The following is a 49,774-nucleotide window of genomic DNA, read 5'->3' as shown; positions in this document are numbered from 1 at the left end:
TTGCGGGGCTTTTTTATTGGCTGGATTGATCGCTGAATGTATTGACTACCAATCAGCCACCAAGCCAGATCAACGTTGTTGCGGCTCAGCGACGAAGATTTCTACGCGACGATTACGGGCACGGTTCGCCTCCGTGGTATTCGCTACCAGCGGCTCATGCGAACCACGGCCGTCAATGTTGAAACGTCCCGGCGAAACACCGCGCGCTGTCAGGTAATCACGCGTGCGGGCGGCACGCTCCATCGACAGCGGATTGTTGATGGCATCGCTGCCGGTACTGTCCGTATGGCCGATGATGGTCACATTTGTTGCCGGATTCTCGTTCAACGTAGCAGCAAACTTATCCAGCACCGCACGGAAGTTTGGCTGGATATCGGCGCGACCGGTGTTGAAAGAGATATCGCTAGGGATTTCCAGCTTGAGACGATTGTCCTGTGTCTGCGTAACTTGCACGCCTGTGCCTTGCGTTGCCTGCTCCATGGCGCGTTTCTGATTTTCCATGCGCGTCGACCAGACGTTGCCGATCACAGCACCCAGGCCGGCACCGATTGCAGCACCTGCAGCAGTACGACCGCCACCGCCACCTCCCGTTGCTGCACCGAGGATACCGCCAAGACCGGCGCCCACACCGGCTCCTGTTGCCGTGCCACGCTGCGTTGCCGACATGTCCGCACAACCTGCTGCGGCCAGAGTCAAGGCCAGTGCACCGATAGTTAATTTACGCATATTTGCTTCCTTCTTGTTCTTTATAGTATTGATAGCAACCACAGACGGCCATCATCGTGCGACATGTTATTCAGCGCACTTGAACGTCCGGATTGAAATTCTGGAATTGAAATTTTTATTCGCCGTCGGGGGTAGAAATTTCCTCGCCCTCGGACAGACTTTCCGCACCGCGCGCCCTGTCTTGCCGGCGCGTCAGATAGTAAGCGAACGCCGCACCTGCGCTGATGACGGTGCCGTACAACAACGGCTTGCGCAGGTAGCGCTTCGACAGCAGCGAAATGCCTCCGATCAGCAACGGCGACAGCGATTGCAGATTGCCGCCGCCTTTGCCGGAGAACGCACCGCTGAATGTCGATGACACCGCGCCGACGATGCGATTCATTGCACCTTTGGCCAGCGACTCGGCATTCAGATTGGCGCGCACGTGACCGCGCCCCTCCAAAATACCAATACGGAACAGCGCGCCTTCAGCAAGCAATCTACGTTTGCGCTCCTCCAGGGGGACATCGGGTTTCCAGTCGTTTTGCGCCATGATTTCCCCTTATAGCAACGCGTCGCGGTCTTTGCGCAGCTCCGCCATTGTTGCTGGCAAGGACAACTTACCCTGACGCAAAATGGTGTACGCGTAACCGATGATGGCGGCCGTCACCACGGTGAAAAAAACGCCGAACGCGATGAGTACCTTCCAGCCCCACGAATCCCATGCGAGGTAGACCGCCAGCGCCGTCCAGAACGCGACCGCGAACCACAATGCGATTGCCGCAAGCGTAAACAGCGTCAGGAACTTGATCAGATTGCCGCCGATTTCAGACAGCTCCAGAGAAGCCAGTTCGATGCGGTTGATAATCAGACCCAGAAGATTCCTGGCGATACCCAGCAATCCGGCCGTCAATCCGGGATTGGCCGGCGCGGCGTGCTCTTGTTTGTGATCCATGTCAGTCCCGGTCGGCGCTGCGTTTATTTGCTGCGACCGATGACCAGGCCGACCAGCAAACCAACACCGGCAGAGATCGCTACGGCACGCCATGGATTTTCATGGACGTAGTCGTCAGTGCGGGCGGCGACTTCCTTGCCCTTTTCGATGGCGACGGCTTGCGCATTCTGGGCGGCCTCAACAGCGGCTTCCAGCATGGTCAAGCCTTTGCTGCGCAACTCATCGGCTTTGTCGCCGGTGGCAGTTGCAGCTTCACGGAATAATTCTTGCGCATCTTTGACCAGAGTTTTCATATCGTTTCTCACTGTTTTGTAGGCGGATTTTGTCATGGGGAAATTCTCCTTTTATTAAATGCTCAAGTAGTGCAAAACCTTGCAGATGGCCGCCTCAACGGTCTCAAATCCAACAATCGACCATCAATGAAGCGTGATCCTGAGCATCGCGTCAGGGACAACTCGCCGGTTTGACGACATTGCACACTGCCCGGTTTGCGGTTTTATACGCAACACTGGTAAAAACTCAGCAATGCAGGCTCTTTGATAGCTTCTCTCTATATAAGTTTCTCAAGCGGCAAAACATTCAATTCAATCAACATTATTAACGTCAGAAGCGTGTTTCACGCGCCGTCCGTAAAAAGCTGTCGAGAATAGGCATGCAATCGAGCAATTCGGGGCCACCGGCGCGATGGAACTCAGGATGCCATTGCAAACCCATGACAAACGGCGCCTTGCGGTAGCGAATCGCCTCGACGATGTTGTCGTTGCCGGAAACCGCTTCCACCGACAGATCGCGTCCCAGATCCTTGACTGCCTGATGGTGGATAGAATTCACCACGGCGCTCTGTGTATTCACCAGCGACGCCAGCGTCGATCCGGCTGGAAAGCTCAGTTCGTGATAATTGCTGTCGTACAAATCGTTGACGTGCGCAATGGCGGTCGGCACATCCGTCGCGATGTCCTGATACAGCGTGCCGCCGAAGGCGACATTGATCAGTTGGCAACCACGGCAGATGCCGAGCACCGGCTTGCCGGCCTCGATGAATTCATGCAACAGCTCAAGCTCGTACATGTCGCGCACGCGATCGCCGTTCCATTCCGGCTTGGTCGCAGCCTGCGCATAGCTTTGCGGCGAGACGTCGGCACCGCCTTGCAGCACCAGACCGTCCAGATGCTTGGCGTAGTCGCGCAGACGAATATTGCTGGGATGAACCAGGCCGTTGGTATTGACGGTGGGGATCATGAATACCAGCACATCACGCGACATCACCCATTGTGCGATGGACTCTTCAAGATATTGCAGGGTCTTGCCGCGCAAGCCCTTGGCGCCGGTTTCCGGGTGGAAGATACGTGCCGAGATGCCGATCTTGAGCGTGCGCTGCATGATGCGGCGACCAGCCTTGTCCGACATTGCCTTGAAACGCGCGGCCAGCAGCTTCCAGGTTTGCGCCCAGGGTGTTTCCAGAGGAGGCGGCGAAAATGACGGGTAATGCGGCGGTTGCGACGACTGAGGCTGCTGCGGCGAAGCTTGCGAGCCGGTTTGCGCGCCCGCCTGAGGCGCAGCCTGAGACGTGGAATCAACACCAGGCTGAGCCTGGCCTTGGCGTGGCGGTGGTGGAGAACTGGATTGATTGGCTTCGGAATCGCTAATATCGGACATGGCGGTTATGTAGGGTTGAAATCAATGGCGGTAACCAGGTGCAACGCCCGCGAACAGGATTGCCAAAGTATAAGCGCATTGATTTGTTTTGGGCATCTGGCGTCATCTTCCTGATACCCGCGTTGTGCAGCGAGCGGCGCTGTGTTTTGCCTCCCTCGCGGTTGCAGTCGTGTTGCTCTTATTAATCCAGACAGCAGATGAGCAATATATGTTCCAATCTCTCCTGACTTCTTTCATCTTCAGGCATGCTCCTACATGACCACTTCACGCATTCTTATCCTCTACGCGCACCCGGGTGGTGAACATTCCTACACCAACCGCACCATGATTGAAGCAGCCCGCAGTCTGCCGCAGGTGCGCGTCCATGATTTGTATGAGTGCTATCCCGATTTCCATATCGATGTCGAGTACGAACAGGCGCAATTGCACGAGGCCGATCTGGTCGTGCTGCATCATCCGATTCATTGGTACAGCATGCCCGCGCTACAGAAAGAATGGATCGATCTGGTACTGCAACGCGGATGGGCTTTCGGCCCCGGCGGCGATGCTCTGCATGGCAAAGACTTCTGGCTGGTCGCGACCACAGGCGGCGACGCCGACGCTTACCAGGCCGGCGGCCGCCACGGCCATCCGTTCAGTGATTTCCTGCCGCCTTATCAGCAAACCGCGCGCTTGTGCGGTATGCGCTGGCAGACACCGAACATCCTGCATGGCGCACATCATCTGAGCAAGGAAGCGCTGATCATGCACGCCGCCAATTACCGCGCCCGGCTTGACAGTTATCCAGACTGGCCGGCTACCGAGACATCAACATCAACACCATAAGACTACCGATCAAGATCAACGATACGACGACACCATGGAACAACAACTGCTCAATCCGCTGATCTACCTGCTGGCGGCGGTCATCGCCGTACCGATTGCCAAGAAGCTGGGACTGGGCGCCGTGCTCGGCTACCTGCTCGCCGGCATCGCCATCGGCCCTTGGGGGCTGGGTCTGATCAGCCAGGTCGAAGACATCCTGCACTTTTCAGAATTCGGCGTGGTGCTACTGCTGTTCCTGATCGGGCTGGAGCTCGATCCGAAACGCCTCTGGTCACTGCGTAAGCGCATATTCGGCTGGGGCGGCGCGCAAGTCACGCTAGTCAGTCTGGCGCTGTTCGGCGCGGCGCTGGCCTGCGGCATCGACTGGCGCGTGGCGCTGATCGGTGCGCTCGGCATGTCCTTGTCATCCACCGCGATTGCGCTGGCGACACTGGGCGAGCGCAAGCTGAGCGCCACACCGGCGGGCTCGGCGGGTTTTGCAATTTTGCTATTTCAGGATATCGCCGCGATCCCGATGATGGCGGCGGTACCACTGCTTGGCGTCGCCGTGGCACAAGGCAGCGGACAAGGCTGGCTCCATACCGGACAAGTCGTCGGCGTGATCGCGTTGCTGATCTTCGGCGGCCGCTTCCTGATCCGCCCTATCTTGCGCATCATCGCCAAGACCGACATGCGTGAAATTTTCACCGCCTTCGCGCTGTTGCTGGTGATCGCCACATGTCTGCTGATGCAATCGGTCGGCATGTCGATGGCGCTTGGCACTTTCCTCGCCGGCGTGCTGCTGGCCGATTCGGAATATCGCCACGCACTGGAAAGCGATCTGGAGCCATTTAAGGGTCTGCTGCTCGGCTTGTTCTTCATCGCCGTCGGCATGTCGGTCGACTTTGGTATTTTTCTTGAACAGCCATGGTTGATCCTCGGTCTCGTCGCAGGTTTCCTCGTTCTCAAAATTGCGGTGCTGTTCGGCCTGGCCAAGGCCTTCCGCATTCCACGCGACCAGCAGGTGTTTTTCTCCTTCCTGTTATCGCAAGGCGGCGAATTCGCTTTTGTGGTGTTCGGCGCTGCCGCCACGGCGCAGGTACTGACACCGCGCATTTCATCGATTCTGGTTGTCGTCGTGGCGCTATCGATGGTGATCACGCCTTTGCTGCTTCTTCTGCATGACCGCGTTCTGCTGCCGCGTCTGCTGGCCAAAGGAAAACGCGCCGAGGACGAAATCGAACCGCAAGACAATCCGGTCATCATCGCGGGTTTCGGCCGCTTCGGCCAGATCGTCGGTCGCCTGTTGCATGCCAACGGCATCGGCCTGACGATTCTCGATCATGATCCCGACCAGATCGAATCGCTGCGCAAGTTTGGCTTCAAAGTGTTCTATGGCGACGCCACACGCATCGATTTGCTGCGCACTGCCGGCGCCGACAAGGCACGTCTGCTGCTGATCGCCATCGACGATGCGCCCGCCAGCCTGAAACTGGTGGAAGCGGTGCAACGCGCTTTTCCGCATCTGAAAATAGCCGCGCGCGCGCGCAACGTCACGCACCTTTACGATCTGATGGATCGCGGCGTCACCGTGCTGGAACGCGAGACTTTTGAAAGCGCCTTACAGATGGGACGACAAGTGCTGCGTCAACTCGACTTCGGCGCCTACCGCGCGCATCGCGCGGCGATGAAATTCCGCGCCCACAATATCGAAACGCTCAACAAGCTGTATCCGCACTACAAGGATCAGCAGCAACTGGTTTCGATGGCTGTGCAGGCGCGCGAAGAGCTAGAAGCCATGTTCGCCAGCGACAAGGACGCCATCGCCAGCGGCGACAAGCATCGCTGGGACTAAGACGTAAAAAGGCCGGACAAAACATCTGTCCGGCCGTCCTGCCCACTTCACTTATTTACTACACCTGCTTACTGCACCTGCTTACTACACTTGCTTGCTGCACCTACCTACGACACCACGAGAAACACCGCTTAACACTTAGTTCAGATACACCGGCACGAAGATCTTATCGTCGCCGCGTTCCACCAGCAGGGCAACGCTCTTGCCGGCCTTACTCACCAGACTGCGCAACTGCTCGACACTGGTCACCGCATTGCCGTTGAGCGACAGAATCACATCACCGCTCTGGATACCGGCAATCGCCGCCGGGCCGTTGACGTCTTCCACCACCAACCCGCCATGCACGCCGATTTGCTGCTGCTCATCCTTGTCAAGCGGACGCACGGCAAGACCCAGACGGCCTTGCTGCTCAGCGCCGTTTTTGCCGGAGGCGTCCTTCGCCACCTTCATCTCGCCGACAACCACGCTAAGCGATTTGATCGAACCGTTACGCATGACATCCATCTTTTGCGTCGTGCCTGGCGCCGTGTCGGCAACCAGTGTCGGCAAGTCGACCGAATGATCGATAGGTTGATTATTGAAGCGCAAAATCACGTCACCCGGTTGTACGCCCGCTTTCTCGGCGGGACTACCCTTCTCAACCGAACTCACCAACGCGCCTTCGGATTTTTTGAGGCCAAAGGATTCTGCCAGCGCCTGATTCACTTCCTGCACCGACACACCGAGACGACCGCGCGTCACCTTGCCGTGCTGCACCAGTTGCTGCTCCACCTTCATCGCCACATCGATAGGAATCGAGAACGACAAGCCCTGATAGCCGCCGGTCTGGCTATAGATCTGCGAATTGATGCCGACCACTTGCCCCTTCAGATTGAACAACGGTCCACCGGAGTTGCCGGGATTGACCGCGACGTCTGTCTGGATGAACGGCACATAGTTGTCGTCCGGCAGGCTGCGCGATTTGGCGCTGACGATACCTGCAGTTGCCGTATTGTCGAAGCCATAAGGGGAACCGATCGCCAGCACCGGCTCACCGACTTTCATCAATGCAGGATTGCCGATCTGTACTGTCGGCAAATCCTTGGCTGCAATGCGGATCACGGCAATGTCGCTCTGCTTGTCCACGCCCAATACCTTGGCTTTGAACTCGCGGCGGTCAGTCAGCTTCACAGTCACTTCCTGCGCGCCATCGACGACGTGGGCATTAGTCAGGATCAGGCCATCCGAATTAATGATGAAGCCCGAACCCAAGCCGCGCATGATTTGCGGGCCGCGCGGTTGCTGCTGAAATTGCGGCCCGAAACGCTTGAAGAATTCAGAGAATGGATCGTTGGGATCAACGTCGGCGGACGCCTGATCTGTACTGGGCTTCGCCTTGCCGGTGACGCTGATGTTCACCACGGCCGGACCGGCGCGTTCAACAATGCCGGAGAAATCAGTCGGTGTCGCCAGCGAAGGCGTTGCCGCTGCCAGCGGCGCGGCGGCTTGCACCGGCATATTGGCAGCTTGTGCGCCAGGAATGTCGGCGCCACGGAAGTACACGTAACTGCCGCCGACGATAGCGGCCAGCATGATGGCAAGCGTATTGCGAACAAAGACGGTACGGCGATTCATGGAAGCACTCCTTGCAGAATGGGTGACCTTTCACCCGATGGAATGCAGCGTAAATCGCGAAAATTAAGACAGACTTAAGGAAACAAACTGTTACAAGAGAGCTCAGCAGCGTTGAAAGACCACTTGCGCCTGCAATCCCCTGGCCGTATTGTGCAACGACACAGTCGCATCATGTAAATCGGCAATCTGCCTGACGATGGCGAGTCCGAGGCCGCTGCCGAGAACAGTCGACTGCACATTGTCGGCGCGATAGAAACGATCGAAGACACGCACCAGATCCTGCTCCGGAATTCCGGGCCCGGTGTCCTGAATAGTGACCATCAACTTGTCGCCCTGCACCTGCATGCCGACATCGACAGTGCCGCCGGACGGGCTGTATTGCACGGCGTTCGACAGCAGATTGCTGAACAGAATACGCAAGGCATCGGCATTGCCGGAGACGCTGCCGACCGCTTCTTCCGTGATGCCAAGATCGACGTTCTTGTGTTCCGCCAATGGCGACAAATCCAACACCACGCTGCGCAGCAACGCCGCCAGATCGACCGGTACATGCGCTTGCACACCCGGCTCCTGGCGCGCCAAGGTCAGCAGTTGATGCACCAGATGCGTGGCGCGCTCCAGACCGTTTTTCAGATCGGAGAAAGCCGCACGACGCTCTTCGTCGTTGTCGGCGCGTTCGGCCAGTTGTGCCTGCAAACGCAGGGCCGTCAATGGCGTGCGCAGCTCGTGGGCGGCGTCGGCAACGAAGGCACGCTGCGCCTGCATGGCCTGCTGCAATCGATCAAGCAAATCGTTGAATGCCTGCGTCAGAGGACGGATTTCCTGCGGCAGGCTTTGGTCGGCAATCGGTGTCAGCGTATTCATGTCGCGCAGTTGCACGTCGGCCGCCGCGCGCCGCACCGGCGCCAGGCCATGTCCGACCGCCACCCAGATCAGCGCACCAAGAAAAGGAAACAGCAGCAGTAAAGGCATCACCGTCTTCACCGCCATCTGCGCCGCAACTTCCTTTCGAGCGCTTTGCGGCTGCGACACCTGCACCACGGTGCTACCGATCTGCGCACTGTAGACACGCCACATCCCGCCCGGCCCCGGCACATCGATAAAGCCGAGCTCCGCCTGTTGCGGCATGACGCTGCGCGAGTGCGAGTGATAGATGACGGTGCCGGTGCTATCCCAGATCTGCATCATGATTTCGTCGTCGAGGCCGGGCAAACTCTGTCCAGGGGCAATCGGCGCGAAAGCCTGACGCGGCAACGAGGCGGCAATCTGGCGCATCTGGTAGTCGAAGATGTCGTTGGCCTCATCGCGCGCCTGGAAGTAGAGCACGATGCCGGCCAGCAGAATGCCGCCGCTCAAACCCAGCGCCAGCCACAGCAAAAGTTGTCGTCGTATCGAATTCATTGCGTTTATTTAGGAACCAGATAGCCGATACCGCGCACATTCTTGATGAAGTCACTACCGAGCTTCTTGCGCAGGGCGTGGATGTGCACTTCAACGGCGTTGCTGTCGATACTGTCTTCCCATCCGTACAATTTCTCTTCCAGTTGCGCGCGTGACAAGACGACGCCCGGACGATCCAGAAAAGCACGCAGCAACGCGAATTCACGGGCCGACAGATTCACCGGCTGGCCCTGCAAAAATACCTCATGCGTAGCCGGATTCAGCGTCACTTCGCGCACTTGAATCAGGCTATCAGCGCGGCCCGACTGCCTGCGCAATAAGGCACGCATGCGCGCGGAAAGTTCTTCGAGATCGTAAGGTTTGATCAGATAATCGTCGGCGCCGGCGTCCAGACCGGCGACGCGATCAGCCACGGCATCGCGTGCGGTGGTGATCAGGACGGGAATAGTGTTGCCGTCGGCGCGCAGAGTCTGCAACACCGCCAGGCCGTTCTTTTGCGGCAGCCCAAGATCGAGCAAAACCAGCGCGTACTCTTCCTGCTTCAGTGCCAATTCTGCAGCCTTGCCGTCTTGTACCCAGTCGATGGCGAAACCGTCCTGTCGCAAGCCCTTGCGCACCGCTTCACCTACCATCAGATCGTCTTCGACCAGCAGGATGCGCATATTGTTTTCCTAAAGGAAACGCGCCAGCAAAAACACTACCAGCGAGATCAGGATGGTCGATGCAAACGGCAGCGAGAAGACGCGCCCGAACAGCTTGAAGCGCAGGTCACCGGGAAGGCGGCCTATACCGAGCTTTTCCAGCCATGGCAGCAGGCTGGAAAATACAATCACAGCGAGAAAAATGACGACAACCCAACGAATCATGTGCGGACTCTTTTATTGTGCTTGTTGTGTTTATAGACGATGAGTACGGTCGTGTGCGTACAGACGCTCCGGCCAGTTGATATTTTTTCCTACCGCCAGCACCTTGAACAACTCGCCCATCTCCGCGGGAGAAATCAGTTTTTGCACAGCATTCGATTGCGGCAGATAGGCCCGGCTTTGTTCCGGCGAGGTACGCAGCAGCAAATCGCCGATACCAGCGCCGAGCAAGAATGCGGCCTGACTGGTATAACCGAACACATCCAGACCGCCCTCGATGGCCGCCTTTGCCATCGCGGTGAAATCAACGTGCGCGGTCACATCCTGCAAACCCGGCAAATAAAATGGATCCGGATGGGCGTGATGGCGGTAGTGGCACATCAGCGTGCCTTGGCCGCGCTCGTGCAGATAATATTCGTGCGCCGGAAAACCGTAGTCGAACAACAAGGCAACGCCTTTTCCGCCTTGCAACATCGCGCCCAACGATTGCATGAAGCCTACAGAAATCGGATGGACTTCAGTCAGATAACCAACCGGCAAGACTTCGGCATCCGGGATCTGCGCCATCAAAGTATCGTCGCAAGGACGGTCCGCATACGCAAAGGCGCCAGAAGCATCCTGCGTGACGCCACGCTCAAGCCAGCTATCTTCGCCACGAATCACCAATTGCACCGGCATCGCGTCCAGTACTTCGTTGCCGATCACCACGCCCGAAAATGCCGCCGGCAGGCTGTCGAGCCAGCGAACCTGCGGAAAGTCACGCAGTGTTTCCTGTTGCCGTGCCCGTAACTGCGTCGAGATCTCGACGACGAAATAATGTGTCGGCAAACGATCGGCGGTACGCAGCTCGGTCAGTATGTCGAGGGCCAGTTTGCCGGTGCCCGCGCCGAATTCCATGATGGCGGCATCGGTCTGATCGAACAATTCTGTCGCCAAATGCGCCAAAGTTGCGCCGAAAAGCGGCGAAATTTCCGGCGCAGTTGTAAAATCTCCCTCTTTGCCCAATTTTGTCGCGCCGCCGCTGTAATAACCCAGCCCGGGCGCATACAACACCAGCTCCATGTAGCGAGCAAACGAGATCCAGCCATCGCTGCGCCGGATTTCGTCGGCGATCAGATGCTGGAGAGAACGGGAAGCGGCAAGCGCGTCGGCAGATGGTTCAGGTAATTGCAGTTGCATGGGCAGTATTGTATTTGAAATACGCAGCGGCCTTGCTCACTTGCCGGTGAATTGCCAGCGAATTGCCGGCGCTTTCATTTGCCTGCCGTCGGTCTGTGCGACCGCCTTCGCTTTAATTTACTAAACAATTTGCCAACAGATTGGCCAGCCGGGTTGCCCCGCAGCTCTCTGTTTCTGATGATATGAATGCCATGACTTCCTCACGCCAACAAGTAGCACTCGTCACTGGAGCCGCCAAGCGTATCGGCCGCGTGATCGCGCTGGCGCTGGCGCGCGATGGATGGGATATCGCCGTGCATTACGGCCAGTCGCGCGATGAAGCGCTGGCGGTCGTCAATGAGATCACTGCCCTGGGCCGTCGCGCCGTCGCGCTGCAATGCGAACTGGCGGATGAAGCCGGCGTACGCTCGCTGATCACGCAGGCTGCGCAACTCGGTCCAGTGACCTGCGTAGTGAACAACGCGTCCCTGTTCCGCAATGATCAGGCCGACAGCTTTACCATGACGTCACTGGATCTGCACATGCGCGCCAATGTCGCCGCGCCGGTGTTGCTGGCACAAGCCTTGTATGAGGCAACGCCTGCCGACCGGCAAGCCGTGGTGGTCAATCTGCTGGACCAGAAGTTGTACAATCCCAATCCCGACTTCCTGTCTTACACCTTGTCCAAGGCGGCGCTCCAAAGCGCGACCACGTTGCTGGCGCAGGCACTTGCACCACGTGTTCGCGTGGTTGGCGTAGCGCCCGGCATCACCATGGTGTCGGGAGACCAAAGTGCGGCGGAGTTCGAGAAGGCCCATCGCGTCACGCCGCTGGGCAAAAGCAGTACGCCGGAAGATGTTGCCGCAACGGTCTGTTTTGTTGCTGCGTCGCCGGCCATTACCGGCACAACGATTCTGGTGGACGGCGGTCAACATCTGATCCCCTTGCAACGCGACGTCATGTTCCTGGCGAAATAGCCCGCCCCGCTAAATCGCCTCCTTATTTTTGATGAACCGGCAAACCGGCTCCTACTTTTCTTTTCGGAAACTATGTTCTCTCTCTATCATCCAGCTCTAAACGATTGCCGCCGCCTGTTCCTGCGCAACTATGAAGTGCTGATCAACATCGGCGTGCATGAGTTCGAAAAGAAGGGTGAGCAACGCATTCTGGTGAATGTCGACCTGTTCATTCCACTGGCCATGTCGACACCAGAACACGACCAACTGGACGAAGTGGTCGATTACGACTTCATCCGCAGCACCATCGCCAAACGCATGGCCCAAGGCCACATTCATTTGCAGGAGACCCTGTGCGACGACGTCATCAAGGCGATGTTGGCGCATCCGAAGGTGCGCGCCGTAAGAGTTTCCACAGAGAAACCCGATGTCTATCCGGACTGCGACTCGGTCGGCGTAGAAGTTTTCCGCATTAAAGAAGCAATCTAATTACCTTATTTGCAGGCCCCAAGATGAACGATCTGCTCGAACACGCAAAACTCACCGAAGACACTTCGGCCGCCTCTGACGCCTCTGACGCCTCTGACGCCACGCAGGCGACTACATTGTCGCCATCGGTCAAACAGGCGGAGAAAATCGCCTACGAAAACAACAAGCTGCACAAACGCTTGTGCCGCCTGACCGGCCAGGCCATCGGTGATTACAACATGATCGAAGATGGCGACAAAATCATGGTTTGCCTGTCCGGCGGCAAGGACAGCTACGCCCTGCTCGACATCTTGCTGACCCTGCGCGAGCGAGCGCCGATCAACTTCGACATCATTGCCGTCAACCTGGATCAGAAGCAGCCGAATTTCCCTGCCGACATCCTGCCAGCTTATCTGGAAAAACTGGGCGTGGCGTATCACATTGAAAACCAGGACACCTACAGCATCGTCAAACGTGTGGTGCCGGAAGGCAAGACAACCTGTGCGCTGTGTTCGCGTCTGCGTCGCGGCATTCTCTACCGCGTTGCAACAGAACTAGGCGCGACAAAAATTGCCTTGGGGCATCATCGTGACGACATCCTCGAAACCTTTTTCCTGAACATGTTCTTCGGCGGCAAACTCAAGGGCATGCCACCGAAATTGCAGTCCGACGACGGCAAGCAGATCGTCATCCGTCCGCTGGCGTATGTGAAAGAAGCCGACCTCACGCGCTATGCAGAGGTAAAGGAATTTCCGATCATTCCTTGCGATCTGTGCGGCAGCCAGGAAAATCTGCAACGCAAGCAGATCAAGGGCTTGATGCGTGAATGGGAAAAAAAATATCCAGGCCGCGTCGATAATATTTTTGCGTCTCTGTCGACCGCTGCACCGTCGCATCTGATGGACAGGAATCTGTTTGATTTTGCCAATTTGAAAGCAACCGGCATCGCCGATGCGGATGGAGATATTGCGTTCGACGAAGACCCTTGCGCTACGAGCAACCCTACTGCGCAGAATGTTATCTCGCTACACCCTGCAGATTGAGTCCGATTGCGAGAGCGGCTCGCAAATCCACGCGGGCTAAGCCTGCGTGCTTTTTTCTCTGCGGTACCTGTAAATAAAATTTACAAAGTGGATAGTCGTACGGATTAGATACCAAATACCCTCCTGATCATCGCTTGAAGCGACTGGGCATCATGATTTAATTTGCTCGTCGGATACGTAATTCACGTAATTTTTCTGAAATACGCATTCGAACGACGATATCAATCAAATCAAGACAGTCGCGACAGCCGCAGGGGGCTGAGGGTACAACCTCAGAAAGGGAAGCAAGATGATCAAGGCTTCCTCCGCCGTAATGGATAGCATCCATACCTCTGCACATGCCCGACACTGCTTATTTCGTGCATGAGGAAGTTTGATGGCAGCACAATTCTGGCGCGACAAGCGCGTCTTCATTACTGGTCATACCGGCTTCAAGGGTAGCTGGCTGACACTATGGCTGCACCGTTGGGGCGCCAAGGTCTACGGCTATTCATTACCGGCCCCGACCAATCCGAGCCTGTTCCATCTGGCGCGACTCCAGAATTGCGTGCAAACGACGACCGGTGACGTGCGCGACCTGAAGCACCTGAGCGAAACGATGGCGGCAGTCCAGCCGGATGTCGTTTTTCACCTGGCGGCGCAACCGCTGGTGCGCGATTCCTACAATTCGCCGATCGATACCTTCGCCATCAACGTCATGGGCACCGCGCATGTGCTCGAAGCCGTGCGCCAGACACCCAGCGTACGCTCTGTCGTCGTCGTGACCAGTGACAAGTGCTACGAAAACCGCGAGTGGCTGTGGGGCTATCGCGAAGATGACCCAATGGGTGGCCACGACCCCTATAGCAGCAGCAAAGGTGCAGCAGAACTGGTGACATCTGCGTATCGCCGCTCCTATTTTCAACAAGGTACAGACTCGCAAGCTGCCATCGCCAGCGTGCGTGCCGGCAACGTCATCGGTGGCGGTGATTTTGCCGCCGACCGCCTGATCCCCGACTTTATCCGCGCGCTGGAAAAAGAAGAAGCCGTCAGCATCCGCAATCCACACGCGATCCGCCCATGGCAATTCGTACTGGAACCGCTGTCGGGTTATCTGACTGTTGCTCAGCGTCTGTTCGAATCCGGACAGCAGTTTGCCGAAGGCTGGAATTTTGGCCCTGCCGATACCGACTTGCAGACGGTCAGCCAGCTGTGTGCGACGTTCAATCATTCGCTGCAAAAGAACGAGGTCGCGCCAGTTGAGGTGCGACTCGAAAGCCAAGCCAACGCGCCACACGAGGCAGCTTTCCTGCGCCTGGATATTTCCAAGGCGCGCCAGCGGCTGGACTGGATTCCAAAGATGGAGCTGTACACGGCTCTGGAACTGACGGCGCAATGGTATAGCGGCTATATCAACAACGAAGACATGCGCTCCCTGAGCGAAAGCCAGATTGAGTTCTACCAGAATCTGACATAATTCCGGGCTATATCAATCAGGTCGGAATAAAGATGAACATTCTCGTTACAGGCGGCGCAGGTTATATCGGTTCACATACTTGCGTGGAGTTGCTCAGCGCCGGACACCATGTCGTGGTCTTCGACAATTTCTGCAACAGCTTTCCGGAAGCCTCCCGGCGCGTTGAAAAAATTACCGGCAAATCGCTGACGCTCGTAGAAGGCGATATCCGCGACCGCGCGGCGCTTGAGCAGGCGCTGCGTCAATATCAGTGCGACGCGGTCATCCATTTTGCAGGACTGAAAGCGGTTGGTGAGTCGGTTGAAAAGCCACTGGAGTACTACGACAACAACGTCGTCGGAACCGTGCGCTTGCTGGAGGCGATGCAAACCACCGGCGTGAAAACGCTGGTCTTCAGCTCATCAGCGACCGTCTACGGCGATCCGCAATACCTGCCGCTGACGGAATCGCACCCGCTCTCGGCCAGCAATCCCTATGGTCGCAGCAAGATCATGATCGAAGACATGCTGCGCGACTTCCATCTCGCCCATCCTGACTGGCGCATTGCGCTACTGCGCTACTTCAACCCAGTCGGTGCGCATGAAAGCGGCCTCATTGGCGAAGATCCCCAAGGCATGCCCAACAATCTGATGCCGTTCGTCGCTCAGGTCGCCATCGGCAAGCGCGACAAACTCAATATCTGGGGTGGCGACTACGATACGCCGGATGGCACCGGCGTGCGTGACTTCATCCACGTAGCCGATCTGGCGACAGGCCATCTCAACGCGCTGGAATATCTTAAAGAACCGCAGTGCTTTGCCGTCAATCTTGGCACCGGCAAAGGCTACAGCGTACTTGATGTCGTGAAGGCCTTTGAAAAGGCCTGCGGCAAAGCCCTGCCTTTCATCATCGCCGCTCGCCGCCCCGGCGATATCGCCTCTTGCTATGCAGATGTCACGCTGGCGAAGACGGCGCTAGGCTGGGAAGCCACACGGTCCCTGGATACCATGTGCGAGGACAGCTGGCGCTGGCAAAGTAGCAACCCCAACGGCTTTCGCATCTGACGCAAACTGGCACTGACGGTACAACAGACGGAACAAGCGATGATATTTGTAACAGGTGGCGCCGGTTTTATCGGCAGCAATTTCATTCTGGACCTCCTGGCAAGCCAGGACGAGCATGTCCTTAATATTGACAAACTGACTTACGCCGGCAATCCCTACAACTTGGCCAGCCTCGACGGCGACGAACGCTACCACTTCGTACAGGCCGATATTGCCGATCGTGAAAAAATCACGCAGCTGTTTGAACAACACCAACCGCGCGCGATCATTCACTTCGCTGCCGAAAGTCACGTCGATCGCTCCATTCATAGTCCGGGCGAATTCATCCATACCAACGTCAACGGCACCTTCAGTTTGCTCGAGGCTGCGCGTGCTTATTGGTCTGCGCTGGATTCAGAAAAAAAGGCTGCGTTTCGCTTCCTGCACGTGTCGACCGATGAAGTCTACGGCACACTAGGGCCGAACGATCCACCGTTCAGCGAAACGACGCCTTACGCACCAAACAGCCCTTATTCCGCTTCCAAGGCTGCGTCGGACCATCTGGTGCGCGCCTATCATCACACCTACGGCTTGCCGACGCTGACCACCAATTGCTCAAACAATTACGGCCCGTATCATTTCCCTGAGAAGCTGATACCGCTGGTCATCCTTAACGCACTCGACGGCAAGGCACTGCCCATTTATGGAGACGGCCAGCAAATCCGCGACTGGCTGTTCGTCAGCGATCATTGCGCCGCGATCCGCCAAGTGCTGGCGCGCGGCAAGGTCGGAGAAACTTATAACATCGGTGGCTGGAATGAAAAGGCCAACCTAGACGTCGTTCACACGCTATGCGATATCCTCGATCAACAAAAACCAAAAGCCGTCGGCAGCTATCGCGATCAGATCACCTTCGTGCAAGACCGTCCGGGACATGATCGTCGCTATGCCATCGACGCCCGAAAATTAGAGCGAGAACTTGGCTGGAAACCAACAGAGACGTTTGAAACCGGTATCGCCAAGACCGTACGATGGTATCTTGATCATCCGCAATGGGTGATCAACATCCGCACCGGCGGTTATCTGAAATGGCTGGAGCTTCACTACGGCGGCGACGCCGAGGAGACGACATGAGCACAAATGACCGGCTGATGCCTGAGCGCAAAGGCATCATCCTTGCCGGCGGATCCGGCACCCGGCTTTATCCGGCAACCACCGTCATATCGAAGCAGCTCATGCCGATCTATGACAAGCCGATGGTCTACTACCCGCTGACCAGCTTGATGTTGGCGGGTATTCGTGACATCCTGATCATCTCGACGCCGCAGGATACGCCGCGCTTTACGGAACTACTCGGCGATGGATCCCAATGGGGCCTCAATCTCAGCTACGCCGTACAGCCATCACCGGATGGGCTGGCGCAAGCGTTCATCATTGGTCGCGGCTTCATCGACAATGCGCCTTCAGCATTGATCCTCGGTGATAACATTTTTTACGGCCGCGACTTTGAGAATCAATTGCGCGCGGCTGCTGCAGGCCCTGATGGTGCAACGGTATTCGCTTATCACGTCAACGATCCGGAACGCTATGGAGTAGTCGAGTTTGACCGGCAACGGCGAGCTATCGGTATTGTCGAAAAACCGGCTCAACCAAAGTCGAACTATGCGGTAACCGGCCTGTATTTCTACGACAACCAGGTTTGCGATATTGCCGACAGCATTCAACCCTCGGCGCGCGGCGAACTCGAAATCACCGACGTCAATCGCACCTATCTGGAGCGCAACCAGCTGCAAGTCGAATTAATGGGCCGTGGAATCGCCTGGCTGGACACGGGCACCCATGATTCGCTTCTGGAAGCAAGCCAGTTCATCGCCACTATTGAAAAACGCCAGGGACTGAAAGTCGCCTGCCCGGAAGAAATAGCATATCGCCGCGGCTATATCGATGCTGCGCAATTGGAGAAACTGGCGGCCCCGCTAAAGAAGAATGCTTATGGCCAGTACCTGATGCGCCTCCTGACCGATCAGAGCTATTAACCGGCTTATTCTTTTATCTTCATGCAGATCACCTCTACCGCGATTCCCGATGTCCTGATCGTCGAACCAAAAGTGTTTGGCGACGACCGTGGCTTTTTTTTCGAGAGTTTCAACGCACGCCGCTTCCAAGAATTGACCGGCATCGTCGATGCTTTCGTGCAAGACAATCACTCCAGATCCGCACGCAATGTGTTGCGTGGCTTACACTATCAGATTCAGCATCCGCAAGGAAAACTGGTTCGCGTCAGTTCCGGTGAAGTGTTGGACATTGCCGTCGATATCCGTAAATCATCACCGACGTTCGGCCGCTGGGTCGGGGTCATTCTCTCGGCAGAAAACAAACGCCAACTATGGGTACCGCCCGGCTTTGCACATGGCTTTGTCGTCCGTAGCGACTATGCCGAATTTCTCTACAAGACCACCGACTACTGGATGCCGGAATACGAACGTAGCATCCTCTGGAACGATCCTGCCATTGGCATTGATTGGGATATTCAATCCCAACCCGTTCTATCCGCCAAGGACAACAACGGCACACTACTGGCCAACGCCGAGGTATTCGCATGAAAATTCTGCTCACTGGCCAGAGCGGCCAAATCGGCAATGAGCTGGCGCAGAGCCTGCGCGGTCTCGGTGAAATTGTCTCGTTCTCACGTCAGCAAATGGATCTGTCTGATCTGGATCAGGTGCGCGACACCATCCGTGCCACGCGTCCGGACCTGATCGTCAATCCGGCAGCGTATACCGCCGTCGTCAAAGCCGAGAACGAGCCGGAGTTGGCCATGCGCATCAACGGCGAAGCACCAGGCGTCATCGCGGAAGAAGCGCAACGGCTGGGCGCACCGGTAGTGCACTATTCCACCGACTACGTCTTTGACGGCACACAAGATGTGCCTTACGACGAAACAGTTCAGACACATCCGATCAATGTCTATGGCAAAAGTAAATGCGCCGGCGAAGAAGCCATTGCGCGTCACTGCGAAGCCTATTGGATACTGCGCACCAGTTGGGTCTATAGCGTGAGTGGCGGTAATTTTCTCAAGACCGTGATTCGTCTCGCACAAGAGCAGGAAAAATTCACCATCGTCGGTGACCAGTTCGGCGCACCGACATGGTCAAAAACCATCAGCGACGTGACGCGCCGCTTGCTGGTCAATCAGCAGACAACGTCCGGCACACAGATTGATCTCGATCATCTGCGCCGCACCAGTGGCATCTACAACCTCACTGCGGCAGGTGAAACTTCCTGGCATGGCTACGCTTCATTTATCGTTGAACGGCTGCAGGCTTTGCATGTGCCGGTCAAGGTCAGTGGTGCCAGCGTCATCACACCGGTACCGTCCAGCACGTATCCGGTCCCGCCGCATCGCCCCCCAAATTCCCGCTTGTCCGGCGCAAAACTGGCGTCGACCTTCGGCGTAACCATGCCGCAATGGCAGACCGATGTCGCCAACTGCCTCGATGAAATTATTCGGGAATACAACCTGGCTGACGGTCGCAAGCTGGCTTAAATAGAAAAGAAAGAAGAAGAGAAAGAAGAAGAGAATGCCTGCCGGAGGAGATTTTCCGACAGGATAAAAATCAGTTGCTCGGTACGTACAGCGTCTGATCGCCCTGCGTGATCAGGTTCAACTGCCCCATGAACTGTTCGAAGTTGTCGCCGCCGCAAATTGACCGCAAATAACGCAGCAGCAAATAACTGCCAAGTCGCTCTGCACAAAACGCCCATGCGCGCGATTGATAACCCTCACGCTTGACCTGATAGCGCTGCACGCAAGCCCACGCTACCGCTTCGATATCGGCGATGCTCTTGAGCCAGAAATCGGCTGGGAAGACGCCCAGTTCGACGCCTCCCATGAAGAACACGCGCTCATCGAAAAACAGTTCCACTTCGTTGCTGTGCAAAACACCCAGGTCTACGGCTTCCGCGGCGAAACGCAACATGTCCTCCACGTGATGCGCGCGTGCATAGTGCTTCAGATAGCCGGCACTCTGACCATCGGCAACGAAACCGCAGGTCTTCCCGACCAGCAGGTCGCTTGAGCCGGGATCAAGCATGCTGTCAAAACTTTGTCGCGCAAGATCCTTGTTCGACACCACGTCCATCATCCAGTTGTCTTCCGCCGGCACGCCGCTGATACGGTCACGCGAGATGAATTTCCGGTACATGCAGACGCCGATGCGTTTGACGTTGGGATAGTTCTTGAGAATGTGATTGCGCAACGCGAAGTTGCCCACCATGCCGCCGACGATCGGGTGGTAAGGCACCCATTGCGGCGCCAGCTCGCGCAGATTAAGGCGTCCTTCAGCCTGCGAATCACCCAGATAAATCGGGGTGACGAAACCAGGAAACCGAATCGGTAACTCTACATGTGTAATACAGCCGTAGACCAGCTCGGCGTTTTGTCCGCCGACCACGGTATTTGAAGAGGTCGCAAGTTGAGGTGGCTGAGATGACGCCGGTGCCTCGACCTTTTCAGCCTTACTGAATTGCAAGACGCTATTTCGCAGCGCCAAAAACCGATCGATGTGCGTGATGTCGCCGGTGGCGAGATAGTCGCGCTTCATCTTATCGAGTTCCGGCAACTTGTCTTGATACGCGAGCAGCCCGAGATCGGACAACGGCAACTTCGCATGATCAAATACAGCAATGCGCAATTGCTGATCCAAGGCCAGTACCAGCGAAGCAATGCGCTCCGTCAGCAGAGATTTCATCGTCAGCGGCGGCGTGTTGGTAGAAAGCGCATTGAGTCGCCCGGCCAGCGCATCATTACCGGACTCTGCCAGCTCGAATACCTTCTCCGTCAGATCGAACCACGTCTTCCAGAACACCGGCTTTGCAACGACATAGCCGGTATGCGCGACAGCGCGAAAGTCGGTGACGAATTCGCGCAGGTCAAGCGACAAACCGACCGCTTCCAGATAATCCTGAGCAAGTTGCTGCAAGCCGGGATGATGGAACTCGCCCTCTTCAAATACGTTCAGAAAACATGCCGCATTGCGCGTGAACGGGAAGAAGAGATAAGTATCGCTATCAGGATGTCCATCGACAAAGCGTGCGATGTCATCAGCTGTCAGCCCCGTCCGTTGGACAAAGTCTGCGGAAACGAAACCGTAGAGCGCCTCGTCATCGACAGCTTCGCTCGCGAAATAAGTACGGATGGCGGCATAGTCACCCCAGCCATCGAGACCGTCGTCGCCTTCACGTGGCAAGGCCATGAACCCGGCCTCGGCATTGCGCGCTATCTGATACAGATAAATATTCATGAAATGGTCCGTACTTATTGGCATTGGCATTGGTATTGCTGCATTCACGCGCTCAGACGAGCGCCCTCAGGGACTTCAGATTCACCACACCTGCATGTGCGGCACGGCGATCGCAAAACGTCCACCCCAGTTGCGAATCTCGGCCAGTTGCGCTTCCACTTCCGCTTTCAGATTCCACGGCAGGATCAGCACATAGTCAGGCCGCGCTGCAAGCAATGCCGCCGGCGACACGATAGGCACATGGCTGCCAGGCATGTACTTGTTCTGCTTGGACGCCGCAGCATCCGCCACCAGCGGCAACAGATCGGCGTGCACGCCGGAATAGTTCAACAAGGTATTCCCTTTGGCGGCAGCGCCATAGGCCATGACCTTTTTTCCCAAACGTTTTTGCTCGAGCAAAAATTGCAGTAAATCCAGCTTGATCTTTTCAGCGCGCGCTTGAAAGCCCTGATAGGTCTCAATCTTTTCGAGACCGAAATCCAGCTCTTGCTGCTGCACGCGACGCAATACCGCAGTAGGTTGATGGGCCGCATTTTCATGGCATGCATAAACACGCAAGCTGCCGCCATGGGTCGGGATCTGATCTACGTCGTACACGCGCAAACCCAACGTACGCATCATGCGATCAACACTGCCAAGCGCCAGATAGGAAAAGTGTTCGTGATAGATCGTATCGAACTGGCTCTGCTCAATCAGGTTAAGCAGATGCGGAAATTCGATGGTGATGGTGCCGTGATCCTTCAACAACACCGCCATGCCACCCAGAAAATCATTGATGTCCGGCACGTGCGCCAGCACATTGTTTGCGGCGATCAAATCGGCCTTGCCGTCACGCGCCACGATATCTCGTGCCAGCTTCACACCGAAGAATTCTTCAACAATCGGAATACCCTTGGCGCGCGCTGCGTTGGCCGTACTGGTGGTTGGCTCCACGCCCAGACAAGGAATGCCGCGCTGCTGCACATATTGCAGCAGGTAGCCATCGTTGGCGGCGATCTCAACCACTTTCGAATTCTGACTCAATGACAAACGGGATGTGATCATCTCGACGTAATCGGCGGCATGCTTGAGCCAGGTCGTCGACGTTGACGAAAAATACGCGTAGTCGGACTCAAACAATTGGTCGTAATGCGCATAGTCCTGTGTCTGCACCAGCCAGCAGGACCGACACACCATCACGCGCAGCGGATAGTAGGTTTCCGGTCGCATCAGGTCTTCCTGACGCAGATAGGCATTCGACGGCGGTGAAAAACCCAGATCGATAAACGTATCGTGCAGGTCGGTCTGACAGTGACGGCATTTCATAAAATAATCCCGGAAAAATCAGCGCCCAGCAAAGGATGCTGCAGGTCGCGCTCGGATAAATGTTGTGGCGGCAAAGGCCACGCAATGGCAACGCGAGGATCGTCGAAACGTAGAGCGCCCTCGGCAGCCGGTGTGTAAGATGCGGTATGCAGATACAGCATCTGTACTTCGTCGGTCAGCGCCTGAAATCCATGCGCGCATCCCTCGGGAATCAGCAAGGCGCGGTCATCGCCCTCTTCCAGCTCGAAACCGCGCCAGGTGAGAAAGGTCGGGGAGCCACGGCGCAGATCGACGACGACGTCGAAGATCTTCCCGGTCAGGCAGCGGATAATTTTCTTCTCCGCGTACGGTGCGTGTTGAAAATGCATGCCGCGCACGCTGCCGCGTTGCACCGTATGGGAATGATTGATCTGGCGGATGGTCGCGCCCTGCAACGCGTCACCCAGATCGGTGTCGCAGAACCAGCGGGCAAACCCGCCGCGCTCATCGCGACGGCGATCGGTTTCAATCAGTAGCACGCCGGGCAGGTCGGTAGGCAACGTCTTCATGTCTGCAGACTTAAGCCCACTTCTTCCATTGCGCGGCACCGCTGTCCCACAACTGGTTGAGCTGAATCTTGTCGCGCAGCGTGTCCATGCACTTCCAAAAACCATGATGCTGCCAGTTCAACAGCATGCCGTCGCGGGCGATGTTTTCCAGCGGGGCACGTTCAAAAATAGTACCTTCGCCATCTTGGAGATAGTCGAATACGCCTGCACGGCACACCATGAAACCGCCATTGATCCAACCCAGGTCGCCGGGCGGCTTTTCGCGGAAGTCGTTGATGTAGCCTTTTTCGTCGGTGTTGACCATGCCGAAACGCGCTTCCGGCTGGACGGTAGTCATCGTGACCAGCGCCTTGTGTTGATCGTGATGCGCGACCAGGGCCTTGATGTCAACGTCCGCCACGCCATCGCCGTAAGTCAGCATGAAATCTTTTTCGCCCAGATAATCACGTGCCGCCAACAAGCGGCCACCGGTTTGCGTGTGCAAACCCGTTTCGAGCAGTGTGATCTTCCAGGGCTCGGATTTATTGCGATGCACTTCGACTTTGTTGTCGACCAGATCGATGGTGACGTCGCCCTGATGGAGGAAGTAATTCGCAAAATATTCCTTGATCAAAAAGCCCTTATAACCAAGCAGGATCACGAACTCATTGAAGCCAAAGTGCGAGTAGCTCTTCATGATGTGCCACAGGATAGGCTTTCCGCCGATTTCCACCATCGGTTTCGGGCGCACATCGGTTTCTTCGCCCAGACGCGTTCCCAGACCACCAGCAAGAATCACAACTTTCACAAACACCCCCAAACATAGGTCATTTCGACAGATTGTGCCGACGCAAGCAACGGCATAATGTAGTTTTCGATCTTCGCAGAACGAAATCGGATTGCCTGCTATCGGCACCGCCCCCGTCCTTCGAAAATTGTACGTTATATTTGGCGCCGAAGGCATCGCAAAACGTCCGCTTCCAAAGGATTTTGCGGCGTTTTTGCACAATAATTCCCGATCGGGGCTATTTGCCGCAGCCGGGCTTTAGTCGTGTCCGGTCAGCGCAATTTATGATGGCCACATGAACGAATATTCGCAGCAAACGACAATAAGGACCGCAGCCGTGACGCGTAAAAAACGTATCCTGATCTACACCGTCGAGTCGACCTGGAGCCCCTGCCCGCAAATCCGCCTGATCCGCCCGTTCGCCCATCTGGAAGATGAGTGGGAATTAATCTGGGGTATTCGCGATGGCGTCCTCCAAACCGATGCCGTGGAAAGCGCCGATCTCATTCTGTTACATCGGTTTACGCCGGGCCTGCTGCCGATTTCGGCACTGGAGGCGATTTTCAACCTGGGCAAGCCGGTGATCTACGAATCCGATGACCTGCTCAATGAAATCCCACATGATCATCCGGAAGCCGCTGCAGGTGCGAGCTGGAAAGAAGGCATCGAATACACGGCACGACGCGCCAAGGCGATTGTCGTGTCGACAGAGTTTTTAGCGGAAAAATACCGCCCTCTCAATCCACAAGTTCATGTCCTGCCGAACTATCTGGACTACGATCTGTTTTTCCGTCCGGTGCCGACGCCGCGGCCGGACGATGCGATTACCATCGGCTTGCTTGGCTCATCGATTCAGCCATCTAATTTCGCGCTGGTGAACAAATCTCTGCAAGCGCTGTGCGAACGCTATGGATCACGGCTGAAAATTCATTTCGTCGGCTGGGAATGCCCGAAAGGCTGGGAAAATCATCCCAATGCCATCTTCCAGAGTTTCATCCATGAGTACGTCGACTATGCCGCCCAACTCAAGCAATGGGCTTGGAACATCGCGCTCATTCCACTGGCCAGCGACGAATACAATCAATGCAAGAGCTACATCAAGTGGCTGGACTATTCTGCGGCCGGCATCGCCTCCATCTTCAGCGACGTCACGGTCTACAACCAGGTCGTCACACATGACCAAACAGGCTTATTGCTACCCAATGATGACCAGGCCTGGCTGGACACGATTACGCAACTGATCGAATCCCCCGAGAAACGCAAAGCCATCGCCCTGGCAGGCCAGGATGAAGTCCGGAAAGATTTTGACCTGCGCGCAAAATCGGCGCTGTACAACAGCGTCTACAGCAGCTTCATCAGCAAACCTGCCTCAGTTACTGCGACCGCCTCGACAACGAGGTCAGCGGCACCTGCTGCGGCCACTGCCAACCCGACGACGGATGCCACCCCGATGAAAAAACACATCCTGCAAATCCATTACAACGAAGCTACCCGCCGCTCACTGGATCCCGGATTCATTCCACTGGAAGTGGTTGGCAATCCACGCCCGGATTGGTTCGAATACTGGTGCATTCGCGATTACTTCCAGAACAACGACCTCAACGCCGACGAGTACTACGGCTTCCTGTCGCCACAGTTTCACAATAAGAGCGGTTTGCAGGCGCATCAGGTACATGCGCTCATGGAGAGCAATCCGGGTGCAGATGTGTACACCTTCTCGCCGACCATGTCCGATGCCGCGTGTTACCTGAGCGTGTTTGAGCAAGGTAACCGCCGTCATCCGGAACTGCTGCCGATCGTCATCGAACTGATGCGCGCTGTCGGCCTGGAAGTGGACATTCAGGGTCTGATCAATGATTTCCGCACGACGGTCTATTGCAATTACATCGTGGCCAAGCCGGTCTTCTGGGAAAAATGGTTTGCCATCAATGAGCGTATGTTTGAAATCGCCGAAGCAGGCGACAGCGCATTGGCGAGAAAGCTGACCGAGATTACCGACTACGGCAAGAGCACCGTGCAGATGAAGGTGTTCATCATGGAACGCATCGCATCGCTGGTCTTGGCGTTGATGCCAGAACTGCGGATTGTCAATCTGAACGTCAGCGCGATGCGCATCGGCAATCCACTGTTCTATCCGTGCCGCGACGAAATGGTCATGCTCGATGCGCTCAAGGTCGCGTATCAGCATTCAGGAGATAACGCCTATTTGCAACGCTTCCGCGCTCTGCGGCATGATGTATTGCGACGCTGCGATACGGAATATTTTTCCGAGCAAGCGACCGACTTTTTCTGACTCGTTGCGGCTCCTTAATGGGGAGCCGCATTTTTTTCCAGCCTTACATCGCTACTGGCGGTCCGTCATTGACGAGGGGTCGGCGCAACGCACACCATCAAACACCTTCGGCCAAACCGAAATCAGCGTAACTGTTCACAAACTTTGGCTCGACCGCTTCGAATACCAAGGCATCCCCAACCAGCTTGTCTTCGTAGTATTCACCGTCAAACAAACCAGGGAAGCGAATCAGCGCCAGCACGACTTTTTCCAGCGGTCCGGCACCAAGATAATAGGCGCTGCCGTTCGCCCAGGGACGCAATACCGGCTTGCCGTAGACGCGGCGATTCAACAGCGGGTCCCGGCATTCGCCCCAATGCAAACAACGGTCGTGGTCAAGATTGGCGGAGCGTACGCCGGCGTAAGCATCTTCCTTCGCCAAGGTCACGAGGCTTTGACGTAGTTTTTCTGGTTCGCGCAGGCTCATATGGTCTTCAAGCTTGAGCACGCCGACGTTGTTACCGATGTTTTCGTACACCCACGTCAGCGCCTCTGCGACTTTCTTTGGCGTGCCTTCATAGGCATCAGACGCGTTGACCTGCAATGCGCGGACATGTTTGATCGATGGCGCATCGGCGCCGCTGACAATCATGTATTCGACATTCGCGTTGTCAAACTGCGCGGCCAGACGCAAGGCTTTTGCTTCGTTCTTTTTGCTGGAGACGATCATCACGATGCTATTGACGCCCGATGTCTTCTTCACGACTCCCTTATAGTCTCCAATGATGTCACCGTTGTACGGCATGGTGGCGATCGCTGACTTCAAATACGCCAGGGATGCACTGGCATTGCCGCGCGCCTGCTCAACCTGAAATCGCTTGTAATCCAGCGCCCATTTAAAGCCCGAAGGGATATGCAAGAACTCCTGCTCCAGGCGGTCGCATTCTTTCAGAATGCCGTCCCAGGTCAGCGGCGATACAGGCAATTGAAGCACCGTGGTGGCGCGTTGATTAAAAGTCATTGTGATTTCATCGAGTAATTGGAGCGGTGGACGCGGCAGGCATTGAATCCCATGTTGCTGAATCAATAGCCCAGCTTCTTGATTTCCATTTCGGTATTGACGCGATATACCAGACGTTCAAACCGGTCGGTCCAGTCATCGGTCAAGTTTTTCAGCAACAGACTTTTTCCTGCCGACGTAATGCTCTTGCGCAGACTATCGTTGCTGAGCATCATACGGATGTTGGATGCCAACATGTCGATGTTGCCGACGGGATGCATCATGGCGTTGCGCGCATTGCGCAGGCCGACATGCCGGTAGGTTTCCAGATCGGAGAGACACACCGGCACTTCCAGTTCAAATGCCTCCCAGATCGTCAGGGGCTGCGACTCACTGTCGCTGGCCAGCACAAATAAATCTGCGGAAGCCATATACGACAGTGCCACTTCATTGGGCAATTCGCCGAGCATGCGATAGCGATCCGGGAATGCATCTGCAAGCTTGCGTGCACCTTCCGGCAATTGCAGGTATTTACCGATGAAGACACATTCGATCTGGTTACGCAGATCAGCTTCCAGGCTGTCGACTGCCATTATCGTATCGGCAATACGCTTGCGCGGCTCAATCGTGCCGATGCAAACAATACGTTTCTTGTTGGCCGGCTTTGGTTCCGGCTGCAGGCTTTCCTGACGATAGATCGCATCATTCCAGAACGGCATGACATGTACCGTGGCCGGGCTGTCGAACAAAAAGCTACCGTACACGATGCGCTGGAATTCGGTCTGGAACACGATATGGGCAGCATGCTTGAAACCTTCTGCCAGCTGCGGGAAGCGCAATATCATGTCGCGACCAACTTCCGCCTCATGGATCCACCAGATCACAGGCACTTTGGGTGCTGCCTGTGCAACGTGGGCTCCCGACAAGAGCGTATTGGCAATCAGCAGATCGACTGCGCCGGCCTGTATTTCCTTGACGATAGGAATGCCAAGCGCCTCGAATTTCTTTTTGATCTCGCCTTCGCCATCAATGCGCGCCATGACCGACACTTCATGGTTTTGCACCAGACGCTCAGCCAGGCGCAACATGGCAATGCTGGCGCCGGTGGTATAGAACTCGTCATTCAGGAGGAGAATCTTCATGTACGACCTTAAAAAGCTGTCTTCAATAACAAAACTGATGCCGCTCGCTGATCCGTTTCTTCCGCAAGGGGCAAATTTTCATGCCCTCAGAGGGTTGCATGACCGGCTACCATCTTAATGAGAACCTCGATGCTCAAAGGGCCGAGAACATGCAGAAATGGCCCTCAACTTTGCATTTGGACAATCTTTCGAAGTCACCGCCAAGTCAGGTGCGTGCTACACTTTCGCCTTCTTTTTCGCCACCATCCTCAAACGTATGAACGTCGTCATTCTCGCCGCCGGCATGGGCAAACGCATGCAATCCGCGCTACCCAAAGTGCTCCATCCGCTCGCCGGCAAACCGCTGCTTGGCCATGTCGTTGATACCGCCAAGACCCTCGCGCCGTCGAAATTGTGCGTGGTCTACGGCCATGGCGGCGATGCCGTTCCGACTAGCTTTGCCGACACAACGCTGTCATTTGCCCTTCAAGAGCCGCAACTCGGCACCGGCCATGCGGTCGCGCAAGCATTGCCTTTTATTGATGACAATGCTTCCACGCTGGTGCTCTACGGTGACGTCCCCCTGACAACGCCGGCAACCCTGCAACGCCTGCTGACAGTCGCAGGCAAAGACAAGCTGGCCGTACTGACAGTCACCGTGGCCGACCCGACCGGATACGGCCGCATCGTGCGCCAACACGGCAAAATCACCCGCATCGTCGAGCAAAAGGATGCCAACGAGGCCGAACGCGCCATTCAAGAGGTCAATACCGGCATCATCGCCGCCCCGACCGCCAAGCTGCGCACCTGGCTGGCAGCACTATCCAACGACAATGCGCAAGGGGAGTACTACCTGACCGACGTCATCGCAGCAGCAGTCGCGGACGGCGTCGAAGTCGTGTCGGCCCAGCCGGCAGACATCACCGAGACATTGGGTGTCAACAGCAAGGTACAACTGGCGGAACTGGAGCGCGCCTATCAACGCCGCATCGCCAACACCCTGCTGGAACAGGGCGTCACGCTACTCGACCCGTCACGCCTTGATGTACGTGGCACGCTGACCTGCGGCCGCGACGTCAGCATTGACGTCAATTGCATCTTTGAAGGCAACGTCGAAATCGCCGACGGCGCCACCATCGGCGCCAATTGCATCATCAAGAATGCTCGCATCGGCAAAGGTGCGCAGATCAAACCGTTTTCACACATTGACGACGCCATCGTCGGTGCGGCCGCGCAAGTCGGCCCGTATGCGCGCCTGCGTCCCGGCACCGAGCTGGGTGAAGACGTGCATATCGGCAACTTTGTGGAAGTCAAAAAGAGCAAGATCGCCGCGCGCAGCAAAGCCAATCATCTGACCTATATTGGCGACGCCACCATCGGATCCGGCGTCAACGTCGGCGCAGGCGTCATTACCTGCAACTACGACGGCGTCAACAAATTCGAGACCATCATCGAAGATGACGTCTTTGTCGGCAGCGACAGCCAACTGGTCGCTCCGGTGCGCATCGGCAAAGGCGCCACCATCGGCGCCGGCACCACGCTGACCAAGGATGCGCCGGCAGATCAGCTGACGCTGTCACGCGCTAAACAGATGTCGCTGCCCGGCTGGACGCGTCCGGTCAAGATCAAGAAATAAAGCGCGGAAGGCGCGGCAATCGCAACAATCACAACAATCGCCTCAGACGGCGATCCGTGTCTCGAACTTGCTGCGGTGAATGGAGAAATAGCTACGCACATTGCGCACATTCTTGTGCGTAGCAAACAGACGATGTGCCAGCGCGTGATAAGCAGGCATGTCAGCCACCTGCACCATCAACACGAAATCCGGTCCCGGTGAGACGCGATAGCACTGCAACACCGCCGCCTCGCCTGCCACCAGCTCCTCAAACTCCACCTGACGCTCGTCACCCTGCTGATCCAGCGTGATCTCAACAATGGCGGTCAACGCCGGACCGAGCTTCTCAGGCGCCAGCAAGGCGACTTGGCGCGCAATGACGCCCGCATCTACCAAACGCTTGACCCGGCGCAGGCAAGTCGGCGCTGAGGCATGTACCCGCTCCGCCAATTGATGATTGGTTTGCGAGGCATCGTCCTGCAAGGCATTCAAGATGCGCTTGTCCAGATCGTCTATCTCCATTTTATCCATTTAAGTCAATTATTTGAAATATTGTTTCAATCATTACATAGCATGGAATAATAATCCAAATAGCAATCAATTTAGAAATCTTATTTCATATTGTCTGCCCTAAGATGAGCCCACTTACTCAATTATGAAAGGCAGCATATGTGCGGAATCGTCGGCGCCGTGGCGCAAAAGGATGTCACTCCAATTTTGCTGGAAGGATTGAAGCGCCTCGAATACCGCGGCTATGATTCCTGCGGCGTGGCCGTACACATGGACGGCAAACTGCAACGTTCGCGTAGCACCTCCCGCGTTGCCGAATTGCAAAAGCAAGTCGCCGAAACCCACCTCGCTGGTTTTACCGGTATCGCCCACACCCGCTGGGCGACACATGGCGCACCTGCCACCCACAACGCGCATCCGCATTTTTCGCGCGATCGCATTGCACTGGTTCACAACGGCATCATCGAAAACTACGAAGAACTGCGCACAGAACTGCAAAGCGCAGGTTACGTCTTTGAAAGCCAAACCGACACCGAAGTCATCGCCCATCTGGTCGATCACATGTATACGGGCGACCTGTTCGACACCGTGCAACAAGCTGTGCGTCGCCTGACCGGCGCTTACGCCATCGCCGTCTTCTGCGTCGACGAACCGCACCGCGTCGTCGCTGCTCGTCACGGTTCACCGCTGATCCTCGGCGTTGGCGAAGGACAAAACTTCGTCGCCTCCGACGCCATGGCATTGGCCGGCACCACCGACCAGATCGTCTACCTCGAAGAAGGCGACGTCGTCGACCTGCAACTGCAACGCTACTGGATTGTGGACGTCAACGGCAAGCCAGCCGAACGCGAAGTTAAAACCGTACACGCCTTCACCAGCGCGGTAGAACTCGGCCCCTATCAGCACTTCATGCAGAAAGAAATCTTCGAACAACCGCGCGCCATCGCCGACACGCTGGAAGGCGTCGACGGCATCATGCCGGAATTGTTCGGCGACGGCGCGCACAAGGTTTTCAAGCACATCGATTCGGTGCTCATCCTCGCCTGCGGCACCAGCTATTACTCCGGTCTCACCGCCAAATATTGGATCGAATCGATTGCAAAGATTCCGGTCAATGTAGAAATCGCCAGCGAATATCGCTACCGCGACAGCGTCCCCAATCCGAAATCACTTGTAGTCACGATCTCGCAAAGCGGCGAAACCGCCGACACGCTCGCTGCGCTCAAACATGCGCGCGCGCAAGGCATGACCAACACGCTCACGATCTGCAACGTCGCCACCAGCGCCATGGTGCGCGAATCGCAACTGGCCTACATCACGCGCGCCGGGGTTGAAGTCGGGGTCGCCTCCACCAAAGCATTCACCACACAGCTGGCCGCGTTGTTTCTGCTGACATTGGCGCTGGCACAAACCCGAGGCCTGCTCAGCGACGAGCAAGAAGCTGCGCATCTGAAAGCAATGCGCCATCTTCCAGCGGCATTGCAAAGCGTGCTCGCATTGGAACCCGGCATCGCAGCCTGGGCTGAGGCGTTTGCACGCAAAGAAAACGCCCTCTTCCTCGGACGCGGCCTGCATTACCCGATCGCACTCGAAGGCGCGTTGAAGCTGAAAGAGATCACCTACATCCATGCCGAAGCCTACGCCGCCGGCGAACTCAAGCACGGCCCGCTGGCGCTCGTCACAGAAGAAATGCCCGTCGTCACCATCGCACCGAACGATGCATTGATCGAGAAACTGAAATCCAACATGCAAGAAGTTCGGGCGCGTGGCGGCCAGTTATATGTATTCGCCGATGCCGGCTCCAGCATCGTCTCAAGCGAAGGCCTGCACGTCATCCGTTTGCCGGAACACTACGGTTTGCTGTCGCCGATTCTGCATGTGGTGCCGCTGCAATTGCTGGCGTATCACACGGCGTTGGCACGTGGTACCGACGTAGATAAGCCTCGGAACCTTGCAAAATCGGTCACAGTTGAATGATTCGCGAATTGGAGTTCATGGCAGCAATTTGAAATGGGTAAATTCCCGATTGCGAATGGCTGGCAAAGATAGCACCTTTAAATTTTCTCGCCAGCACTGAGAGTGTCGGTACCGTAGGATTCGGGCTAGGCAAGGTGCTGACCGCCGTGATCGCCTAGCTTGATATGGCCTCTCAGCGATTGTCGCAGGTGACGGAATATAGGCATTTAAGGGATAATGGCGCTTCCGTATACGCCAACTTTTAATTCAATATGCGCGACATTATTAATGGTTTTCTTCGCTTCCAACAGGATGTCTTTCCTAAACGCAAGGAGCTGTTCAAAACGCTCGCGACTGGCCAAACGCCAAAAGCATTATTCATTTCTTGCTCTGATAGCAGAATGGTGCCGGAACTTGTCACACAGCGAGAACCAGGTGAGCTGTTCGTGATTCGCAATGCCGGCAACATCGTCCCGTCGTTTGGCCCCGAACCGGGCGGTGTCAGTGCAACCGTTGAATACGCAGTCGCGCAGCTGAAAGTAACGGACATCGTCATCTGCGGCCACTCAGATTGCGGCGCGATGAAAGCAGTCGCCACGTGCGCATGTTTGGACCACATGCCGGCGGTCAAACACTGGCTGCATTATGCCGATGCCGCTCGGATGATTAATGAATCAAAGAACCATGCGAATGAGAATGACCGCATTAACGGGATGGTTCGCGAGAACGTCATTGCACAGCTGAATAATATCCGAACACATCCATCGGTAGCCTTGGCTCTCGCTCAAGGTCGATTGACGCTTCACGGATGGGTCTATGATATTGAAAGTGGCTCAATAGATGCGTTGGACTTCGCCACGAACAGCTTTATTTCGTTGGCGGAACATCCCTCAAGCAAACTTTAATACCCGTAAGTCGGCAGTACCGGATTGCCCCGCATATCGCTATCCCGAAGTATGCGGGGCAATTACCGCCGTCCTTTTTTACCCGAACAACGCCACCGCATCCGCGCCAGCCGCAATACGCATCGGAGAGGATGGATCCGTTGCCGCACGCCATACTGCTTCCACCACGTCCTTCGCTTCAGTAACGGGAGCAGGTTTGCCCCATTCGGCAAAAATATTCTGCGCCAGTTCTGCATACGCTTCAGGAATGGTGCCTTGCATACGCGATTGTGCATTCTCACCAAAACGCGTTGTCGGTGCGCGTCCCGGCAATACCAGATTCACACGCACGTTGAATTGTTCCAGCTCCAGCGCAAGCGACTCGGTGAAGGCGTTGACCGCCGCTTTGCTTGCGGTGTACACCGATAGCAAGGGAAACGATTTCAGTGTGACGGATGACGTGACATTGATGATGACACCCGCCTTGCGTTGTCTGAACTGCGGCAACACTGCCTGAATCAGCGCCATGGGGCCGAAAGTGTTTGTCTCAAAAATCTCGCGCACAGCAGCGATCGAAATACCTTCCAGCGCACCTAACATGCCGATTCCCGCATTATTGACCACGACATCGATTGGCCCTGCGGCTTCCACGGCCTGACGGATACTTTCCGGATCTGTGACGTCGAGCGCAAGGATGCGCAATCGATCGGAACGCGGCAGGATATCTTCACGCGGCGACCGCATCGTTGCAATGACATGCCAGTCGTGAGCGAGGAAATAGTTGGCGATGTCGAGTCCGAAGCCGGACGAACATCCGGTGATGAATACGGTTTTCATTGATTTGCATCCTGTGTTTGGTTGAGAACACATTGACTTTAGCGCGCCAGAACTGGACTTGCTACAATCAAGAGTCCGCTTTCCATTCGCAGGAGTCCAGATGGTCGATCCGCTCGCCGAAGTTGTCATGCTCCTGCAGCCGCAACCTGCGTTTTCAAAAGTTGTCAGTGGCGCAGGTCCCTGGCGTGTACGCCGGGTACGCGATCCGCGACCTTTCTACTGTGTCGTGACGGAAGGTTCATGCCGGCTGGATGTCGACGGGCAAGATCCGATCATCCTGCAGGAAGGCGATTTTGCCTTGATCCCTGCCGCACACGATTACATGACGTCGAGTTTGGCGCCCACCACTGCCAGGCATCTGGTGACTGCACCGACTAAATTGCCGAACGGCGAGTTCCGGGTCGGTGTTCACGATGCTCCACATGATGTGCGATTGCTGATAGGCCACTGCGCATTTGGTTCGCCGGACGCAGCATTGCTGGTCTCGCTCCTTCCGCAACTGGTACACATTCGCGGCGAAAAACGGCTAGCCACCATCGTGCAGTTGGTAGGAGAAGAATCACGGGAAAAACGTCCGGCACGGGAGGTCATCCTTACGCGGCTTCTGGAAGTTCTCCTGATTGAAGCGTTCCGCGCCACCTCAGGAACAGATGCGACACCCGGACTCTTGCGCGGGCTTGCCGATGAGCGCCTGGCGGTGGCAATAAGGCGCATGCATGAGAGTCCGACCTTGCGTTGGACCGTTGCTCAACTGGCGAAGGAAGCGGCCCTTTCTCGCTCAACTTTTTTCCAACGATTCAGCCACGCAGTCGGTACATCGCCGATGGGGTATCTGCTGGCCTGGCGCATGGCGTTGGCGAAAAATCTCTTCCGTAGTACAAGCAATGGCGTTGCCGAAGTGGCTGAACTTGTCGGCTATAGCTCTGCGAGCGCATTCAGCGTCGCATTCAATCGCCATGTGGGCTTGTCACCGACGCATTATGCACGCGAGGCACGCGAGCACATGGAGCATGCTGAACATGCGGAAGCACTTGGTGCATAGCATTTTCTTCGCGTCTGAAGATATCGTGTCCCGCAATCGACCAGCACAGACGTAGTCAGCTTCTCCATTGGCTTCATAATCGGCTTAACATCAGCGTCATGGAGGAAGATGATTACGCCGACGCAGTTCTCGTATCACTCCACTGTGATCGAGGTCGCCATCGCCATTTTCCAGCATGTCCGTGAACAACTGATCGGACTTGTTGAGCATCGGCAAATCCAGACCTACACTCGCGGCGAAGCGAATCGCCGTGCTTGTATCCTTCACCTGATAGCGCGCCGGGCCACCGGGTGTAAAGTCGCCGCTAATCATGCGCAATGCATGTTGTCGCAGTATCGTCGAGTCGGCAAAGCCGCCAAGGAGCGCTTCCCTCACCTTCGCCGGATCTGCACCACCACGCTCAGCCAATAACAGCGCCTCTGCCACGCTGGCGATATTGTTGGCTACCATCATCTGGTTGACGAGCTTGGCAAGTTCTCCGGATCCTGCCGGACCGACATGCGTGGGGCGACCCATTTTTTTGAGCAACGGTAACGCTTGCTCATAGGCTTGTGCCGTGCCGCCCGCCATGATCGCCAGGCTGGCTTCGATCGCGCCTTTTTCACCGCCGGATACAGGAGCATCAACGTAGGCAATGCCACATGCGGTAGCCTGCTCCGCCTGATGGCGCGCAGTCTCGACTGGAATTGAACTCATGACGACAAGCAGGCTTCCTGCGCACATGCCTGCAATCAATCCATGTTCACCCAGTAGCAGTTCATCGCAACTGGGACCGGAACTCAACATGCATATCAACACATCGGCATTGCGGACAACATCACTGGCCTCTGCGACTATCGTGGCGCCGAATGCAGAGAGGCGTTGTGCTTTCTCCGGAGTGCGATTCCAGGCCTGCACGCGATAGCCGGCCTGCGCCAGATGGCGCGCCATGGGAAAGCCCATGATGCCGGTACCGATGAAACCGACTGTTTCAATGCTGCGTGTTGCTGTCATGTCTTTTCTCCGCTGCCGAGGCTACCGAACCGCACCGGCAGCTCACGCTCGATGCATGCAGGAAAACCCGCCCTGAAGCGCGCCAGATGCGGTGTTTCCAGATGCCGATCGAATGCAGCGCGGTCGTCATAGACTTCGTAAAAAAGCACATGCGTCGAGTCAGCAAAGCACACGACGTCGAATTGGCGGCAACCAGATTCGTCTGCCACGGAATGATTCGCATCGTCATGCGCCAGCACGAGGAAATCCGCCATGCGGGCGGACTTGACCTCGAACTCTGCAATGACGACAAATGCTGTTGCTGACTTCATTTCTGCATTTGCCATGCGCAGTTCCTAGCGCAACAAGATGCTGCCACCCGGATTGGCGCGGGCATGCCGTTCCATTTCCTGACGCAGTTTCACCACGTCCAGATCGCTCGACAATTCAACATCCTCAAAGCGGACGACAGTGTCTTTCTTGACCGGACGCTTGAGCTTGACGTTGTGCGCCAATCCGATCGGCAGCGCTCCCAGTGCAAGGCTCTTCGACGCAGGAATGGCATTGGCCCACACAGCATAGCCGCCCTCACCGTCCAGCATTTCGCCGGCTTGCAGATCACGCTTGGCGGTGGCGACTGCATCACCTCGGAACTCCTTCGAGCATCCGGTAGATTCACCGCGCAATACGGCCGACAAGACACTGATACTGGTTTCCAGGCCAATCATATGGAACGGGCGCCACATCGATCCATACCAGCCGGATTTATCGACCAGCAGGCCATATTGTTTGAAGCAGGCGCGTGCATATTCAGTCGGCGCTTTGAAGGTGACGAACACGCCATAGCGGATGTTGTTGAAGACTTCGCGACCATCCGGCTCCTGACTGGCGGCGATATCAACCAGCCCGCTGCGCGCGAGCCGGCCGCCATCCGCTGCGGGACGAAACACGCTGGCCAAATCCTGCAAGCCGGTTGGCGGAAACGCGAGGCCGTCGTCAGGACAATCGAGACCGGTGCCGTTGGCGACCGCCGCCATTTCAATCGCGGCCTTGGTACCGTCAGTGAAGGAGTTATACATCTTGGGATTGAAATCGCCCTTGGCGACTTCTTCTTCAGTCCAGCCGAAGAATCCCCAGACCGTATCCGGCGTCGAATACCGATAACGCGGTTCGTAGTTCATGCCCTTGCCGGCCGAGACCAGTTCGAAACCACAAGAACGCGCCCAGTCGACCAGTTCGCAAATGATTGCGGGCTGGTCACCATAGGCCATGCTATAGACCAGTCCCTTGGCTTTGGCGCGTGCCGCCAGCAAAGGACCGCACATGGCGTCGGCTTCCACGTTGACCATCACCACATGCTTGCCGCCATCGATAGCCGACAGGGCGTGGCGCACGCCTGCAATCGGGTGGCCGGTTGCTTCGATGATGCACTCGATCTCCTGGCAATCAGCCAATGCAGCGGCACTATCCAGCACGCAGGTGGTGCCGTTCTTGACTGCATCGCCGAGCGTCTTGGCCTGATATCTGTCTTTTTCCCAGCCCACTCGCTCCAGTGCGGCATGGGCTTTTTCCACATTCAGATCGGCGACACCGACGATATGCATGCCTTCGATAAGCCGGGCCTGCGCCAACACCATAGAGCCGAATTTACCGGCGCCGACCAGACCGACGCGCACTGGGCGACCGGCCGCCGCGCGTTCGCGCAGCAAGCTGTACAGATTCATTTTTTATCCTCGTCAATGACAGAAGGTATCGCCCTTGTCTCTCGCGTTCTGGGCTTTGGGTGCGATACCTGAAAGCGTGAAATTGCCGTTATGTCTTGCGCCGCCACAGATGAAGCAGCGCCATGGAACAGACTGACCGGCAGACTCTTACGCGTTGGGCGAACTGCTTCTTGTGCAGTTTGAAATTCGCCCAACTCGTGCAAAAAGTTTACTCAGCGCATCCTGTTAAAACAATTAACATTTACGAGAGAAATACTTAGTTTTTCTAAAAAGTAGAAAGGACGAGGGATGAAAATGGAAAAAGAGAATGGGAAAAGTGATTAGCCCTGAAACGGCAGACGCAGATATTGCGCTTGTTCCGCCTGCCATTGCGCGACCTCCACCCGTAGCCAATCGATGAAAACGCTGACTTTGTTTTTACGCAGATGGTCGACCGGACAGACAATCCATTGGGTGGTCTGGGAAATCTTGGGCGGATTGCGTACCGGACAGACCAGGCCACCGTCGCGCAGCTCACGCCACATCATCAGGCTGCTTTCCAACGCCAGGCCGATACCGTCGGCGGCAGCATCGACCGCCATGTGGCTGCGATCGAACAATACCCGGCGCATCTGATTCGGTGGAGTGATCTTGCTCATGGAAAACCAATACGGCCATTGCACCTGCGATTTGACCGACTGAATCAACCGGTGCTGAGCGACGTCGGCAACATCCATACTGTCTGCAGCCGCATAGCCGGGGCTGCAGACAGGGAAAAACCACTCCTCTGTCAGCCCTTCGGTGAACAAGCCTGGCCATTGGCCACGTCCGTGGCGGATTTCGACATCCACGGTCTCACGCGTGAAGTCAGTTACTTCATTGGTGCCGTTCAGGCGCACTTCCAGGTCAGGATTGGCGTCCAAAAATGAACGTAAGCGCGGCAGCAGCCATTTGCTCGACAAAGTCGGGGTGGCTCGCACCGTCAGCAGCGTCACAGGACGCAGGCCGCGTATGCTTTGCGTCGCCTCGGAAATGCGGTCGATCTCTTCCGCGATCATGGAAAAATAACGCTCACCGGCTTCCGTCAGGGCGACGCCACGGCCTACCTTGACCATCAGGGACGTGCCCAGATGCGTTTCCAACGCCTGGATCTGCTGGCTCACCGCCGAGGGAGTAACGTTGAGTTCTTCTGCCGCGCTCGAGATGCTGCCGGAACGGGCTACCGCATGAAAAACACTGATCGAACGAAGAGGAAGATACATGGCGTCAACTCTTTAAATTTTCTACACGATACTTAAAAATAAATTAATTGTACTTCACCAATAAACCTCTTACATTCAATCACGAACTCCCACAGGCAACCTCATAGAAGGCGACCAGGGAATTTGGAAGGCATTCGGCCAAGATGTCGATTGCCGCAGCCAGACAAGCTGCACTGTATCCGGTGAAACAAGGCGCCTCCACCTGGAAAACCGCCCTCAAACCGGATCCCGACCTATAAAAACTGGAGACAACAGCATGAAGCAAACCAAACCGCCACGCGGCGATTTTTCGTCGGATTCGTCATTGGATTCGTCATCAGATTCGCCGTCGAGCCTGCCTTCCGCCAAACGCCGCAGCTTGCTCACTGCAGCGGCGACGTTGCCGCTATTCACGGTCTGGTCGGGGCCTGCACGCGCCGCTGAATTCAACTACAAGCTGGCAACCGGCCAGTCGCTCGATCAACCGATCAATGCACGCCTCAAGCAGGCCACTGATCGTATTCGCGAAGCCAGTGCGGGTCGCCTCGACATTCGTTTCTTCCCCGCCAGTCAACTGGGCTCGGACACCGATCTGCTAACGCAAGTGCGCTCGGGTGGCGTCGAATTCCTGAATATCGCCGGTTCGGTCATTTCGACCGTCGTGCCGCTGGCTGCGATCACCAACGTTGGCTTCACGTATTCCGATTATCAGCAGGTATGGAGCAGCGTGGACGGCGATCTGGGCAAACTGATCCGCGCACAAATCGACAAGAGCGGCTTCGTCTCGGTGGCCAAGGCCGGCGACAACAGCTTCCGCCAGATTTCCTCTGCATCCAAGCCGATCAAGACCCCTGCCGATCTGCAGGGATATCGCATTCGCGTGCCGGTGTCGCCGATGTTCACGTCGCTGTTCAAATCGCTGGGCGCCAACCCGACCTCGATCAACTTCAACGAACTCTACACAGCGCTGCAAACCAAACTGGTGGATGGTCAGGAAAACGGTCTGGTCGCCATCGATTCCGGCAAACTGTATGAGGTGCAGAAATACATCACCCAAACCAACCACATCTGGGATCCGTTCTGGATGCTCGGCAATCGCCGCGCATTTGCAGCTCTGCCTGAAGATCTCAAAAAAATCGTACAACGCGAGTTTGATCGCGCCTACATGGAGCAACGCGGCGACGTTGAGCAACTCAACACGACGCTGAAGGATCAGCTCACCAAGAAAGGTATCGTCTTCGAGACCGCCAACCGCGACTCTTTCCGAAAAGCCTTGTCTGATGCAGGCTTCTACAAGGAATGGCGTGACAAGTTCGGCGCTGCGCCATGGGCTGCGCTGGAGGCCGTCGTAGGGAAAATGTCGTGAGCGCCGTGCATAGCGCCGCACCGCCCATGCCACTGAAAGGCCCGGCCGGCAACTTGCTCGGCAGCTTGCAGCACTGGCTGGAAAAATCGGTGGAAGTCCTCACCGCTACCGTACTGGTCGCCGAGGTGGCACTGCTGTTCATCGGCATCATCGCGCGCTCGGTACTGCACAGTTCGCTGATCTGGAGCGATGAATTGGCATCGATCCTGTTCCTGTGGCTGGCGATGCTGGGCAGTGCACTGGCGGTGCAACGCTCCTGCCATATGCGCCTTACTTTCTTTGTGTCGAAACTATCACCGCGTACTCAGGCCTGGGCGGAAACGCTAGCCGTAGGCGTCACCGCCGTGCTGCTCTTGATGATGCTGCACCCGAGCTTCGACTATGTGGAAGACCAGGGTTTCGTCGAGACACCGGCACTGGGATGGAGCGGCATGGTGCGGGCACTGGCCGTTCCAGTCGGATTCCTGATTGCCTTCGTGAGCTGCGCGCTGCGCCTGATGCACCACAACAAGCGTGACATCCTGACCGTAGCGGCGTTGTTGGCCGTGATCGCCGGCGCCTGTTATCTGGCGGCGCCGATGCTCACCGCAATGGGACAAAGCGCACTGCCGATTTTCTTTATCGGCTTGCTGGGCGCGGCTGTCATGGCCGGTGCGCCGATCGCGTTCGCCTTTGCGATAGCGACCTGTGCGTATTTGTTGACCACAACAACTACACCGGTGGTGATCGTCGTCGGCCGCATGGACGAAGGTATGAGCAGCCTGATTCTGCTTGCGGTGCCGATGTTCGTACTGCTGGGCCAGTTGGTGCATGCAACCGGGCTGGCGCGCGTGATGGTGGAGTTTCTCGCAGCCTTGGTCGGTCATGTGCGCGGCGGCATGTCGTACGTGCTGCTTGGCGCCATGCTGCTGGTGTCCGGCATCTCCGGCTCAAAAACTGCAGACATGGCGGCAGTGGCACCGGTGCTGTTTCCCGAAATGCGCAAGCGTGGCATGCAGGATAGTGAATTGATTTCACTACTGGCCGCATCCGGTGCGATGAGCGAGACCATCCCACCTTCGCTGGTCCTGATCGCAATCGCCTCCGTAACAGGAATATCAATTGCCGCGCTGTTCACTGCCGGCATCATGCCGGCCTTCGTGCTCGCCATTGTGCTGGCAGTAGTTGCCTGGTGGCGCGCGGGATCGGACCATGTAGCGACGAGCAAAGCCCCGCTCAAGCACGTGCTGAAAACCTTCGCTATCGCCGTTCCCGCATTGCTGTTGCCTTTCGTGATCCGTACTGCCGTGGTGGAAGGCGTGGCGACGGCAACGGAGGTATCGACTATCGGTATTGCCTATTCGCTCATCGTCGGCCTGATCATTTATCGCGGCAGTCTGAAGTGGCATATGGCGTTACCGATTCTGGTGCAGACGGCGGCGTTATCAGGCGCCATTCTCTTTATCGTCGGCGCCGCCAGCGCAATGGGATGGGCATTGACGCAATCCGGCTTTTCACACGACCTTGCAGCAATGATGACGGCGGTGCCGGGCGGCGCGACAGGATTCTTGCTGGTCTCCATCGTGGCCTTCATCGTGCTTGGCAGCGTGTTGGAAGGTATCCCTGCCATCGTGTTATTCGGCCCCCTGTTATTTCCTGTGGCGCGCCAGCTCGGCATCCACGAAATACACTACGCCATGGTCGTTATTCTCGCGATGGGACTGGGCGTATTTGCACCGCCCTTCGGCCTTTGCTATTACGCAGCCTGCATCATCGGCGAAGTGAAACCGGAAGTGGCGCTCAAACGTATCTGGCTCTATCTGGGAATGTTGTTACTAGGGTTGATTGCCATTACCTTCATTCCCTGGATATCAATCGGTTTTCTTTAACTTCCCGATGTTTCAAACAAAAGCCCCGAACCTGGCCTGACGATAGGCAGACTTCACGATTTAACCTGATACGTGGGCTATCAATAGAAAAAGGCTCTCCGATCGGAGAGCCTTTGCATACTGCTGCCGGGCTTGAATCGAATACCTGGCGCGCAATTCCAGACGAGAACGCCGCCCCTGCCTGCTGGTACATCGCTTCGCTATCATTCCGACTATTCTTTGCCATCAGGGGAAGGTCAAGTCCAAACCGAGCTTGCGGGCAAGGACGAAGGTAACGATCCCCAGGCCCAGGAGCGATAGCATGAAGACTGCGGCTACCTTGCCGCCCGCGCGTAGCACTGCGCGTGTTTCCTTCTCCGTGTTTTTCTCCTTTTTCCCTTGATCGTAATGCCACTTGATGGCGAAGAACATGCCTATACCGAGCACGAGGGCCTTGAATGTAACGAAGACTATAGGGATCCATTCCATCATTTTGTGTATTTCCAAGCTGTTACTTAACGCTGTCTATCGTGAGGAGCACCACCTCAAAAAAAGCTGCTTCAGCAGCTTCATTTTTTGTTCAAACCTTCCGCTCAGACATCCTGCTTGCATCTTTCATTGCGTCTACTGATGAAATTGCAATGGTATCCAGCGGCGTGACTTGCCGGAATGCAGATGAGAGAGGGCAAAACGTCGGCGACTGCCATGCGAGGATGGTGTTGCTGCACATCCTGACGCATACTACTTGAAAGCAATTTCCATACATTGAGACAAAATGTCCCAGTCGAAAAACATACAAGATGAAAATTTGCCGATCTGGTTGCCGCGATTGGCCGTGCATGGCGGGCCGCGGTTTTTGCAGATTGCGGATGCCTTGCAGGCGGCGATGGTAGAAGGATCGCTGAAACCGGGTGACCGTCTGCCTCCGCAGCGTCAGTTGGCAGCACAGCTGGACGTCGACCTGACGACGGTCACGCGCGCATACGACGAAGCCAGACGCCGCAACTTGTTGGAGGGCCGCGGTGCCCGAGGCACTTATATCGCGGCACCGAAAGTCGAATTGACCTCGATTCTCGACCTGAGCATGAACACCCCTCCACCTCCGGATGGCGTGGACTTCGACGACATGTTGAAACAAGGCTTGTCTCAAGTACTGATGGGGGCAGATAGCGAATTGCTGATGACTTACCACCTGGCCGGGGGAAGCGACTCCGATCGCAAGGCTGGGGCCAAATGGCTGGCACCGATGTTTGGACATCTGGATTCTCAACAGCTTGTTGTCTGTCCGGGTGCACAAGCGGCGATCGCTGGATTGATCCTTGCGCTGACGGCGCCTGGCGATGTCATCCTGGCAGAACCAATGAGCTATCCCGGCTTATGTGCCGCGGCGAACCAATTCGGCCGACGCATCATTGCGGTGGAAGCAGACAAGCACGGAATGCTGCCTGCGATGCTTGAGGAAGCGTGCCGCCGACACAAGCCCGGGCTGGTCTACCTTAATCCGACATTGCAGAATCCGACCGCCGTCACCATTCCGCAACGCAGACGCAAGGAGCTCGCCGGCATCGCGAAGCGCTGCAATGTGCGCATCGTCGAGGACGATCCCTACTGGCTTCTTGCCGATAACCCGCCACCACCTGTTGCCACGTTTGCCCCGGAACAGGTGGTCTACATCTCAACCCTGTCGAAATGCCTGACGCCCGGCTTGCGTGTCGCGTTCGTGCTAATACGCGATCCGCACGAACGCGAACGCTTCCTGTCAGCGCTACGATCATTCGCGCTGATGGTCGCTCCTCTGACGACCGCACTGGCCACTCAGTGGATCCTCGACGATTCGGCTGACAGATTGATGGAAGGCGTACGCAACGAGGCGCGCGTACGCCACCGGATGGCCCGGGATATTCTGGCGGGACGGTACAGCGGTGCAGGCGACGGCCTGCATGTATGGCTCGAGTTGCCGGCGTACTGGAACTCTTCACAGCTTGCGCGTGCAGCCGACAGCGTAGGCATCGCCGTCACGCCGGCGGAGGCATTTGCAACCGGCAGCGGATCCGTGAATGCTATCCGGATCTCGCTGGGCAGCATCAAGGACCGTGGGCGCTTACAGGCAGGACTTCAACGGCTGTCTCAGCTGCTTGCGCGCAGGCCCGACTCAAGCGTATCAACGACGAACTCGCGATAGCTGCGCACGCGGCGTCCCAATATTTTCTCCATGGTCTCTGCAGCGCCATTTTGGGGATGCATGCCGTGCTGCTGAATGCGGGCCATCATCAGCCGCATGTCATAGGCCAGCCAGTCAGGCCCATGGGCCTTCAATTGCTGTTCGAAACCGTCGAGGCCATCGCCGCCATAGGCAATCGGTCGTTGCAGCGCTTCACTCCAGATGCTCGCGGCCATCGCGCCAGTCAACGCCTCCGGCCCCGCCAGTTCGAGCGTATGCCCGGGCAAGGCGTGGGCCGTGTGATGCCGTCGGAGCAGCTCGGCCGCAGCGATATCGGCAATGTCGCGCACATCTACCATCCGTACGCCTGCAGTGCCGATCGGCATCGGGTAGACGCCGTATCCCTCGATGACGGACCGGACCTGCTCGTCGTTTTGCATGAAGTAAGCCGGGCGCAGGATGGTTGCGGGGATGTCGAGGCTTTCGATCATCCGCTCCACTGTGTGCTTGCCGGTGAAATGCGGCACATTGGTGTACACGTCCGCATGGATCACGGACAAGTAGACGATGCGCTCAATGCCGGCTTCCCTGGCGAGGTTCAAGGTCGTCAACGCCTGCGTGACTTCATCCGGAACGACCGCATTGAGCAGGAACAAAGTACGTACCGAAGACAGGCTTGCGCGCATGGATGCCGTGCTTGCCATGTCCCCGACGACCTCGGTAACGCCAGGTGGAAGAGCCACCTTTCCTGGTGTACGGACCAACGCTTTCACTTCTGTGCCGCTGGATGCCAGGCGCTGGATGATTTTGGAACCGATGGTGCCTGATGCACCGGTGACGAGAATACTCATGATGTGCTTTCTTTCGGAAAATGCCGATTAGAGGGAGAAGTCCACGACGGTCTTGCCGATTTGCGGACGGGTACGGTTACGGTCGATCGCAGCGGGCAAGTCATCAAAGCTCACAACGGCGTCAATCCGGGACTGCAAGCTTCCTCGCGCCACCTCATCGGCAATCAAGCGAAGCCTCTCGGCGTCGGGCTTGTTCATGAACCACAGCCCGCGGCGGCCAGCGGGCGTGCTTGCCTGGATGGCTGGCGATGCGGTGCTGACGATTGCACCGTTTTCGGCAAGCACCGCCCACGAGCGATCAAGGACATCTCCACCGACATAATCGAGCACCAGATCGATGTCTTTGATGGCCTCCTCAAATCGACCTTGCTGGTAATCGATGACATGGTCGGCGCCTAAACTATGGACATAATCGAAGTGGCTCTCCAAAGCGGTAGCGAATACCACGGCACCAGCCTGATGCGCAAACTGCACAGCGAAACCGCCCAGACCGCCCGCCGCACCTTGGACGAGGATGCGCTGCCCCGCATGGATCGGGCCTGCAAAATGAAGACTCTGCCAGGCGGCGACGGAAGCGACAGGCAAGGCCGCAGCTTCCACAAAACTCAACGCCTCCGGCACCAGGCTGAGATTTTCTTCGCTCACGGCCACCAGCTCGGCATAGGCGCCGAGGCTGCCAAGTGCCCCCATTACACGGTCACCCTCGCGCAAACGGCTGACGCCCGGCCCGACCGCTTCGACGATACCGGCGAGTTCGATTCCGAGGACTGCAGGCAACTGCAAAGGGAAAGCGTCCCTGACATAACCTTCCCGGACTTTCCAGTCCAGCCCGTTGACACCGGCAGCGCGGACACGGACTAGCACCTGACCGGCGCCCGCTAACGGGGCGTCCAATGTGGAAATACTGACGGCGTCAGGGCCGCCGTATTGAGCAAGCATTAATGCGCGAACGTTTTTCATTTCAAACTCCTTTTAGTTGGGTACGAGCCAAAGATAAGGGGTTTCATATTTAAAACAAAGACCATAAAATATAGACAGCCTGTATCAATATTGGGACACCTATGGATTTGAACGCCCTTGAAGACTTTCGCCTGGTGGCCACTCACGGCGGCTTTGGCCGGGCCAGCCGCGCTAGCGGCCGCTCCAAAGCAACGTTGTCGCGCCGTGTTGCGGAGCTGGAAGATGCTTTGGGCCTGCGACTTATTGAACGAGGCATGCGCAGCCTGGAATTGACGGAAGCCGGCCAGTTGTTGCTGGCGGGGACGGAGGGGCCGATGCGCGATGTCGTTGACACGCTGGAGGAGGTGCGTGAAGGCATGGCCAGCCCGAAAGGTCGCCTTCGTATCGCGGCGCCGCTCGTTTTCTCCCAACTGGCACTGGGACGGCTAGCCGCCCAATTCGTGGCGATCTATCCCGAGGTCGAGGTCGAAGCCGTGGCAGAGGACAGGCTGGTTGATCTGGTCGAAGAACATTTCGATGTAACGGTTCGCATCAATCCACGCAAGGACAGCAATCTGGTCGGGAGGTGTTTTGCGAGGGATCGTCTGGTCCTGGCAGCGGCACCATCTATTCGCATGCCACGCAGACGTAGCGACACGCCTTGCGCGGTTCCGGCGGTGGTAACGCCGACCTATCGCGAAGGAGACATCTGGACGATACGCGATAGCAAGCTCACCATCGAACCACAGCCGGTGTTGCGCCTCTCCTCGTTGCTGATGGTGCGTGATGCGATCATTGCGGGCGCCGGAGTGGCGTTGATGCCTCAGTCCATCATCGGTGGGGCAATCGAGAAAGGCGAACTGGCGGTATGGGGAGAAGTAGGTGAAGAAGTCGAACTCTGGATCTTGCACATTTCCCGTCGCTTGCAGAGCCCTAAAGTTCGCGCTTTCGTGGAGTTTATGTGCGCACAGTATCGAAGTGGTGTGTTCACTATTTGATGTCGGTTGATGGGGAGCACCGGCCATCCATTTCGCGATGCTTTATCGAGTCGCCGAAGTTATTTCACATTGAACTGGTCGCTTCGTCGCTGTTGATCGCCAAATCAAACAAAGCTAGCTCTCGATTCCGTTGAAAATCCCGCTCTTCATTTGCAAAGTATTTATGGAGTCTTGAGAAAGACCGTATCGTAAATTTTACGGATTTCAGCCACCGATTCCGGGTCGTGCCACTTCTCCACGATACTGCGGTAATAAGGTTTTTTGCGATTAGCGATCAGTACCTTATTGATCTGCTCAATGACATTTCGCCCCCAATCATTTTTTGGGCACATTACCCGGTTGTAGACAACTTCGTCAGTTTCCTGAGTAGGAATAGCGACCAGTTCTCCAGGGCGATTCATCAGTCGTGCCTGATCAAATGCCAGCAACGGTAACTCGATCATGTAGTCGATACGCCCAGCCAACAACATGCTAATGGCTTCGACTTGTTCAGAATAATTTTCTCTCGGTGGATATGCCGCCAGAAGTTTGTCTACTGTGGGACTGTAGGATCGATCGCGCATCACCGAGGTGATGAACTGACGGTTCTGTAGCAGGGCCTGTAGTGATTGCGGGGCTTTGAACTGGGCCATGCGGTCGCGACGCACAATGATTCGCAAGGGAAGAAAAATCGATGTGGGCAGAGAGAAATAACCATAGGCCTCACGTTCCGGTGTTTTCAACATACCGATATAACACCAATGGCTGCCTTTTTTAATTTCGCTGATCGTACGTGGAAACGGCGCTGCCAATTCCACATGCTGATACTGAGGCAGATTCTCCGTAATCACGCCAAGCGTCAGATCAAAAATTCCCTGATGTGCCCACTCTCCCTCTCGAATCATATAGGGCGGTACATGATGTTTACCCCATATGATCTGGTCGGCAGCCATTGCACCTGGACATAGGAGAGTCGTCAACAGGAGGAGCAAAACATAACGCAGAACTCTATGCAACATCGCTTACTTTCTTCAATCGTACCGGAAGGTGCTATTCCGCAACCAGAACCTGGTTGCGTCCCGTTAGTTTTGCGCGATACAGGGCTGCGTCGGCTGTTTGCAGTAGCGTATTGACATCCCCCTCGTGCTGAGACGGAACACAGCTGGCAACAGCGACGCTGACCGTGATGCGCCCGAAACTTGATAACGCGTGAGGCATGTCCAGGGAAAAAATAGCGTCGCGCATTCTGTGCACAATACTAAGCCCCGATTCGCTATCAGTGTCGGGTGCTATGAGTGCAAACTCTTCTCCACCATAACGCGCGACGGTGTCGCCGGCCCTGCCGACAGTTTGTCGCAAGGTACTGGCAACTCGGCGCAATACTTCGTCCCCGGCAATGTGGCCATAGTGGTCGTTGTAATGTTTGAACCAGTCCACATCAAATAAAGCGACCATCAACGGTTTGCCATTGCGGGCGCAGCGCCGCCACTCCTGATCGAGGGTCTGATCAAAACAGCGGCGGTTGGGAATACCGGTGAGCGCGTCGGTCAGGCTGAGCAGTTTGAGTTGCTCGTTGGCTTGCGCCAGATCGTGGGTGCGTTCGGCAATGCGCAGTTCCAGCGACCTGTTCAGAACGCGCAGTGACTCTTTTTCCTGCTGCAACTCGTCGTAGAGCGCGCGGTTTTGTCCCATGTGTTTTCTTATGCTTGCCAGCATGGCGTTGATGGCGTCTGCAAGGAAATGCAATTCATGCTGTTTTTTCCCGAGCAACGCTATGCTTTGCTGCGTATTGAGTTGATTCAGATCCTGCTCCCGTACAAAGGAGCTAAGTTCGGTAATGGGCGCGCCTAGCCAACGGTTAAACACATACAGGAAGATGAACCACAACACCAAGGTCTTGATAATGGAATTGATAAGAATGAGCATGAATCCATAGGCGACTTTTTTGACGACGACGTGACGGCTGGAGTACACCGTCCAGGAGCCGATATCGTGGCTGAGATTATGTTCGTCAACATAGAGGATGGGAAAGCGATGGCCGATAGCGGCATTCAAGAAGTCAGACGCTACCGGGCTGCGCACGCCATCAGCGTTGACATGCGTCTGTATTCCGTCGCTGTCATCAATGTTTCCCAACGCGAGCCTCACACGTCCCTGGGGATCTTCTATCTTGACGCCAGTCACGACAGGCAGATTACTGATGCCCGTGAGCGTAGCCTTTTGCACATCGCCTTGAAAGCGCCATGTCGAACTGGCCAGACTGGCGCCAAAAGTCTGCTCCATGGCCGTCAGTTCGTTGTCGATTCCCGCTTTCGTATGCTGATATTCAGCGCCCAACTGAATGCAAGTAACAATGAGAGTCACCACAAAGTAACTGCCGAAAATGATGCGTAGCAAATGTACAGCCAAAGAATGCTTTGAGACAAAATTCATGTTTTTAAGCCGACGGGTATGCTTTGCTCAAAGGAAAACACGTTACCAGGATCGTATTTCTTTTTTACTTGCATCAATCGTGCCAGATTATCTCCATAGTAAGCTTTTGCCCAATCCGGGAGGGCCCGGCTAGGAAAGTTGACGTAGGATTGCGGCAACATGAATGGCT

Annotated in this window: 48 protein-coding genes (1 of these 48 cut by a window edge); 20 read left to right on the top strand and 28 right to left on the bottom strand. The window is 56.2% G+C overall.

Translation table 11 applies throughout. From position 1 onward, the window contains the following. Positions 1-69 precede the first annotated feature (69 nt). From PQR63_RS08750 to PQR63_RS08730, 5 genes are all read right to left on the bottom strand, one after another. The gene (locus PQR63_RS08750; RefSeq protein WP_408167430.1) at positions 70-726 is read right to left on the bottom strand and encodes a YiaD family glycine zipper/OmpA-like lipoprotein; all 657 of its coding nucleotides are present in this window, start codon (positions 724-726) and stop codon (positions 70-72) included. 115 nt (positions 727-841) lie between these two features. Continuing rightward, complete coding sequence (locus tag PQR63_RS08745) at positions 842-1,258, bottom strand: hypothetical protein (RefSeq protein WP_408167429.1); 417 nt, start codon at positions 1,256-1,258, stop codon at positions 842-844. Positions 1,259-1,267: 9 nt separating this feature from the next. Further along, positions 1,268-1,660, bottom strand: coding sequence for a phage holin family protein (locus PQR63_RS08740; RefSeq protein WP_408167428.1), 393 nt, complete (start codon positions 1,658-1,660; stop codon positions 1,268-1,270). Between the two features lie 23 nt (positions 1,661-1,683). Next, positions 1,684-1,989 (bottom strand): ElaB/YgaM/YqjD family protein, encoded by a 306-nt coding sequence (locus PQR63_RS08735; RefSeq protein ID WP_094562258.1) that lies wholly within the window; start codon positions 1,987-1,989, stop codon positions 1,684-1,686. Positions 1,990-2,263: 274 nt separating this feature from the next. Next, entirely contained in the window at positions 2,264-3,316 is a 1,053-nt protein-coding gene (locus PQR63_RS08730; protein ID WP_408167427.1) for a gamma-glutamyl-gamma-aminobutyrate hydrolase family protein, read from the bottom strand. A gap of 255 nt (positions 3,317-3,571) precedes the next feature. On the opposite strand from PQR63_RS08730, the gene kefF reads away from it, so the two are divergent. Both kefF and kefC read left to right on the top strand, forming a co-directional pair. Continuing rightward, entirely contained in the window at positions 3,572-4,141 is a 570-nt protein-coding gene (gene kefF / locus PQR63_RS08725) for a glutathione-regulated potassium-efflux system oxidoreductase KefF (RefSeq protein ID WP_408167426.1), read from the top strand. A gap of 34 nt (positions 4,142-4,175) precedes the next feature. Beyond that, positions 4,176-5,975, top strand: a complete 1,800-nt coding sequence (gene kefC / locus PQR63_RS08720) for a glutathione-regulated potassium-efflux system protein KefC (RefSeq protein ID WP_408167424.1) — start codon at positions 4,176-4,178, stop codon at positions 5,973-5,975. 138 nt (positions 5,976-6,113) lie between these two features. Here kefC and PQR63_RS08715 read toward each other — a convergent pair whose 3' ends face one another. The 5 genes from PQR63_RS08715 to PQR63_RS08695 form a co-directional block, all read right to left on the bottom strand. Then, positions 6,114-7,589 (bottom strand): DegQ family serine endoprotease, encoded by a 1,476-nt coding sequence (locus tag PQR63_RS08715; protein WP_408167422.1) that lies wholly within the window; start codon positions 7,587-7,589, stop codon positions 6,114-6,116. Positions 7,590-7,691: 102 nt separating this feature from the next. Then, on the bottom strand, positions 7,692-8,990 hold the full coding sequence (locus PQR63_RS08710; protein ID WP_408167420.1) for a sensor histidine kinase: 1,299 nt from the start codon (positions 8,988-8,990) through the stop codon (positions 7,692-7,694). Between the two features lie 5 nt (positions 8,991-8,995). Further along, positions 8,996-9,652: a response regulator gene (locus tag PQR63_RS08705; RefSeq protein WP_408167418.1), complete on the bottom strand. Its 657-nt coding sequence runs from the start codon at positions 9,650-9,652 to the stop codon at positions 8,996-8,998. A gap of 9 nt (positions 9,653-9,661) precedes the next feature. Continuing rightward, positions 9,662-9,856, bottom strand: a complete 195-nt coding sequence (locus tag PQR63_RS08700; protein WP_007883080.1) for a DUF2905 domain-containing protein — start codon at positions 9,854-9,856, stop codon at positions 9,662-9,664. A gap of 30 nt (positions 9,857-9,886) precedes the next feature. After that, positions 9,887-11,032: a class I SAM-dependent methyltransferase gene (locus PQR63_RS08695; RefSeq protein WP_408167415.1), complete on the bottom strand. Its 1,146-nt coding sequence runs from the start codon at positions 11,030-11,032 to the stop codon at positions 9,887-9,889. Positions 11,033-11,223: 191 nt separating this feature from the next. On the opposite strand from PQR63_RS08695, the gene PQR63_RS08690 reads away from it, so the two are divergent. The 9 genes from PQR63_RS08690 to rfbD all read left to right on the top strand — a co-directional run bounded on the left by PQR63_RS08690 (position 11,224) and on the right by rfbD (position 19,503). Beyond that, positions 11,224-11,988 carry an SDR family oxidoreductase gene (locus PQR63_RS08690; RefSeq protein ID WP_408167413.1) on the top strand — a complete coding sequence of 255 codons (765 nt, stop codon included), beginning with the start codon at positions 11,224-11,226 and terminating at the stop codon, positions 11,986-11,988. 72 nt (positions 11,989-12,060) lie between these two features. Then, entirely contained in the window at positions 12,061-12,456 is a 396-nt protein-coding gene (locus PQR63_RS08685; protein ID WP_408167411.1) for a dihydroneopterin aldolase, read from the top strand. 23 nt (positions 12,457-12,479) lie between these two features. Beyond that, complete coding sequence (ttcA, locus tag PQR63_RS08680) at positions 12,480-13,478, top strand: tRNA 2-thiocytidine(32) synthetase TtcA (protein ID WP_408167410.1); 999 nt, start codon at positions 12,480-12,482, stop codon at positions 13,476-13,478. A gap of 376 nt (positions 13,479-13,854) precedes the next feature. Beyond that, complete coding sequence (gene rfbG, locus PQR63_RS08675) at positions 13,855-14,934, top strand: CDP-glucose 4,6-dehydratase (RefSeq protein ID WP_408167408.1); 1,080 nt, start codon at positions 13,855-13,857, stop codon at positions 14,932-14,934. A 32-nt stretch (positions 14,935-14,966) separates the two neighbouring features. After that, a complete protein-coding gene (gene galE, locus PQR63_RS08670; protein WP_408167406.1) occupies positions 14,967-15,977 on the top strand; it encodes a UDP-glucose 4-epimerase GalE in 1,011 nt (336 codons plus the stop codon). Positions 15,978-16,016: 39 nt separating this feature from the next. Then, positions 16,017-17,090 (top strand): dTDP-glucose 4,6-dehydratase, encoded by a 1,074-nt coding sequence (gene rfbB / locus PQR63_RS08665; RefSeq protein ID WP_408167405.1) that lies wholly within the window; start codon positions 16,017-16,019, stop codon positions 17,088-17,090. Then, positions 17,087-17,992 (top strand): glucose-1-phosphate thymidylyltransferase RfbA, encoded by a 906-nt coding sequence (gene rfbA, locus PQR63_RS08660; protein WP_408167403.1) that lies wholly within the window; start codon positions 17,087-17,089, stop codon positions 17,990-17,992. Before rfbB ends, rfbA begins: the two co-directional genes overlap by 4 nt. Before the next feature lie 21 nt (positions 17,993-18,013). Next, a complete protein-coding gene (gene rfbC, locus PQR63_RS08655) occupies positions 18,014-18,559 on the top strand; it encodes a dTDP-4-dehydrorhamnose 3,5-epimerase (RefSeq protein WP_408167400.1) in 546 nt (181 codons plus the stop codon). Further along, positions 18,556-19,503, top strand: a complete 948-nt coding sequence (gene rfbD, locus PQR63_RS08650) for a dTDP-4-dehydrorhamnose reductase (protein ID WP_408167397.1) — start codon at positions 18,556-18,558, stop codon at positions 19,501-19,503. The genes rfbC and rfbD overlap by 4 nt, the downstream gene beginning before the upstream one ends. A gap of 70 nt (positions 19,504-19,573) precedes the next feature. Here the strand turns inward: rfbD and PQR63_RS08645 are convergent, their stop codons facing one another. From PQR63_RS08645 to rfbF, 4 genes are all read right to left on the bottom strand, one after another. Beyond that, on the bottom strand, positions 19,574-21,259 hold the full coding sequence (locus tag PQR63_RS08645; RefSeq protein ID WP_408167395.1) for a hypothetical protein: 1,686 nt from the start codon (positions 21,257-21,259) through the stop codon (positions 19,574-19,576). A gap of 81 nt (positions 21,260-21,340) precedes the next feature. Beyond that, positions 21,341-22,564, bottom strand: coding sequence for a methyltransferase domain-containing protein (locus PQR63_RS08640; RefSeq protein ID WP_408167392.1), 1,224 nt, complete (start codon positions 22,562-22,564; stop codon positions 21,341-21,343). Beyond that, complete coding sequence (locus PQR63_RS08635; protein ID WP_408167390.1) at positions 22,561-23,112, bottom strand: dTDP-4-dehydrorhamnose 3,5-epimerase family protein; 552 nt, start codon at positions 23,110-23,112, stop codon at positions 22,561-22,563. Before PQR63_RS08635 ends, PQR63_RS08640 begins: the two co-directional genes overlap by 4 nt. A gap of 10 nt (positions 23,113-23,122) precedes the next feature. Beyond that, complete coding sequence (rfbF, locus tag PQR63_RS08630) at positions 23,123-23,899, bottom strand: glucose-1-phosphate cytidylyltransferase (RefSeq protein WP_408167388.1); 777 nt, start codon at positions 23,897-23,899, stop codon at positions 23,123-23,125. Positions 23,900-24,215: 316 nt separating this feature from the next. Between rfbF and PQR63_RS08625 the strand changes: the two genes are divergently transcribed. Continuing rightward, entirely contained in the window at positions 24,216-26,171 is a 1,956-nt protein-coding gene (locus PQR63_RS08625; RefSeq protein ID WP_408167386.1) for a glycosyltransferase family protein, read from the top strand. A gap of 97 nt (positions 26,172-26,268) precedes the next feature. Here the strand turns inward: PQR63_RS08625 and PQR63_RS08620 are convergent, their stop codons facing one another. Beyond that, positions 26,269-27,171, bottom strand: coding sequence for a hypothetical protein (locus PQR63_RS08620; RefSeq protein WP_408167384.1), 903 nt, complete (start codon positions 27,169-27,171; stop codon positions 26,269-26,271). Positions 27,172-27,233: 62 nt separating this feature from the next. Beyond that, positions 27,234-28,292 carry a glycosyltransferase family 4 protein gene (locus tag PQR63_RS08615; protein ID WP_408167382.1) on the bottom strand — a complete coding sequence of 353 codons (1,059 nt, stop codon included), beginning with the start codon at positions 28,290-28,292 and terminating at the stop codon, positions 27,234-27,236. Positions 28,293-28,548: 256 nt separating this feature from the next. Between PQR63_RS08615 and glmU the strand changes: the two genes are divergently transcribed. Then, positions 28,549-29,907 carry a bifunctional UDP-N-acetylglucosamine diphosphorylase/glucosamine-1-phosphate N-acetyltransferase GlmU gene (gene glmU, locus PQR63_RS08610; protein ID WP_408167439.1) on the top strand — a complete coding sequence of 453 codons (1,359 nt, stop codon included), beginning with the start codon at positions 28,549-28,551 and terminating at the stop codon, positions 29,905-29,907. Positions 29,908-29,949: 42 nt separating this feature from the next. On the opposite strand, the gene PQR63_RS08605 is transcribed toward glmU, so the two are convergent. Continuing rightward, a complete protein-coding gene (locus PQR63_RS08605; protein ID WP_408167380.1) occupies positions 29,950-30,417 on the bottom strand; it encodes an Lrp/AsnC family transcriptional regulator in 468 nt (155 codons plus the stop codon). Positions 30,418-30,555: 138 nt separating this feature from the next. Here PQR63_RS08605 and glmS point away from each other — a divergent pair, with 138 nt between their 5' ends. Then, positions 30,556-32,373, top strand: coding sequence for a glutamine--fructose-6-phosphate transaminase (isomerizing) (gene glmS, locus PQR63_RS08600; protein WP_408167378.1), 1,818 nt, complete (start codon positions 30,556-30,558; stop codon positions 32,371-32,373). 251 nt (positions 32,374-32,624) lie between these two features. Next, complete coding sequence (locus PQR63_RS08595; protein WP_408167376.1) at positions 32,625-33,257, top strand: carbonic anhydrase; 633 nt, start codon at positions 32,625-32,627, stop codon at positions 33,255-33,257. A 78-nt stretch (positions 33,258-33,335) separates the two neighbouring features. Here PQR63_RS08595 and PQR63_RS08590 read toward each other — a convergent pair whose 3' ends face one another. Next, entirely contained in the window at positions 33,336-34,073 is a 738-nt protein-coding gene (locus tag PQR63_RS08590; RefSeq protein ID WP_408167374.1) for an SDR family oxidoreductase, read from the bottom strand. Positions 34,074-34,173: 100 nt separating this feature from the next. Here PQR63_RS08590 and PQR63_RS08585 point away from each other — a divergent pair, with 100 nt between their 5' ends. Further along, complete coding sequence (locus PQR63_RS08585) at positions 34,174-35,115, top strand: AraC family transcriptional regulator (RefSeq protein ID WP_408167373.1); 942 nt, start codon at positions 34,174-34,176, stop codon at positions 35,113-35,115. A gap of 96 nt (positions 35,116-35,211) precedes the next feature. Here the strand turns inward: PQR63_RS08585 and PQR63_RS08580 are convergent, their stop codons facing one another. The 4 genes from PQR63_RS08580 to PQR63_RS08565 all read right to left on the bottom strand — a co-directional run bounded on the left by PQR63_RS08580 (position 35,212) and on the right by PQR63_RS08565 (position 39,052). After that, the gene (locus tag PQR63_RS08580; RefSeq protein ID WP_408167371.1) at positions 35,212-36,108 is read right to left on the bottom strand and encodes an NAD(P)-dependent oxidoreductase; all 897 of its coding nucleotides are present in this window, start codon (positions 36,106-36,108) and stop codon (positions 35,212-35,214) included. Continuing rightward, the gene (locus PQR63_RS08575; protein ID WP_408167368.1) at positions 36,105-36,434 is read right to left on the bottom strand and encodes a putative quinol monooxygenase; all 330 of its coding nucleotides are present in this window, start codon (positions 36,432-36,434) and stop codon (positions 36,105-36,107) included. Before PQR63_RS08575 ends, PQR63_RS08580 begins: the two co-directional genes overlap by 4 nt. 9 nt (positions 36,435-36,443) lie before the next feature. Then, positions 36,444-37,811: an NAD(P)H-dependent oxidoreductase gene (locus PQR63_RS08570; protein WP_408167366.1), complete on the bottom strand. Its 1,368-nt coding sequence runs from the start codon at positions 37,809-37,811 to the stop codon at positions 36,444-36,446. Positions 37,812-38,131: 320 nt separating this feature from the next. After that, positions 38,132-39,052 (bottom strand): LysR substrate-binding domain-containing protein, encoded by a 921-nt coding sequence (locus PQR63_RS08565; protein WP_408167364.1) that lies wholly within the window; start codon positions 39,050-39,052, stop codon positions 38,132-38,134. Positions 39,053-39,308: 256 nt separating this feature from the next. On the opposite strand from PQR63_RS08565, the gene PQR63_RS08560 reads away from it, so the two are divergent. After that, positions 39,309-40,397, top strand: a complete 1,089-nt coding sequence (locus tag PQR63_RS08560) for a TRAP transporter substrate-binding protein (protein WP_408167362.1) — start codon at positions 39,309-39,311, stop codon at positions 40,395-40,397. 26 nt (positions 40,398-40,423) lie between these two features. Next, positions 40,424-42,265, top strand: a complete 1,842-nt coding sequence (locus tag PQR63_RS08555) for a TRAP transporter large permease (RefSeq protein WP_408167438.1) — start codon at positions 40,424-40,426, stop codon at positions 42,263-42,265. A gap of 225 nt (positions 42,266-42,490) precedes the next feature. Here PQR63_RS08555 and PQR63_RS08550 read toward each other — a convergent pair whose 3' ends face one another. After that, positions 42,491-42,736: a hypothetical protein gene (locus tag PQR63_RS08550; protein ID WP_408167361.1), complete on the bottom strand. Its 246-nt coding sequence runs from the start codon at positions 42,734-42,736 to the stop codon at positions 42,491-42,493. Between the two features lie 283 nt (positions 42,737-43,019). On the opposite strand from PQR63_RS08550, the gene PQR63_RS08545 reads away from it, so the two are divergent. After that, positions 43,020-44,426, top strand: a complete 1,407-nt coding sequence (locus PQR63_RS08545; protein WP_408167359.1) for an aminotransferase-like domain-containing protein — start codon at positions 43,020-43,022, stop codon at positions 44,424-44,426. Here PQR63_RS08545 and PQR63_RS08540 read toward each other — a convergent pair. Continuing rightward, the gene (locus PQR63_RS08540) at positions 44,372-45,256 is read right to left on the bottom strand and encodes an SDR family oxidoreductase (protein WP_408167357.1); all 885 of its coding nucleotides are present in this window, start codon (positions 45,254-45,256) and stop codon (positions 44,372-44,374) included. The genes PQR63_RS08545 and PQR63_RS08540 overlap by 55 nt on opposite strands. A gap of 27 nt (positions 45,257-45,283) precedes the next feature. Next, the gene (locus PQR63_RS08535; RefSeq protein ID WP_408167355.1) at positions 45,284-46,216 is read right to left on the bottom strand and encodes an NADP-dependent oxidoreductase; all 933 of its coding nucleotides are present in this window, start codon (positions 46,214-46,216) and stop codon (positions 45,284-45,286) included. A 101-nt stretch (positions 46,217-46,317) separates the two neighbouring features. Here PQR63_RS08535 and PQR63_RS08530 point away from each other — a divergent pair, with 101 nt between their 5' ends. Continuing rightward, positions 46,318-47,193: a LysR family transcriptional regulator gene (locus tag PQR63_RS08530; RefSeq protein WP_408167353.1), complete on the top strand. Its 876-nt coding sequence runs from the start codon at positions 46,318-46,320 to the stop codon at positions 47,191-47,193. Positions 47,194-47,354: 161 nt separating this feature from the next. Here PQR63_RS08530 and PQR63_RS08525 read toward each other — a convergent pair whose 3' ends face one another. The 3 genes in view from PQR63_RS08525 to PQR63_RS08515 are tightly spaced (at most 31 nt apart) and all read right to left on the bottom strand, a layout consistent with a single transcriptional unit that may run on beyond the window. Then, on the bottom strand, positions 47,355-48,191 hold the full coding sequence (locus PQR63_RS08525; RefSeq protein WP_408167352.1) for a TIGR02285 family protein: 837 nt from the start codon (positions 48,189-48,191) through the stop codon (positions 47,355-47,357). A gap of 31 nt (positions 48,192-48,222) precedes the next feature. Further along, entirely contained in the window at positions 48,223-49,605 is a 1,383-nt protein-coding gene (locus PQR63_RS08520) for a GGDEF domain-containing protein (RefSeq protein WP_408167351.1), read from the bottom strand. After that, positions 49,602-49,774, bottom strand: the 3' end of a protein-coding gene (locus tag PQR63_RS08515; RefSeq protein WP_408167348.1) for an FAD-binding oxidoreductase. 1,345 nt of this gene lie beyond the right edge of the window; 173 of the gene's 1,518 nt are visible here — the last part of the coding sequence; its start codon lies off the right edge, out of view; the stop codon is at positions 49,602-49,604. Before PQR63_RS08515 ends, PQR63_RS08520 begins: the two co-directional genes overlap by 4 nt.

It is taken from the genome of Herbaspirillum rhizosphaerae (assembly GCF_046025915.1).
GTDB lineage: Bacteria > Pseudomonadota > Gammaproteobacteria > Burkholderiales > Burkholderiaceae_D > Herbaspirillum > Herbaspirillum rhizosphaerae_A.
The sequence above is the reverse complement of the archived record's forward strand: the minus strand, read 5'-3'. Positions and strand labels throughout refer to the sequence as shown.

Excerpts from the sequence above, each read along its gene's own strand:
- glmU (WP_408167439.1), top strand. The coding sequence starts at position 28,549 with ATGAACGTCGTCATTCTCGCCGCCGGCATGGGCAAACGCATGCAATCC.
- rfbA (WP_408167403.1), top strand. The coding sequence starts at position 17,087 with ATGAGCACAAATGACCGGCTGATGCCTGAGCGCAAAGGCATCATCCTT.
- rfbC (WP_408167400.1), top strand. The coding sequence starts at position 18,014 with ATGCAGATCACCTCTACCGCGATTCCCGATGTCCTGATCGTCGAACCA.
- PQR63_RS08550 (WP_408167361.1), bottom strand. The coding sequence starts at position 42,736 with ATGATGGAATGGATCCCTATAGTCTTCGTTACATTCAAGGCCCTCGTG.
- PQR63_RS08705 (WP_408167418.1), bottom strand. The coding sequence starts at position 9,652 with ATGCGCATCCTGCTGGTCGAAGACGATCTGATGGTAGGTGAAGCGGTG.
- galE (WP_408167406.1), top strand. The coding sequence starts at position 14,967 with ATGAACATTCTCGTTACAGGCGGCGCAGGTTATATCGGTTCACATACT.
- PQR63_RS08570 (WP_408167366.1), bottom strand. The coding sequence starts at position 37,811 with ATGAATCTGTACAGCTTGCTGCGCGAACGCGCGGCGGCCGGTCGCCCA.
- PQR63_RS08525 (WP_408167352.1), bottom strand. The coding sequence starts at position 48,191 with ATGTTGCATAGAGTTCTGCGTTATGTTTTGCTCCTCCTGTTGACGACT.
- PQR63_RS08520 (WP_408167351.1), bottom strand. The coding sequence starts at position 49,605 with ATGAATTTTGTCTCAAAGCATTCTTTGGCTGTACATTTGCTACGCATC.
- PQR63_RS08590 (WP_408167374.1), bottom strand. The coding sequence starts at position 34,073 with ATGAAAACCGTATTCATCACCGGATGTTCGTCCGGCTTCGGACTCGAC.
- PQR63_RS08620 (WP_408167384.1), bottom strand. The coding sequence starts at position 27,171 with ATGACTTTTAATCAACGCGCCACCACGGTGCTTCAATTGCCTGTATCG.
- kefF (WP_408167426.1), top strand. The coding sequence starts at position 3,572 with ATGACCACTTCACGCATTCTTATCCTCTACGCGCACCCGGGTGGTGAA.
- PQR63_RS08565 (WP_408167364.1), bottom strand. The coding sequence starts at position 39,052 with ATGTATCTTCCTCTTCGTTCGATCAGTGTTTTTCATGCGGTAGCCCGT.
- PQR63_RS08535 (WP_408167355.1), bottom strand. The coding sequence starts at position 46,216 with ATGAAAAACGTTCGCGCATTAATGCTTGCTCAATACGGCGGCCCTGAC.
- glmS (WP_408167378.1), top strand. The coding sequence starts at position 30,556 with ATGTGCGGAATCGTCGGCGCCGTGGCGCAAAAGGATGTCACTCCAATT.
- PQR63_RS08560 (WP_408167362.1), top strand. The coding sequence starts at position 39,309 with ATGAAGCAAACCAAACCGCCACGCGGCGATTTTTCGTCGGATTCGTCA.
- rfbG (WP_408167408.1), top strand. The coding sequence starts at position 13,855 with ATGGCAGCACAATTCTGGCGCGACAAGCGCGTCTTCATTACTGGTCAT.
- PQR63_RS08545 (WP_408167359.1), top strand. The coding sequence starts at position 43,020 with ATGTCCCAGTCGAAAAACATACAAGATGAAAATTTGCCGATCTGGTTG.
- rfbD (WP_408167397.1), top strand. The coding sequence starts at position 18,556 with ATGAAAATTCTGCTCACTGGCCAGAGCGGCCAAATCGGCAATGAGCTG.
- PQR63_RS08635 (WP_408167390.1), bottom strand. The coding sequence starts at position 23,112 with ATGAAGACGTTGCCTACCGACCTGCCCGGCGTGCTACTGATTGAAACC.
- PQR63_RS08735 (WP_094562258.1), bottom strand. The coding sequence starts at position 1,989 with ATGACAAAATCCGCCTACAAAACAGTGAGAAACGATATGAAAACTCTG.
- kefC (WP_408167424.1), top strand. The coding sequence starts at position 4,176 with ATGGAACAACAACTGCTCAATCCGCTGATCTACCTGCTGGCGGCGGTC.
- PQR63_RS08715 (WP_408167422.1), bottom strand. The coding sequence starts at position 7,589 with ATGAATCGCCGTACCGTCTTTGTTCGCAATACGCTTGCCATCATGCTG.
- PQR63_RS08740 (WP_408167428.1), bottom strand. The coding sequence starts at position 1,660 with ATGGATCACAAACAAGAGCACGCCGCGCCGGCCAATCCCGGATTGACG.
- rfbB (WP_408167405.1), top strand. The coding sequence starts at position 16,017 with ATGATATTTGTAACAGGTGGCGCCGGTTTTATCGGCAGCAATTTCATT.
- PQR63_RS08685 (WP_408167411.1), top strand. The coding sequence starts at position 12,061 with ATGTTCTCTCTCTATCATCCAGCTCTAAACGATTGCCGCCGCCTGTTC.
- PQR63_RS08710 (WP_408167420.1), bottom strand. The coding sequence starts at position 8,990 with ATGAATTCGATACGACGACAACTTTTGCTGTGGCTGGCGCTGGGTTTG.
- ttcA (WP_408167410.1), top strand. The coding sequence starts at position 12,480 with ATGAACGATCTGCTCGAACACGCAAAACTCACCGAAGACACTTCGGCC.
- PQR63_RS08615 (WP_408167382.1), bottom strand. The coding sequence starts at position 28,292 with ATGAAGATTCTCCTCCTGAATGACGAGTTCTATACCACCGGCGCCAGC.
- PQR63_RS08750 (WP_408167430.1), bottom strand. The coding sequence starts at position 726 with ATGCGTAAATTAACTATCGGTGCACTGGCCTTGACTCTGGCCGCAGCA.
- PQR63_RS08605 (WP_408167380.1), bottom strand. The coding sequence starts at position 30,417 with ATGGATAAAATGGAGATAGACGATCTGGACAAGCGCATCTTGAATGCC.
- PQR63_RS08645 (WP_408167395.1), bottom strand. The coding sequence starts at position 21,259 with ATGAATATTTATCTGTATCAGATAGCGCGCAATGCCGAGGCCGGGTTC.
- PQR63_RS08730 (WP_408167427.1), bottom strand. The coding sequence starts at position 3,316 with ATGTCCGATATTAGCGATTCCGAAGCCAATCAATCCAGTTCTCCACCA.
- PQR63_RS08595 (WP_408167376.1), top strand. The coding sequence starts at position 32,625 with ATGCGCGACATTATTAATGGTTTTCTTCGCTTCCAACAGGATGTCTTT.
- PQR63_RS08530 (WP_408167353.1), top strand. The coding sequence starts at position 46,318 with ATGGATTTGAACGCCCTTGAAGACTTTCGCCTGGTGGCCACTCACGGC.
- PQR63_RS08575 (WP_408167368.1), bottom strand. The coding sequence starts at position 36,434 with ATGGCAAATGCAGAAATGAAGTCAGCAACAGCATTTGTCGTCATTGCA.
- PQR63_RS08555 (WP_408167438.1), top strand. The coding sequence starts at position 40,424 with ATGCCACTGAAAGGCCCGGCCGGCAACTTGCTCGGCAGCTTGCAGCAC.
- PQR63_RS08585 (WP_408167373.1), top strand. The coding sequence starts at position 34,174 with ATGGTCGATCCGCTCGCCGAAGTTGTCATGCTCCTGCAGCCGCAACCT.
- PQR63_RS08540 (WP_408167357.1), bottom strand. The coding sequence starts at position 45,256 with ATGAGTATTCTCGTCACCGGTGCATCAGGCACCATCGGTTCCAAAATC.
- PQR63_RS08745 (WP_408167429.1), bottom strand. The coding sequence starts at position 1,258 with ATGGCGCAAAACGACTGGAAACCCGATGTCCCCCTGGAGGAGCGCAAA.
- PQR63_RS08640 (WP_408167392.1), bottom strand. The coding sequence starts at position 22,564 with ATGAAATGCCGTCACTGTCAGACCGACCTGCACGATACGTTTATCGAT.
- PQR63_RS08690 (WP_408167413.1), top strand. The coding sequence starts at position 11,224 with ATGACTTCCTCACGCCAACAAGTAGCACTCGTCACTGGAGCCGCCAAG.
- PQR63_RS08580 (WP_408167371.1), bottom strand. The coding sequence starts at position 36,108 with ATGACAGCAACACGCAGCATTGAAACAGTCGGTTTCATCGGTACCGGC.
- PQR63_RS08700 (WP_007883080.1), bottom strand. The coding sequence starts at position 9,856 with ATGATTCGTTGGGTTGTCGTCATTTTTCTCGCTGTGATTGTATTTTCC.
- PQR63_RS08695 (WP_408167415.1), bottom strand. The coding sequence starts at position 11,032 with ATGCAACTGCAATTACCTGAACCATCTGCCGACGCGCTTGCCGCTTCC.